Source organism: Aeromonas sp. S5(2024) (assembly GCF_041403025.1).
GTDB lineage: Bacteria > Pseudomonadota > Gammaproteobacteria > Enterobacterales > Aeromonadaceae > Aeromonas > Aeromonas hydrophila.
Window position 1 is genome coordinate 1 of the sequence record NZ_JBGLRI010000005.1, and the last position, 54,926, is coordinate 54,926.

Annotated in this window: 56 protein-coding genes; 27 read left to right on the forward strand and 29 right to left on the reverse strand. The window is 61.5% G+C overall.

Annotated elements, in window-relative coordinates; all coding sequences use genetic code 11:
• Positions 1-442 precede the first annotated feature (442 nt).
• The 3 genes from ACB032_RS11720 to ACB032_RS11730 all read right to left on the reverse strand — a co-directional run bounded on the left by ACB032_RS11720 (position 443) and on the right by ACB032_RS11730 (position 2,498).
• Positions 443-1,501, reverse strand: a complete 1,059-nt coding sequence (locus ACB032_RS11720; RefSeq protein WP_371137990.1) for an NAD(P)H-dependent flavin oxidoreductase — start codon at positions 1,499-1,501, stop codon at positions 443-445.
• Positions 1,498-1,782, reverse strand: a complete 285-nt coding sequence (locus ACB032_RS11725) for a helix-hairpin-helix domain-containing protein (protein WP_371137991.1) — start codon at positions 1,780-1,782, stop codon at positions 1,498-1,500. Before ACB032_RS11725 ends, ACB032_RS11720 begins: the two co-directional genes overlap by 4 nt.
• Positions 1,783-1,850: 68 nt before the next feature.
• Positions 1,851-2,498, reverse strand: a complete 648-nt coding sequence (locus ACB032_RS11730) for a ribonuclease (RefSeq protein WP_371137992.1) — start codon at positions 2,496-2,498, stop codon at positions 1,851-1,853.
• Positions 2,499-2,728: 230 nt separating this feature from the next.
• Here ACB032_RS11730 and ACB032_RS11735 point away from each other — a divergent pair, with 230 nt between their 5' ends.
• Positions 2,729-3,289, forward strand: a complete 561-nt coding sequence (locus ACB032_RS11735) for a carbonic anhydrase (RefSeq protein ID WP_005309014.1) — start codon at positions 2,729-2,731, stop codon at positions 3,287-3,289.
• Between the two features lie 145 nt (positions 3,290-3,434).
• A complete protein-coding gene (locus ACB032_RS11740) occupies positions 3,435-3,728 on the forward strand; it encodes a hypothetical protein (RefSeq protein WP_371137993.1) in 294 nt (97 codons plus the stop codon).
• Between the two features lie 67 nt (positions 3,729-3,795).
• Here the strand turns inward: ACB032_RS11740 and ACB032_RS11745 are convergent, their stop codons facing one another.
• Entirely contained in the window at positions 3,796-4,704 is a 909-nt protein-coding gene (locus tag ACB032_RS11745) for an S-adenosyl-l-methionine hydroxide adenosyltransferase family protein (RefSeq protein WP_219312763.1), read from the reverse strand.
• A 171-nt stretch (positions 4,705-4,875) separates the two neighbouring features.
• On the opposite strand from ACB032_RS11745, the gene ACB032_RS11750 reads away from it, so the two are divergent.
• From ACB032_RS11750 to ACB032_RS11760, 3 genes are read left to right on the forward strand one after another with little or no spacing between them, the layout of a single operon-like run.
• Positions 4,876-5,331, forward strand: a complete 456-nt coding sequence (locus ACB032_RS11750; protein ID WP_219312765.1) for a hypothetical protein — start codon at positions 4,876-4,878, stop codon at positions 5,329-5,331.
• Positions 5,286-5,435, forward strand: coding sequence for a hypothetical protein (locus ACB032_RS11755; protein ID WP_158656422.1), 150 nt, complete (start codon positions 5,286-5,288; stop codon positions 5,433-5,435). Before ACB032_RS11750 ends, ACB032_RS11755 begins: the two co-directional genes overlap by 46 nt.
• Before the next feature lie 58 nt (positions 5,436-5,493).
• A complete protein-coding gene (locus ACB032_RS11760; RefSeq protein ID WP_371137994.1) occupies positions 5,494-5,643 on the forward strand; it encodes a hypothetical protein in 150 nt (49 codons plus the stop codon).
• Between the two features lie 6 nt (positions 5,644-5,649).
• Here ACB032_RS11760 and ACB032_RS11765 read toward each other — a convergent pair whose 3' ends face one another.
• Complete coding sequence (locus ACB032_RS11765) at positions 5,650-6,882, reverse strand: MFS transporter (RefSeq protein WP_371137995.1); 1,233 nt, start codon at positions 6,880-6,882, stop codon at positions 5,650-5,652.
• Between the two features lie 219 nt (positions 6,883-7,101).
• On the opposite strand from ACB032_RS11765, the gene ACB032_RS11770 reads away from it, so the two are divergent.
• From ACB032_RS11770 to ACB032_RS11795, 6 genes are all read left to right on the forward strand, one after another.
• Positions 7,102-7,971 (forward strand): LysR family transcriptional regulator, encoded by an 870-nt coding sequence (locus tag ACB032_RS11770; protein ID WP_371137996.1) that lies wholly within the window; start codon positions 7,102-7,104, stop codon positions 7,969-7,971.
• A gap of 142 nt (positions 7,972-8,113) precedes the next feature.
• Complete coding sequence (locus ACB032_RS11775) at positions 8,114-8,785, forward strand: CsgG/HfaB family protein (RefSeq protein WP_171282147.1); 672 nt, start codon at positions 8,114-8,116, stop codon at positions 8,783-8,785.
• Positions 8,786-8,796: 11 nt separating this feature from the next.
• Entirely contained in the window at positions 8,797-9,156 is a 360-nt protein-coding gene (locus ACB032_RS11780; protein WP_017409082.1) for a DUF4810 domain-containing protein, read from the forward strand.
• Positions 9,153-9,803, forward strand: coding sequence for a DUF799 domain-containing protein (locus ACB032_RS11785; RefSeq protein WP_371137997.1), 651 nt, complete (start codon positions 9,153-9,155; stop codon positions 9,801-9,803). The genes ACB032_RS11780 and ACB032_RS11785 overlap by 4 nt, the downstream gene beginning before the upstream one ends.
• A gap of 222 nt (positions 9,804-10,025) precedes the next feature.
• Entirely contained in the window at positions 10,026-11,276 is a 1,251-nt protein-coding gene (locus tag ACB032_RS11790; RefSeq protein WP_371137998.1) for a DEAD/DEAH box helicase, read from the forward strand.
• A gap of 27 nt (positions 11,277-11,303) precedes the next feature.
• The gene (locus ACB032_RS11795) at positions 11,304-11,921 is read left to right on the forward strand and encodes a uracil-DNA glycosylase (RefSeq protein WP_139706635.1); all 618 of its coding nucleotides are present in this window, start codon (positions 11,304-11,306) and stop codon (positions 11,919-11,921) included.
• 51 nt (positions 11,922-11,972) lie between these two features.
• On the opposite strand, the gene ACB032_RS11800 is transcribed toward ACB032_RS11795, so the two are convergent.
• Together ACB032_RS11800 and ACB032_RS11805 are read right to left on the reverse strand one after the other, a co-directional pair.
• Complete coding sequence (locus ACB032_RS11800) at positions 11,973-13,265, reverse strand: lipopolysaccharide biosynthesis protein (protein ID WP_371137999.1); 1,293 nt, start codon at positions 13,263-13,265, stop codon at positions 11,973-11,975.
• Positions 13,266-13,430: 165 nt separating this feature from the next.
• Positions 13,431-14,192: a CphA family subclass B2 metallo-beta-lactamase gene (locus ACB032_RS11805; protein ID WP_371138000.1), complete on the reverse strand. Its 762-nt coding sequence runs from the start codon at positions 14,190-14,192 to the stop codon at positions 13,431-13,433.
• 743 nt (positions 14,193-14,935) lie between these two features.
• Here ACB032_RS11805 and ACB032_RS11810 point away from each other — a divergent pair.
• The 4 genes from ACB032_RS11810 to ACB032_RS11825 all read left to right on the forward strand — a co-directional run bounded on the left by ACB032_RS11810 (position 14,936) and on the right by ACB032_RS11825 (position 19,179).
• Positions 14,936-16,390 (forward strand): AAA family ATPase, encoded by a 1,455-nt coding sequence (locus tag ACB032_RS11810; RefSeq protein ID WP_371138001.1) that lies wholly within the window; start codon positions 14,936-14,938, stop codon positions 16,388-16,390.
• Positions 16,387-17,328, forward strand: a complete 942-nt coding sequence (locus ACB032_RS11815) for a DUF4435 domain-containing protein (protein WP_371138002.1) — start codon at positions 16,387-16,389, stop codon at positions 17,326-17,328. Before ACB032_RS11810 ends, ACB032_RS11815 begins: the two co-directional genes overlap by 4 nt.
• 368 nt (positions 17,329-17,696) lie before the next feature.
• Entirely contained in the window at positions 17,697-18,605 is a 909-nt protein-coding gene (locus tag ACB032_RS11820) for a hypothetical protein (protein ID WP_371138003.1), read from the forward strand.
• A 109-nt stretch (positions 18,606-18,714) separates the two neighbouring features.
• Positions 18,715-19,179 carry a CesT family type III secretion system chaperone gene (locus tag ACB032_RS11825; RefSeq protein ID WP_371138004.1) on the forward strand — a complete coding sequence of 155 codons (465 nt, stop codon included), beginning with the start codon at positions 18,715-18,717 and terminating at the stop codon, positions 19,177-19,179.
• A 96-nt stretch (positions 19,180-19,275) separates the two neighbouring features.
• Here ACB032_RS11825 and ACB032_RS11830 read toward each other — a convergent pair whose 3' ends face one another.
• Together ACB032_RS11830 and aguA are read right to left on the reverse strand one after the other, a co-directional pair.
• Positions 19,276-20,979 (reverse strand): amidase, encoded by a 1,704-nt coding sequence (locus tag ACB032_RS11830; RefSeq protein ID WP_371138005.1) that lies wholly within the window; start codon positions 20,977-20,979, stop codon positions 19,276-19,278.
• Between the two features lie 255 nt (positions 20,980-21,234).
• Positions 21,235-22,332, reverse strand: coding sequence for an agmatine deiminase (aguA, locus tag ACB032_RS11835; protein ID WP_371138006.1), 1,098 nt, complete (start codon positions 22,330-22,332; stop codon positions 21,235-21,237).
• A gap of 153 nt (positions 22,333-22,485) precedes the next feature.
• Between aguA and ACB032_RS11840 the strand changes: the two genes are divergently transcribed.
• Positions 22,486-23,439, forward strand: a complete 954-nt coding sequence (locus ACB032_RS11840; protein ID WP_371138068.1) for a LysR family transcriptional regulator — start codon at positions 22,486-22,488, stop codon at positions 23,437-23,439.
• Positions 23,440-23,604: 165 nt separating this feature from the next.
• Here the strand turns inward: ACB032_RS11840 and ACB032_RS11845 are convergent, their stop codons facing one another.
• Positions 23,605-24,171 carry a TetR/AcrR family transcriptional regulator gene (locus ACB032_RS11845; protein ID WP_244089068.1) on the reverse strand — a complete coding sequence of 189 codons (567 nt, stop codon included), beginning with the start codon at positions 24,169-24,171 and terminating at the stop codon, positions 23,605-23,607.
• Positions 24,172-24,359: 188 nt separating this feature from the next.
• On the opposite strand from ACB032_RS11845, the gene ACB032_RS11850 reads away from it, so the two are divergent.
• Complete coding sequence (locus ACB032_RS11850) at positions 24,360-25,397, forward strand: alkene reductase (protein WP_236766114.1); 1,038 nt, start codon at positions 24,360-24,362, stop codon at positions 25,395-25,397.
• Between the two features lie 203 nt (positions 25,398-25,600).
• Positions 25,601-26,539, forward strand: coding sequence for a GNAT family N-acetyltransferase (locus ACB032_RS11855; RefSeq protein WP_371138007.1), 939 nt, complete (start codon positions 25,601-25,603; stop codon positions 26,537-26,539).
• Between the two features lie 56 nt (positions 26,540-26,595).
• On the opposite strand, the gene ACB032_RS11860 is transcribed toward ACB032_RS11855, so the two are convergent.
• Positions 26,596-27,054 (reverse strand): carboxymuconolactone decarboxylase family protein, encoded by a 459-nt coding sequence (locus tag ACB032_RS11860; RefSeq protein ID WP_371138008.1) that lies wholly within the window; start codon positions 27,052-27,054, stop codon positions 26,596-26,598.
• A gap of 80 nt (positions 27,055-27,134) precedes the next feature.
• On the opposite strand from ACB032_RS11860, the gene ACB032_RS11865 reads away from it, so the two are divergent.
• Entirely contained in the window at positions 27,135-27,611 is a 477-nt protein-coding gene (locus tag ACB032_RS11865) for a MarR family winged helix-turn-helix transcriptional regulator (protein WP_371138009.1), read from the forward strand.
• 66 nt (positions 27,612-27,677) lie between these two features.
• Here the strand turns inward: ACB032_RS11865 and ACB032_RS11870 are convergent, their stop codons facing one another.
• The 3 genes from ACB032_RS11870 to ACB032_RS11880 form a co-directional block, all read right to left on the reverse strand.
• Entirely contained in the window at positions 27,678-28,016 is a 339-nt protein-coding gene (locus ACB032_RS11870) for a nuclear transport factor 2 family protein (RefSeq protein WP_139390785.1), read from the reverse strand.
• Between the two features lie 168 nt (positions 28,017-28,184).
• The gene (gene prfC / locus ACB032_RS11875) at positions 28,185-29,774 is read right to left on the reverse strand and encodes a peptide chain release factor 3 (RefSeq protein WP_085946238.1); all 1,590 of its coding nucleotides are present in this window, start codon (positions 29,772-29,774) and stop codon (positions 28,185-28,187) included.
• A 254-nt stretch (positions 29,775-30,028) separates the two neighbouring features.
• Positions 30,029-31,891 (reverse strand): diguanylate cyclase, encoded by a 1,863-nt coding sequence (locus tag ACB032_RS11880; protein ID WP_371138069.1) that lies wholly within the window; start codon positions 31,889-31,891, stop codon positions 30,029-30,031.
• Between the two features lie 223 nt (positions 31,892-32,114).
• Here ACB032_RS11880 and ACB032_RS11885 point away from each other — a divergent pair, with 223 nt between their 5' ends.
• Complete coding sequence (locus tag ACB032_RS11885) at positions 32,115-33,119, forward strand: sensor domain-containing diguanylate cyclase (RefSeq protein WP_043127922.1); 1,005 nt, start codon at positions 32,115-32,117, stop codon at positions 33,117-33,119.
• 9 nt (positions 33,120-33,128) lie between these two features.
• On the opposite strand, the gene viaA is transcribed toward ACB032_RS11885, so the two are convergent.
• Together viaA and ACB032_RS11895 are read right to left on the reverse strand one after the other, a co-directional pair.
• Complete coding sequence (gene viaA / locus ACB032_RS11890; RefSeq protein WP_016349461.1) at positions 33,129-34,583, reverse strand: ATPase RavA stimulator ViaA; 1,455 nt, start codon at positions 34,581-34,583, stop codon at positions 33,129-33,131.
• Positions 34,584-34,635: 52 nt separating this feature from the next.
• Entirely contained in the window at positions 34,636-36,243 is a 1,608-nt protein-coding gene (locus ACB032_RS11895; RefSeq protein WP_180807628.1) for an ATPase RavA domain-containing protein, read from the reverse strand.
• A 238-nt stretch (positions 36,244-36,481) separates the two neighbouring features.
• Here ACB032_RS11895 and ACB032_RS11900 point away from each other — a divergent pair, with 238 nt between their 5' ends.
• Both ACB032_RS11900 and rimI read left to right on the forward strand, forming a co-directional pair.
• Positions 36,482-36,961 (forward strand): DNA polymerase III subunit psi, encoded by a 480-nt coding sequence (locus ACB032_RS11900; RefSeq protein WP_371138010.1) that lies wholly within the window; start codon positions 36,482-36,484, stop codon positions 36,959-36,961.
• Positions 36,962-37,011: 50 nt separating this feature from the next.
• Complete coding sequence (rimI, locus tag ACB032_RS11905; RefSeq protein ID WP_011704681.1) at positions 37,012-37,461, forward strand: ribosomal protein S18-alanine N-acetyltransferase; 450 nt, start codon at positions 37,012-37,014, stop codon at positions 37,459-37,461.
• 37 nt (positions 37,462-37,498) lie between these two features.
• On the opposite strand, the gene ACB032_RS11910 is transcribed toward rimI, so the two are convergent.
• Positions 37,499-38,044 carry a hypothetical protein gene (locus tag ACB032_RS11910; RefSeq protein ID WP_371138011.1) on the reverse strand — a complete coding sequence of 182 codons (546 nt, stop codon included), beginning with the start codon at positions 38,042-38,044 and terminating at the stop codon, positions 37,499-37,501.
• A 186-nt stretch (positions 38,045-38,230) separates the two neighbouring features.
• Here ACB032_RS11910 and ACB032_RS11915 point away from each other — a divergent pair, with 186 nt between their 5' ends.
• On the forward strand, positions 38,231-40,021 hold the full coding sequence (locus tag ACB032_RS11915) for a long-chain fatty acid--CoA ligase (protein ID WP_371138012.1): 1,791 nt from the start codon (positions 38,231-38,233) through the stop codon (positions 40,019-40,021).
• A gap of 79 nt (positions 40,022-40,100) precedes the next feature.
• On the opposite strand, the gene gshA is transcribed toward ACB032_RS11915, so the two are convergent.
• From gshA to ACB032_RS11935, 4 genes are read right to left on the reverse strand one after another with little or no spacing between them, the layout of a single operon-like run.
• Positions 40,101-41,699: a glutamate--cysteine ligase gene (gshA, locus tag ACB032_RS11920; protein ID WP_029301984.1), complete on the reverse strand. Its 1,599-nt coding sequence runs from the start codon at positions 41,697-41,699 to the stop codon at positions 40,101-40,103.
• A gap of 60 nt (positions 41,700-41,759) precedes the next feature.
• Positions 41,760-44,573: a pitrilysin family protein gene (locus ACB032_RS11925; protein WP_257703163.1), complete on the reverse strand. Its 2,814-nt coding sequence runs from the start codon at positions 44,571-44,573 to the stop codon at positions 41,760-41,762.
• Positions 44,574-44,592: 19 nt separating this feature from the next.
• Positions 44,593-45,030, reverse strand: coding sequence for a YqaA family protein (locus tag ACB032_RS11930; protein WP_029304641.1), 438 nt, complete (start codon positions 45,028-45,030; stop codon positions 44,593-44,595).
• On the reverse strand, positions 45,027-45,992 hold the full coding sequence (locus tag ACB032_RS11935; RefSeq protein WP_051773499.1) for an NADP-dependent oxidoreductase: 966 nt from the start codon (positions 45,990-45,992) through the stop codon (positions 45,027-45,029). Before ACB032_RS11935 ends, ACB032_RS11930 begins: the two co-directional genes overlap by 4 nt.
• A 56-nt stretch (positions 45,993-46,048) precedes the next feature.
• On the opposite strand from ACB032_RS11935, the gene ACB032_RS11940 reads away from it, so the two are divergent.
• Positions 46,049-46,216, forward strand: coding sequence for a hypothetical protein (locus ACB032_RS11940; protein ID WP_193758825.1), 168 nt, complete (start codon positions 46,049-46,051; stop codon positions 46,214-46,216).
• A gap of 51 nt (positions 46,217-46,267) precedes the next feature.
• Here the strand turns inward: ACB032_RS11940 and ACB032_RS11945 are convergent, their stop codons facing one another.
• Positions 46,268-47,266: a hypothetical protein gene (locus tag ACB032_RS11945; protein ID WP_039214230.1), complete on the reverse strand. Its 999-nt coding sequence runs from the start codon at positions 47,264-47,266 to the stop codon at positions 46,268-46,270.
• Between the two features lie 302 nt (positions 47,267-47,568).
• Between ACB032_RS11945 and ACB032_RS11950 the strand changes: the two genes are divergently transcribed.
• Positions 47,569-47,910, forward strand: a complete 342-nt coding sequence (locus ACB032_RS11950) for a hypothetical protein (protein WP_371138013.1) — start codon at positions 47,569-47,571, stop codon at positions 47,908-47,910.
• Between the two features lie 52 nt (positions 47,911-47,962).
• Here ACB032_RS11950 and ACB032_RS11955 read toward each other — a convergent pair whose 3' ends face one another.
• The 4 genes from ACB032_RS11955 to rpsF all read right to left on the reverse strand — a co-directional run bounded on the left by ACB032_RS11955 (position 47,963) and on the right by rpsF (position 49,951).
• The gene (locus tag ACB032_RS11955) at positions 47,963-48,703 is read right to left on the reverse strand and encodes a ferredoxin--NADP reductase (protein WP_371138014.1); all 741 of its coding nucleotides are present in this window, start codon (positions 48,701-48,703) and stop codon (positions 47,963-47,965) included.
• A 101-nt stretch (positions 48,704-48,804) separates the two neighbouring features.
• On the reverse strand, positions 48,805-49,251 hold the full coding sequence (rplI, locus tag ACB032_RS11960; RefSeq protein ID WP_011704669.1) for a 50S ribosomal protein L9: 447 nt from the start codon (positions 49,249-49,251) through the stop codon (positions 48,805-48,807).
• Positions 49,252-49,303: 52 nt separating this feature from the next.
• Complete coding sequence (gene rpsR, locus ACB032_RS11965) at positions 49,304-49,534, reverse strand: 30S ribosomal protein S18 (protein ID WP_005308890.1); 231 nt, start codon at positions 49,532-49,534, stop codon at positions 49,304-49,306.
• Between the two features lie 30 nt (positions 49,535-49,564).
• Positions 49,565-49,951, reverse strand: coding sequence for a 30S ribosomal protein S6 (gene rpsF / locus ACB032_RS11970; RefSeq protein ID WP_005308887.1), 387 nt, complete (start codon positions 49,949-49,951; stop codon positions 49,565-49,567).
• 237 nt (positions 49,952-50,188) lie between these two features.
• Between rpsF and ACB032_RS11975 the strand changes: the two genes are divergently transcribed.
• Complete coding sequence (locus ACB032_RS11975) at positions 50,189-51,412, forward strand: Nramp family divalent metal transporter (protein ID WP_016349448.1); 1,224 nt, start codon at positions 50,189-50,191, stop codon at positions 51,410-51,412.
• A gap of 65 nt (positions 51,413-51,477) precedes the next feature.
• Positions 51,478-52,368, forward strand: a complete 891-nt coding sequence (locus ACB032_RS11980) for a hypothetical protein (protein ID WP_371138015.1) — start codon at positions 51,478-51,480, stop codon at positions 52,366-52,368.
• A gap of 33 nt (positions 52,369-52,401) precedes the next feature.
• Here ACB032_RS11980 and ACB032_RS11985 read toward each other — a convergent pair whose 3' ends face one another.
• From ACB032_RS11985 to ACB032_RS11995, 3 genes are all read right to left on the reverse strand, one after another.
• Complete coding sequence (locus tag ACB032_RS11985) at positions 52,402-53,238, reverse strand: EamA family transporter (RefSeq protein ID WP_371138016.1); 837 nt, start codon at positions 53,236-53,238, stop codon at positions 52,402-52,404.
• Positions 53,239-53,358: 120 nt separating this feature from the next.
• Positions 53,359-54,219, reverse strand: a complete 861-nt coding sequence (locus ACB032_RS11990; RefSeq protein WP_043125310.1) for a DMT family transporter — start codon at positions 54,217-54,219, stop codon at positions 53,359-53,361.
• A gap of 218 nt (positions 54,220-54,437) precedes the next feature.
• Positions 54,438-54,887, reverse strand: a complete 450-nt coding sequence (locus ACB032_RS11995; RefSeq protein WP_371138017.1) for a GNAT family N-acetyltransferase — start codon at positions 54,885-54,887, stop codon at positions 54,438-54,440.
• Positions 54,888-54,926: the final 39 nt, after the last annotated feature.

The following is a 54,926-nucleotide window of genomic DNA, read 5'->3' on the forward strand; positions in this document are numbered from 1 at the left end:
TGCAACTAAAAGTTGCTTTGGTCACTTCATCAGACATTGATATCAAAAATTGTTTTTGATGCTCGATGCTGTGAGTGCCCACACAGATTGCTTGATTCAAATTGTTAAAGAACGACGCAGCTTTTGGCTGCTGCGGGAGTGGCATTCTACTCAACCGCCTTCTCGAGTCAAGCCTTATTTGCAAAGGCTTTTCGAGGTTACCGACCCGGTTGTTTGCGTTGCCGCTTGCCGTGTCGATGGGGCGCATTATAGAGAGATTGATCACGCTGGCAAGGGGGTGAATGCAATAAAATCGCAAAAAAGCGCACTTTTTTAGTTATTCATATCCAAGCACAGCTTTTATACAAACTTATCCACAGATTACGAGTAAAACAGGGAGATCCGAGTCTGCTTTTACCCTGTTTTCCATCCCCCCGCTTGAGCCAGCGCCCGCGTTGACTTCCTATATAGGCATAACTGCAACCAACCCGGCTTCTTTTACCCAGCGCGAGATCAGCTCGGCAGCCGGCCAGTTACGGCAACCAGAGACATTCTGGCCGGCCCAGAGCGGCGAACACCCAGTGTCTCCCCGCTGTTCGGCCGCACTGCGCAGCGGTGCCAGCGCGCCACTGGCATGAGGAAATGCAGGCACATCTTCGGACAACGGGCCCAGCTCTCGCATCAGGCGATTGACGATGCCGCGGGCCGGGCGACCACTGAACAGGTTGGTCAGCGCCGTGTGTTGCCCTGCCGGCGAGTGCAGTGCCGCCCGGTGCAGGGCCGAAGTAGTGGCCTCATGGCAACAGAGAAAGGCGGTGCCCATCTGTACGGCGCTGGCGCCCAACGCCAGTGCAGCGCGAATGCCGTGGCCATCGACAATGCCGCCGGCGGCGATGACCGGCAGCCTCACCGCCTCGACTATCTGTGGTAACAGGCTAAAGGTGCCCTGCTGCAGGCTGAGATCGTCCTCGAGGAAATGGCCGCGATGGCCGCCGGCCTCCAGCCCCTGGGCAATGACGGCATCGGCACCATGGTCGGCGAGCCAGCGGGCTTCAGCGACCGTGGTGGCGCTGGCAAATACCTTGGCCCCGCTGGCTTTCACCCTGGCCAGCAACTCGGGCTCGGGCAGTCCGAAATGAAAACTGACCACGGCCGGTTTGAACTCGGCCACCATGGTGGCATGCTTGGCATTGAACGGGGCCCGACTGGGAGCCGCCGTACCGGCAGTATCACGCACGCCGTATTCGTCATAGTAGGGCGCCAGCCGCTGCAACCAGCGGGCCTGGGCGGCGGGATCCGGCGCCTCCTGCCGATGGCAGAAGAAGTTGATGTTGAATGGCCCCCCGCTCGCCGCCAACCGGGTCAGCTCTTCACGCAAGGTGGCGAGGCTCAGCATGGCTGCAGGCAATGAGCCCAGCGCGCCGGCCTGAGTCACGGCCAGTGCCAGTGTGCTGTCCTGAACACCGGCCATGGGGGCCTGAATGATGGGGTAGCGCAACCCCAGTTCGGCAAACAGCGTCATGATGTCGCCTCTCGCTGCTCGGGAGTGACGCCGCCGACCTGGCTGCGCGCCAGGGCGATGGCCCCATCGATGGCCGCCCGGGCCTGCGGGCTGTTCTGCCAGCAGGTCGAGCCCAGCATGCTGGCCACCAGTTGCACGATATGGCCGGTGTCGGCCTCGGCCAATTGCACCAGATTGTAGTAGCCAAGCTGTTCAAGCCGCCCGATGACGGTGGGCCCCACCCCTTTCACGCCGAGCAGCAGCGCCCGCTCCTTCCCCGAAAATCCTTGCTTGCTCTTCATTGATCAGACTCCTTTCCCATACCCTCATTGCACATCAGGCCCGCGAGGGGCCTGATGAAGATACGTGGTCAACGTACGCTGCGCAGCAGGAAGTCCGGCTGACCGCAGGAGCGCAACTCGCGCTTTTGCATCTCGTCGGAACAGGTGACGGCTGCCGTCCCCTCCTTGTTGATGCAGATATAGACCTCCCGCAGGAAGCGGCCACCGTCGGCGCAGGCCACCGTGATGTTGTCCGGGGCCAGCCAGTCGTTGGCACTGGCCAGATCCGCCTTGAGCTGGAAACGGCTCTTGCGCAGCGGCTCGGCGGGGGACTGATAGGCGGCCGGGATCTTCACTTTCTGGCGCAGGTCGCTAGCCAGCTGATGAAAGCCGCGCTGGCTCAGGCCGGAACAGGTGCCGTGCTTTTCCCACTCATGGCGATAGAGAAAGCGGCTGGGATAGAGCCCGGCAAACTGCTGCTCCATCGCCGGATCCAGCCGCTCGCAGCTACAGCTGCTCGGATAGCCGCGCTGATACTGGGGCCAGAGCCCGTGCAGCACGAATCCCAGCTGGCGGGAACATTGGTCCCGGTCAGCCGGCTTGATGGCGCAATGCTCCGGTGACCAGGAGAGCGCCATGGCGTAATAGTCAAATTCACCGGCCTCCCCTTTGGCCTGCACGGCGGAGGAGAACCAGGGGGCCAGCAGCATGCCGAGCAGCACAACAATCTTCTTCATCTTGGGTATCCAGGGTTATGCACATAATGTCGAGCGGGCCGTTTCGCCCTCGAGAACGGCCATGCTCCCATATTTTGCCCAGAGGGAACACCCTGCCGGGGCGCCGGCCCATGTCGGGGTCAGACCAGTAAAGGGTTTCCCCTCCCGGCACCGAGGCGTAAGCTGACTCTCCGGCGGGCCCGCATGTCCGGCCTGCTTCCCGTCCGCTTTCCTCTTCAACAGGATGTAACATGATCCGCAAGAATCCCTCCGGCCATCTGCCGGTCATCGACGAGTCAGCCTATATCGACAAGACAGCCATCATCTGTGGCAAGGTGATCATCAAGGAGAACGTGTTTGTCGGCCCCTATGCGGTGATCCGCGCCGACGAGGTGGATGCCAGCGGCGACATGGAGCCCATCGTCATCGGCGCCAACTCCAACATTCAGGACGGGGTCGTCATCCACTCCAAGTCCGGCGCCGCCGTCACCATCGGCGAGTACACCTCCATCGCCCACCGCAGCATAGTCCACGGGCCGTGCGAAGTGGGCAACCGGGTGTTCATCGGCTTCAACAGCGTGCTGTTCAACTGCCACATCGGTGACGGCGCCGTGGTACGCCACAACTCGGTGGTGGACGGCTGCGATCTGCCGCCGGAGTTCTACGTTCCCTCCACCACCCGCATCAACCAGCAGAGCGATCTGGACCATATCCCGCGGGTCTCGGTGGATGCCGCCGAGTTCTCCGAGGACGTGGCCCACACCAACATCGATCTGGTCAAGGGGTACAAGGCGCTCTCCAACGAGTTCTGAGCCCTGCGGTTGCCAGGATCCACAACGGGCGCCAAGGCGCCCGTTGTCACGACTGTAAAGAGGGTGAAAAGAGAGCGTAAAAGCCGTTGAGCTAGCGGCCCACCTGGCGTTTGATGGGCCATCTTCCCTGGATGGAGTCATCCCCATGTCATGTTACCCCTTCGCACTCACCCTGCTGCTTGCCAGCCTGTCGGCCCAGGCTTGCGAGCTGCCCGCCCCACCAGCAGGTCGTCCCGATGCGCGCCCGCCGGCGTTGCCCGCCCCCCTCTATCACGCCAGCAAACTGGGCCAGGATCCCCAGGCCACCGCCCAGGCGCTGTTCAAGAACATTCCGCCGGCCGAAGCCGACAAACGCTATGAGGTGGTGGTAAGCGTGCGCGAGCTGCCGCCCCAGCCCATCCGGCTACAATCCGCCACCGCCCCGCTCAAGGGGCAGTAAAACCCACAGCTGAACCAGCAATGAAAAGGGCGCCGCAGCGCCCTTGTCGTTGATGAAAGCCCCCTGCTTAGGAGCACTTCTTCAGGCTGATATGCCAGTTGGCGCCGGATTGCACCTGATGTTGGGCGGCGAAGCTGTCCATGTTCAGCGCCACTGACACCTGCAGCAGGCTGTTGAGGTAGACCAGCGGCTGGCCTTCCGGCACATCGCCAAAGCTGCTGACATAGGGGGCCTTGCCCTCGTATTTCAGTGCATCCCCTTCGCTGATCTTGATGCAGGCGTTGTCACCCTTGTTGATCCCCGCCTTGGTCAGCAGGCTGTCGTCGATGTTGGTCCAGACGTTGCCGTACTGCACGTCCAGGATCGGAATGGTGCCCTTGAGGGTGCCATCCTGCTCGGCCACTGCCGGCTGATAGGGGATCTTCACCACCTCGGCCGCCAGCTTGGGCCCTACCTGCTCATAGCTGATGGCACCGGAGGCGAGCCGGGCACCGGTGTAGGCATAGACGTCGCGGCCGTGGAAGGTGTAGGACTTCTCGGAGCCCTTGAGGCGGTTGGTCTTCTCGTCAATCTGGCGCACGGTGTCAATGCCGAAGTGTTCGGCCACCAGAGTCAGGGTGCCGTTGTCCGGGCTGACGATGTAGTGGCCGCTCTTGGTCTTGAGCACCACCGACTTGCGATCGGTGCCGACCCCCGGATCCACCACGCTGACGAACACGGTGCCCTTGGGCCAGTACTGCAGGGTCTGATAGAGGCGGTAGGAGGCTTCCCAGATGTTGTAGGCCGGGATCTCGTGGGTCAGGTCATAGAGCGGCAGGGTGCGATCCACTCCGAAGGCGACCCCCTTCATGGCCGAGACGGCGCCATCCTTGAGACCGAAGTCGGTCTGGATCACCAGCGCCTCGTTGGCGGTGGCAAGGCTGCTGGCCAGCAACAGGGCGAGCGCAAGCGCACGGGGGGCGGTACGAATATCCATATCTAAGCTCCTGAAGGTAACGACAAGACAACCATCTAGACATCCAGAATGCCATTACTTCCATATATTGCAAGCCGTATTCCCCGGATGGGGGGCGCCGAAAGCCCTCGCCAGCAGGTCGCGGCGGGTGTATGGATAAGGCTGAGTCGCGACTGCCACTAAGGAGACCCCATGACCCACAACCAGACCGCCATCCTGCTCAGCCTGGGGGAGCACAGCAGCCAGCTGCAGCTGACCCGGGCCGACGGCACCCGCTTTACCCGCGACTTGGGCTTCGGCCTCGAAGCCATGACACCGGGCCCGTTTCGCCGGGATCCGCCGAGCGCGCTGGAGCTGGAGCAGGCCATCATGGTGGTGGAGGACGTGCTGATGCCGCTGGCCGCCGAGGTGCCACCCCATGAGGTGGTGACCCTGCAGGCGCCGCTGCCGCTGGCCGAGGTGCTCGGCAGTAGTGAACTGAGCCGGGAGAGCCTGGAGCAGCTGTTCGGCCAGTTTGCCGCCATGGTGGAGGGTGACCCGCTAGCCGCCGCCAACCTGCCCAAGACCCGGCGCTTTGCCGCCGCCCTCTTGATCCTGCGCGAATGGATGCACCATCTGTCGGCCGAGCGGGTGGTGCTGGCCGACTGAGCCACACCAGCCTGCCCAAGACCCGGCGCTTTGCCGCCGCCCTGCTGATCCTGCGCGAATGGATGCACCATCTGTCAGCCGAGCGGGTGGTGCTGGCCGACTGAGTCACACTAGCCTGCCCAAGACCCGGCGCTTTGCCGCCGCCCTCTTGATCCTGCGCGAATGGATGCACCATCTGTCGGCCGAGCGGGTAGTGCTGGCCGACTGAGTCACGCTAGCCTGCCCAAGACCCGGCGCTTTGCCGCCGCCCTCTTGATCCTGCGCGAATGGATGCACCATCTGTCGGCCGAGCGAGTAGTGCTAGCCGACTGAATCACGCTAGCCGGCAGCCGGCTCGAAGCGAGTGCGCCAGGCTGCCCAGGCCAGCCCCAGGCTGATCAGCACGCTGCCGACGGTGAGCAGATCCACCGCCGCCTGCACGCCGGCCCCGTCGCTGACCCAGCCCAGCAGCACCGGCACCCAGTTCGCCACATAGGCGATCACGTAGAAGAGCGACACCAGCCGGGCGTGGCTGGCAGCCGGCGCGATGCGGTTGACCAGGGTCGCGCTGCCGACGAACACCGCGCCCTGGGCGTAACCGGCCACCAGCAAGCCGAGCACCGCCAGCCACCACGACTGGGCATGCACGGCACCGGCAAACAGCAACATGCAGAGCGCCAGCGCCAGGGCACCGCTTTGCAGGGTGTGACGGGCATCGAGCCGACGGGCCCAGAGCTGGCAGAGGCCGGAGAGCACCATGTAGGCCGCGATGAGATAGCCGAACAGGCCGAGATCCCGCAGCCCCAGCAACTGGCTCGCCACCTTGGGGCCGATGGCCAGCAGGCTGGCCGCCACCGCCCAGGCGGTAAACAGCGCCAGTGCACAAATAAAGAAGGCCGCCCCGGTGGTTTTGAGCCCCTCCCCCAGCGATCCCCTGCCCTGCTGCGTTGCCGCAGCCGGCGCCCCTTGCGCGCGGGCGGGCCAGCTCAACGCCACCCCCGCCATGGCGCAGGCCGCCAACCCCATGATGAGCAGGAAGGGCAGTTGGGTCGGATAACACTCCAGCTGCAGCGCCAACCCGCTGAACACCGGGCCGAGCGCCAGCCCGGCGGTGAAGGAGAGGGTCGCGCTGAGGGCGGCCCGCTTGCCGCCATCGCGCGGGCCAAAGCGCAGCAGAGCCACGTTGGCGGCGCCGGTCAGGGCGCCGGTGCCGATCCCGGCCAGCACCCGCGCCAGCAACAGCGACCAGAAGGAGTCCGCCAGAGAGAACAGCAGGGCGCCCCCCAGTACCGCCAGCAGGGCTGGCAAGATCATGGCGCGCAGATCGCTCACCCTGCCCGCCAGATTGCCCACCCCGAACAGAGAGATCAGCACCCCGCCCGCATAGCCGCCGTAGATGAGGGTGAGGCTGACATCGCTCAGGGCCAGCGCCTGCTGATAATGGGGATAGAGGGGGGTGGGCACACTGCTGTTGAGCAGCGCCGACATCAGCGCCAGCGGCAGAAACAGCAGGATGGCGCGATGGGAGGTGGCCGCCGCAGAGGGGGCGGCGGCGCAAAGAGATGATGACATGCAAGGCTCCGATGAGGGCGGGCAAGGCCGCTGACGAGAGGCGTCATGATAGCGCCCGCCGCGACCCCTCGACAGCGACACAAATGCATCAGCCTGCTTCAATAATGCATGTCAGTGGCATCTATCTGCATGTCGGCAAGGGTACTCTCGCCTTGTGATCCCGGCGGCACTGGCTTCTAATGGGCACGCCCCGCCGGGGCACTTTGAGTGGGAGGCTCGATGATCAACTGGGACGACGCGCGGTTTTTTCTGGCATTGGCACGGCAGGGCACCCTGCGCGGTGCCGCCGGCGTACTGGGGGTCGATCAGGCCACCGTGGGGCGCCGCATCACGGCGCTGGAGCAGAACCTCGGCTCCAAGCTCTTTATCCGCACCCCCAAGCTCTATGATCTCAGCCCCCTCGGCGAGTCCATGCTGGCGGATGCCAGCGCCATGGAGCAAGCCATCAAGGCCATCGAACGCAAGGCGAGCGCCGGCGATCAGAGCCTGTGCGGCGAGGTGCGCATCGCCACCACCGATACCCTGGCCCAGGCCTTCGTGCTGCCCGCCCTCACCCTGCTGCGCGAGCGCCACCCCGGCATCCGGCTCAGCCTGCAGACCGCGGTCAGCGTCAGCGACATCGCCTACCGGGAGGCCGATCTCGCCATCCGCGGGCTGCGCCCGGACAACGACGAGCTGGTGATCAAGCGCCTCACCACCATAGAGATGGGGCTCTACGCCTCCCGCGACTATCTGGCCCGCCACGGCACGCCCAAGAGCGGCCATGGCCTCAGCCAGCACGCCCTGCTGCTGTTTGCCAGGGAGCTGGTCTCCCGCCACTGGCACAGCCTGTGCGGGGAGCCGCTGCACGAGCCCAACGTGGTGCTGCAGTGCAACGCCCAGCTGCTGTTGCTGGCGGCGGCTCGCCAGGGGCTCGGCATCGCCCTGCTCTCCACCTTTCTGGCAGACAAGGAGCCGGAGCTGGTGCGCGTGCTGCCCACCCTGTGCGATCCGGTCGACATCTGGCTGGTGCTCCACCCCGACTTGCAAAAAGCCAGCCGGGTGCGCGCCGTGGTGGACGCGCTGGAGGAGGTGTTTCACTGCCGCTGACGGGTCACACCATATCTTTGCCAATACAAACTAACTGAATGCTCAGTTATTGAACTGGCCAGCCCCCCATTCGGGGCACTTTCTTCGCAGCGAACCATGCTAGAGTCCCACGCTGTTTTTTCCTTATTAAACGGGACCTTATATGAAGAAGTTCGTTGTTTCATATGGTTTCATCCTGATGGCGAGTTTGTTGGCTGGCTGTGCCAGCGAATCTTCCCGTTCCCTGGATGTCCCCAAAGTTGCCTCCTACCAAACTCACTATCAGGGCACTCGCAGCCCGATCTCCGTCGGTAAATTTGATAACCGTTCCAGCTACATGCGCGGCATTTTCTCCGATGGCGTGGATCGACTGGGCAGCCAGGCAAAAACCGTCTTGATCACCCATCTGCAGCAAACCGGCCGTTTCAGCGTGCTCGATCGTGACAACATGGATGAGATCAAGGCTGAAGCGGGGATCAAGAAACAGGCTCAAGCCCTCAAAGGGGCTGACTATGTGGTCACCGGTGACGTCACTGAATTTGGTCGCAAGGAAGTCGGGGATCATCAGTTGTTCGGCATACTGGGTCGCGGCAAATCCCAGATTGCCTATGCCAAGGTCAATCTCAACATTGTCAATGTCACCACCTCCGAAGTCGTCTTCTCTGCCCAGGGGGCTGGTGAATACGAACTGTCCAATCGAGAGATCATCGGTTTCGGTGGTACCGCAAGCTATGACTCAACTCTGAATGGCAAAGTGCTGGACTTGGCCATCCGCGAAGCAGTCAACAATCTGGTGAACGGTATTGAGACCGGCGCCTGGCATCCGGCGCAGTAGGAATAATAAAAATGAAACAGTTCAAGCTATTCACCTTGCTGGCAGCGGCCATGCTGTTGACTGCGTGTGCTCAGGCACCACGTTCTCTCTACAACTGGGATCAGTACCAACAGGTTGTCTATCAAAACATGGAAGGCAACGAAACCAGCGTAGAGGAGCAAATCTCTGCCCTTGAAAAGAACCAGCAAGAGGCAAGTGCCAAAGGCCAGGCCGTTCCCCCCGGTTTCCATGCCCATTTAGGAATGCTGTATGCACAACTGGGCAAAGATACAGAAACACGGCAGCATTTTGAGACAGAAAAACGTCTGTTCCCGGAATCGGCTCCCTTCATGAACTTCCTGATGTCCAACAAAAAAGGGGCTACCCAATGAAGATGCCCGCCCTCTTCTCACTGATGTTCGCCACTCTTCTGCTGGCTGGTTGTGCACAGCGCCCCTCTTACGATTACACGGCGTTCAAAGAGAGCAAACCGACCTCCATTCTGGTATTGCCCCCGTTGAACCACTCACCCGATGTCAAAGCCGGGGCAAGCCTGCAATCTCAAATCACGCTCCCGCTGGCTGAGTCTGGTTACTATGTGCTGCCTGTCGCCGTCACCAATGAGACTTTCCGTCAAAACGGCGTGACGGAAGCGGCTGACATTCATGCGTTGCCAATCAAGAAGCTGTACGAGATTTATGGTGCAGATACAGCCCTGTATCTGGACATCCAGAACTACGGCACCAGCTATCTGGTTGTGTCCAGTGAAACCGTAGTCACAGCCAGTGCGCGTCTGGTCGATCTTCGAACCGGCAAACTGTTGTGGGAAGGTAAAGCCAGTGCCAGCAGCGCAGAACAGCAGAGCAATTCTGGTGGTGGCTTGATCGGTATGCTGGTCGTTGCTGTCGTCAACCAAATTGCCAACACCATTACCGACAAGGGACATGAGATTGCCGGGATCACCAGCTTCCGGCTGCTGAGCGCCGATATGCCCAATGGCATCCTCTACGGCCCTCATTCTCCCAAGTATCAAAAATAACCTTGCTTGGTATTCAGAGATCTCAGAGATCAAAGAGGGCTTAGGCCCTCTTTTTTGTTGCCACCATCATTGATGGCTGTCACTGCTTGCTGATGAACTCTACCCTTCATAGCCCCACTCCCCCAACCCAGCTTCTGCCGACCTTCCTCTATCTGTTACCATGCCGGCCATCAAGACTGTTTCCAGCGCGGCGTGGCCGCGCCCATCCCGACGGGTACCCTTATGTCCATTGCCTCCTTCGCCGACCTGGCGCTCTCCCCCCGCTTGCAGCAGACCCTGGCCGAGCTTGGCTACGCCGCACCGACCCCGGTGCAGGCCAGCGCCGTCCCGGTCATTCTGGCGAGGCGCGATCTGATGGCGGGTGCCCAGACCGGCACCGGCAAGACCGCCGCCTTCGTGCTGCCGCTGCTGGAGCAGTTGCTGCAAAACCCGACGAACGATGTCCCTCGCCCCATCCGCGCCCTGGTGCTGGTGCCGACCCGCGAGCTGGCGGTGCAGGTACATGAGAGTGTCACGCGCTACGCCAAGGGCACCGACCTCACCAGCACGCTGGTCTACGGCGGGGTGAGCATCGCGGCACAGGTGGAGGCGCTGAAAGCCGGGGTGGATATCCTGATCGCCACCCCGGGCCGGCTGCTCGACCATCTGCGGCAGGGGGCGCTGAGTCTGGCGGCGCTGCGCCATCTGGTGTTTGACGAGGCGGATCGCATGCTCGACATGGGCTTTATGGACGAGATCAAGGCACTGCTGAAACAGATCCCGACCGATCGCCAGACCCTGCTGTTTTCGGCCACCTGCGATGACAACCTGTTTGCCTTGAGCAAGGTGTTGTTGCGTGACCCGGCACTTATCGAAGTGGCCCCGCGCAACACCACGGCGGCCGAGGTGGAGCAGCGGGTCTATACGGTGGATGGCGATCGCAAACTGGCGCTGGTCGAACACATGCTCAAGGTGAAGGGCTGGGCGCCGGCCCTGATCTTCAGCCGCACCCGCCAGGGGGCCGACAAGCTGGCCCAGCAGCTCGGCAAGGCCGGCATCAACGCGCTGGCCTTCCACGGTGACCTGTCACAAGGGGCGCGGGAGAAGGTGTTGCTGGAGTTTCGCGCCGGCACCCTGCAGGCGCTGGTTGCCACCGACGTGGCGGCCCGAGGCCTCGATATCACGGATCTCAACTACGTGATCAATATGGAATTCCCGTTTGTGGCGGAGGATTACGTGCACCGTATCGGCCGCACCGGTCGCGCGGGCAACAAGGGGCTCGCCATCACCTTGTTCAGCCCGGAAGATGCGCCGCTGCTGGAGAAGGTGGAGGCGGTGCTCGACACCCGCTTGCCCCAGCAGTGGTTCCCGGGCTTTGAGCCGGATCTGACCCGCTTCGAGCCCGAGCCACGCCGCAGCAGCAAGGCAGCCCAGAAGCAGCGCGCCAGAAAGCAGGCTCTGGCTGGAAAGGCCAGTCGTAGTGGGAAACGCTGACATCATCGAATAATCCAGGGGGATGGGATGGACATAGCCAAGATGTTGGCAGATGACGCGGCGATAAAGGCGCGGATGGCACAATTGGAGGAGCCGCACATACGTGCTCTCACCCAATTTGTCAGGGATCTGCGAGAAAAGATGGGCGCCGAGGCAGCCATTCCCTACTTTGACCCCTGGGATGCCGGAGTGCAGGCGGAGGTACTTTTTTTACTGGAAGCACCTGGCCCCAAGGCAAAGAATTCCGGCTTTATATCCATGAACAATTCGGATGAAACAGCCAAGAATATCTTTGAAATGACACATGCCATCGATCTAGACCGTCGACGCATTCTGCTCTGGAATACCGTCCCTTGGTATATAGGCTCGGGCCAGCGTATCCGGGCAGCCAACACAAAGGACATACGCCAAGGCATAGATTCACTGGCCCAACTGCTTACACTACTGCCTTGCCTTCAAGCCGTAGTGCTGGTCGGCAAAAAAGCGCAGAAAGTGGAAAAACATATCAGAGCCGTTGCGCCGCAACTCAACATATTTACCAGCCCCCACCCAAGCCCCATGTTTGTGAACAGAAAGCCGGAAAATCGCAGCTTGCTACTCAATGACTGGCAACATGTCCAAAAATCATTAGCCCAGCGCTGTTAATCCCCAAATAAAAAACGCCCGACCGGGCGTTTTTTATTTGCCGGCCGGCGGCTACCCGTTACTGGCCAACACAGGCGGCAGGGCCCGCAGGATGCGCTGCTCGGCCAGGGTGGAGAGCACGAACATCACCAGATAGCCGAGACCCAGCGCCACGATAATGGCCACCACGTTGGTGGTGAAGCGAGCCACCAGGTAGTAGGCCGCCACCAGCGCGACTATGCCCACCGCCCGGATCAGCAGACTCTGGGTAAAGTGGCCGTGGGCCTTGATGTAGGCAAGCTGGTAACCGTTGAGCATCATGAAGATGAAGAAGAGGGAGAAGTGCAGCAGCACCGGTACGGCCCCCAGGTAGTCGGCCGGGAACAGCAGCGACACCAGCGGCTTGCCCGCCAGCAACATCACCAGGAAGAACACCAGACTGACGATGGCGCTGAGGCGGAAGATCCAGCGCCGGATCAGGCGGATCTGGCGGTGATCGCCGCTGCGCAGATTGACCGCCAGCTCAGGCAGCACGAAGCGGTAGATGGGGAAGACAAACAGGGTGGTCATGTAGGTGAAGATGGGGCGCACCACCACCTGAAAATCCCCCAGCTCGTCGAGGCTGAAGTGGCGAATGGTGAGCAGTACCGTGATGTAGATCATCAGGATGCTGGCCCCCGCCTCGAGGGATGCGGTAAAGCTCTTCTTCACATAGCTGCGCATCTCGGGGCCAAGCTCGACCTTGGCCAGCGGCCGGGTGGCGATGGCCCTACGCCGGTGCAGATACATGTAGCCGGCTATGCCGAGCGAGGAGAAGGTCAGCCCGTAGAACAGCGAAGGGAGCGCTTCCATCCCGAGCCCAAAGTAGCAGGCCATAAACAGCAGACCGTTGGCCAGCGGCTCCAGCCAGGTGACCCGGTTGGAGATCCCGTACATCCGGTACATGGCCACCAGATTGGTGAAGTAGACCTTGAGCCCCAGCCCGAAGATGACCCCCACCAGTTGCAGATATTCGGCCCGGATATGGAGCCCGTGCTTGATGTAGGGGATCACCAGCCCCCAGGTGAGCAGCACCATGCCAATGAGGAAGTAGCGGAAGATATTGATGATGTCCCGATCGTTTTTGGTCTGGGAGTAGCTCACCACCATGGAGGAGCGAAAGCCGGTCATCAGGATCAAGGAGAGGGAGATCAAATCCACCACGCTGTTGAACAGCGCCAGATCCCCCTTGGCCACCCACTGCGCCAGCCACACCTTGAAGGCGAAGCCGATGATGATGCTGGCAAGGGACGCCCACATGCCGGTGATGAAAGCCTGCTTGAGGCGGCCAAGTGAATCGGGTTGTTCGTCTTGAATTGCGTGCATCACGAAAGGCCCGCTAACTGCGTGAAGAGAGGCCCATCTTATGAAAGGGGACCGCCCTTGAACAGCCCGAAACAGGGGGCAAGGGCGCTCCCCTGCCACAAACGCCCGGCCGGGCGCCTCTTTTATCGTGCGCCCAGCGCATCATTCGACTGCCGCCACGCCGGCTTATGACTGGGGTACTGCCTTGATCAGCGCCTCGTAGTGATCGATAAGCTCGGGGCCGTGCAGCGGCGAGTCGTGACCGCCCACCACCGTCTTGATCGGCAACTTCATCGCCTTGAGCCGCTCAAGCGTCTGTGGATAGGCCTTCACATCGGCAAAGCTGAGGTTGCCCAGCTTCTCCTTGAGGATGCAGTTGCCATAGAGCACCTGCTGGTCGGGGAAGTAGACAAAGATACCGTCCGGCGTGTGGGCCGGGCCCGCGTAGAAGGCGCGCAGCTTGCCCTCTTGCAGCGTGAAGTCGCCATCGTGCACCACGTTGGGCAGCACCAGCGGCAGGTCCGGGTACTCCGGCAACCCCTTGCGGGTAAAGCCGACGATCTCGGCCCAGTCGCTCTTCATCAGATCCCGGGTCTGACGCGTCGCTACCACCTTGGCCCCGATGGACTTCCAGTAGGCGTTACCGCCGGCCCGGTCGGTGTGGTAGTTGGTGTTGATCACCTCCAGCACCGGCTGGCGGCTGACCCGTTTGATCAGCTTGTGCAGCTCGCGGGCGGTATCCGGCGTCCAGGTCGCCCCCACCACGGTCACGCCCTTGGCCCCGAAATAGACCATGGAGTTTTCCTTCACGTAGTAATTGTCTTCTACCACGTAGACGGGGCCGCTCACCTGTGTCAGCGACATCCCCGCCGCCCGCACGCTGCCACCCCAGAAACTCGCCATCAGCACCACGGCCCCGGCCAGCCCGCACTTTATCCAACCTTTCATCATCTTGCTCCCTCGCGCCAATCGGCCCCTCGCCACCCCTGTGACAAGCCGGGCCCATTTATCAGTGGGCAGAAAATACGGGGGATTTGTGAAGGGAAAATGGGCTTGTGTGAAGAGAAGGTGAAGTCTGGGGGAAGTCAGGTGGAATTCAGAAAAAACAGGGGGAATTGGCGGTAAACCACGACCAATATGGCGATTGGCAGTACGGGGAGTAGAGAGAGGTAAAGGCTCAAAACACGCAATCACCGACTTGCTGTAGGGACGATGAGCACAGCGTAATCGTCCGCATACCGCCGAGCACCACGTTATGGCAAAGCAGGCAGAAAACTCCGGATGTCCGCGGCTTCTCGGCTACTACCTGTTCACGGTCGTCCTAATACGTCGCGCTATTCGAGCCCATGACATTGATAGATTACCCAACTAAAAAACGATACATTTTTTATAGTTACAGCATCATCTACACTAGCCTAACTCATCCCATTTGCTTACCATGCCCATATGGTGCCTATGAAAATGCAATGGACCACTGAGCCTGCTGGTTTATAGGAGCATATTGGAAGCTGTAATCCACGGGCGGTAGCGTGGCCTTCGGTTAAGCTACGCCTTACTCAGAAAAGTGCGTATTCCAGATATTACAGCAATGATCACGTGGCTACTCCTCTGCAAAACCCAACATACAAGGTGATATTTCATACTAAATACATTATTTCATCAATCTGCACATACTTATTGGAGATAGTAAAATGAACTATGAACTTAAAAGATTTTCTATTAAAAAACTATATGGCTATAAGGATATAGAATTAATATTTAACGGAAAAAACACAATAATAATTGCCGAAAATGGCGCAGGAAAAACGACTTTAATTAATGCTTTAAAATCTACACTTAAAGGAGAAGCAGATGAATTAAGAAAAATCAGATGTGAATCAATAGAACTTGACATTGGAGAAAAAAAGTTCTCCATTAATATATCTGAATTGGGATTTAATGAATTTTTGTCCAGTTCTTTCGTGCCAACTAGTTTAGAATCATTAAAAAGATACATTAATACATCAGAGGTCGAAGATTTATTATCCTTCGCAAGAAGTAAACCAATCAAAAGCGCGAGAAATACAGCATGGTATCATAAATTATATTCATCATCTCCATATACGCACCCTGACATTGAAAACATGCTTAATGATTTAAAACGAGCACTTAAAAAATATTATAGCTCAACAAATGAAAGTGATCTTTTCCCCTCAAGTACTTCAGAGAAAACAGAGTCATCAATTAATCTAGATGAAATAAGAAAGATCACAAGTGACATTGATATTATTTACCTTCCCACCTATCGAAGAATTGAAAAGTCCACGCTGCGAGATAGATTTAACCGTGAAGATAGCGATAATTTTTCTATAGTTGATGGCGAGCTTATCAAGTTAAATCAACAGTCATCATCTAATATAGAGTTTGGTTTGTATGATGTAGAAAACAAGTTAAAAGAAATTAGCTCTTCAATAGAACGTCGTTCAAGTTTGGGCTATAGAAGCCTCAGCGCAACAATAATTGAAGATATGATGACAGGTAAAATAGATGCGCCAACTAAAGGCAAGCAAAAATTACCATCTATTCCTGAGCTTTCTCTATTCTTGGGTAGAGTTGTCAACAAAGATATAAAAGAAAACAAAAGAATAATACAAGAAGTCACTGCAATTATGGAAAGCAAAGAGCAATTAATAAACAATAGAATGCTTAATTATTTTCTTTCTAAATTAAAAGGTGTAATTGACTCTACTAAAGAATTAGAAGAAAAAATAGAAAGTTTTGTAAGCATATGCAATAAATACTTACAGCTATCTGACGATTCGAAGTCATTAAATTATGATGTGGAGAGTTTACAAGTTGTTGTTAAGGACATTTTCACAAAAACGCATATAGAATTGGAAGATCTTTCATCTGGCGAAAAGCAGATTATTTCTTTGATGGCTCATATGTACCTTGATCATACTAAAAGTAAAATTGTTTTGATCGATGAACCAGAATTATCATTGTCACTTGAATGGCAAGAACATGTATTAGTTGATATATCAAACAGTCCATCAGTAGTGCAGTTGTTGGCTATAACTCATTCTCCATTTGTTTTTAATAACGAATTAAAAGATGAGGTTAAAACACTCAGCATCACAAAAAATAAAGAGACTGTGAAAAGATGAATGATAGGCTAGCAAGAATGATGAGTGCAATAAATACCCCTTGTGTACTGCGCTTGAAATTGATAAAGAATAAAAATCCAGGGGAAATAATGTTTGTTTTTGAAGGGGATGATGACTATGATTTTTACTTTCACGCCTTAAATCTAAGTGGCTTTATAAAGAATTATTCACATATCAATGGCTCAGGCAAAGATCAATCGGTAGCTCTATTTACAGAACTAAGTGACAAAGACAGCACCCATCTTGAGAATACATATTTTTTTGTTGATCAAGATTATTCTTTATTTTGCCACTCTGCTAAAAATATAATGACACTTCCATTCTATGCAATTGAAAGCCCTCTTTCAGATGAAAAAATCATTAGACATTTTCTGACGTCCACTTTCAGGTTTGATGATAAAAATAAGAAAATAATTGACAGCGTCATGACATATTATAAAAGCGCAAAAGAAAGCTTTTATCAGGAAATACGTGAGCTATCAATCCAACTATATATGTCAAGAGTATTAGGGCTAGGAGTTGAATTTCCATGTAATGAGGACATTTTCGAGAAGATAGACAAGGATTCTGTCACCTTGAAGTTAAAAAGCATTGAATTAATTAGCAACAGAATGCAGTCACTTTCAGATGATGAAAAACATTACTATGACGCTGTTCGTTCTTTAAGCAAAGAGCAATTGACTAGAGGAAAATATGTTTACCACTTTGTTAGAGAGTGGCTAATGAGGATTAAAAAATACATTCACAATAGAATAGATAGTTTCAATGCTGAACTTGATAGAGATATTCAAAAAGCCGAACTGGAAAAATTAGAAGAATTAAAAACAATTAAAAAAATAAACAAACCTCAATATGAACATAAGGATTTATCAATAGCTAGATTAGTTCCGGCATGTCAAAAAATCCCTGAGCTAGAAAGATTTATCACAAGAATATAATTCTTGTTTCGATATATATCTAGATGACATTACAATCTGGCGACCATGAATAAGCATAGTAAGAATTAACAACTAACATTTTCATAGTAAAAAACCACCCGCATGACGGGTGGTTTTTTTGCTTTATAGTGAGGCAACCCAGTGTTGTTATGCCCCAACGGCAGCAAACACGGCGGCACCATACGCTTGCTGCCGGTGGACTCGAAGGCCGAGGCGAAGCGCAGCAGCTTGTATCCATCACAGGAGCCTCCGGCGCAGACCAACCCCAAACTAAAATAGTGCAACCATGGCTAATAAACGCCGTTTTCACTGACGGGTATGATGCAGGCCAGATGTATCGCTTGTTAGTGAGATAAGGAACCAAGGTTATGGCTATTCATGGAGCTACCCCGGTGATGTTGAAGGCTATCGACAGCCTGCAGCTCACCAACGTCAACCCCGGCAGCAATCAGAAGCTTGCCCTTCATCTGGGTGAAGGCAAGGAGTACACCATTCATATCGGCAAGAGTGGGGATGTCTCCGTACAGCGAGACCTGGCCCATTTAAGCACGCTGGGCCGCATCAAAAATGCGGTGGTCGATTTCTTTAGCCGAGCCGCCACCAAGGGGGAGAGCGCACTCACCACCCGGGCCACTCAAATTCAGTCCGAGGTGCAGCGGCAGCTGACCGAACTTGGCCAAATCAAGAAGCTTGTGCAGCAAGCCTTTAACCAGCCCATCAGCGAGTTCAAAAACGATGCCCAATATCTGAAGCCGGGCAGCGATCCCAAGACCGCGACCCTGGCGGATGTTACCGACTCCAACAAGAATCGGCTGGGTCTTGAGGCCATGAGCGATTCCTCCCGGGCATTTGCCATGGAGCACTTCTCCAGTTTTATCAATGGGAGAGACGCCATCTTCGGCCTGCTGAGTTCCCGTGCCATCGAGCAGACCAATACGCTGTTCACCTCGCTGAGTAACGATCCCAAGGCATTGCAAGAGGCATTGAAGGTGCACAGTCAGGAGTCGGAGGTGTTCAACACCAAGGTCAATGCCGAGTTCAATCGCAGCTTCGGCCAGCTGTTTGAGCAAAGAGCCAGCGCCGAGCTGGATGCCCTGACCGCGGCAAACACACGCACCAACGAGACATCACCGGCGATCGATGAAAATACTGGCTCATCAGACGGGGAGAACGCCCCCGCCAAGATGAAGAAAAGCGTGCGCTTTAACGACAATCCAGTGAGCGATGTCCGGGTGTTCGAACTGGAAGAGGGCCGAGTACTCAATATCAAGGTGTAGCCCTTGCCTTCAATATGGATGACGGCCCTGCCCACTCGGTGGCGGGGCCGTCTCGTTGTGATCTTGCCCTGCCCCTTCGAAGACGACCGGGCAACCGGACTGGAGCGTTGTGTTGGATATCTATCAGAAAATCGTGGCCGAGCTGTCGGTCGAACCGCTGGCCTTCGATGAAAACGGCGTCTGCACATTCGAAATCCAGCGAGCAGCAGAGGAATCGACCGCCCCCTTTGTGGTCAATATCGTGGCTCAACCCGACGAGATGGCGCTGGTACTCTCGGTGACCACGGCGAGCGATCTTCCCGAGCGTTTATCCCGCGAGTTATTCCTGCGTTTTGGCGAGCATGCCCTTGCCCCCTTGCGCCATGGCTATGGGGTCGGCATCTATCCCGGCACCGAGCGGATATCGTTTTTCTCCAAGATCGCGCTGGGGAACTATCGCCCGCAACAGATCAGGGAGAGCCTCGCCGATCTGCTGGAGAAGGCCCACGAGTGGGAGGGCAGTTTGTCCCAAGAGGAGCAGACCCAGCATATGACCAAGAGCGAGATGGGGGCGGGCCAGAACATCCGGGTGTGATAGTCAAAGCCAGAAAATGAACGAAAAAAGAGGGAGGCATGATGCCTCCCTCTCTCTTTATGCCTGACCTAACAACAATCATGCCAGCTGTGGCGATCAAGCCAACGGTGGCGTCCGTGGCGGCACCATACGCTTGCTGCCGGTGGACTCGAAGGCCGAGGCAAAGCGCAGCAGCTTGTTGTCGTCATAGGCGCGACCGGCGAAGGTCAGGCCCACCGGCATACCGATATCGGCCATCACCCCCATGGGGACGGTGACGGTCGGCACACCGAGGTGGCGAATGGCGAGGTTGCCGTTGGCAACCCAGATGCCGTTGCTCCAGGCGATATCGGCGGAGGCCAGATTCACATCCGCGTCAGCAGGGGCGACGTCGGCGACGGTGGGGAACAGCACGGCGTCGAGCTTGAGCCCCTCCATCCAGTCTTCCAAGTCCAGCTTGCGGGTCTTTTCCAGCCCACGCAGGCCGTCCGGCACAGAGGCAATCTCGTCGAAACGCTTGAGACCGCGCTTGGCCATATTGACGTACTCGTCCATGCCCGCCGCCAGATCGCCCTCGCGGTTCGGCAGGGTACCCGGATCGTGGGGGAAGATCTGGGGGCCGTCCACATCGGCCAATTTATTCAGCTTGGGATCGCCGTTGGCGCGCAGGAAGTCGTCAAACGCCCAGCCGGAGAGCTCCCACAGCTCGTCATTGAGAAACTCAGGGCTCACGATGCCGCGATTGAACACGGTCGGTGCGCCGGGTCGGTCCCCTTCGCAGTTGGAGACCAGCGGGAAGTCCACTTCGATGACTTCGGCGCCAGCGGCTTCCAGCGCCTGACGGGCCTGCTCCCACAGCGCAATCACGGCCTCGCGGGTATGGATGCGCTGACCGGTCGGGCCGCCGATGCCGGGGTTTTCGCTGGTGCCGGCCAGTTCATCCTTGTTGATAAACATACGCGGCACGCCGAGGCGCTTGCCCTTGAGGGCATCGGGCTTGGCGGCCAGCTCCAGATAGGAAGCCGGACGCACCTCGGACGCCTTGGGGATCTTGACCCAGGGCTGCAAGCGCCACAGATCGCCACGGGTGTCGGCATCGTCGGCCACCACTACGTCGAGCACTTCCAGCAGATCGGCCATGGTGCGGGCGTAGGGCACCACCACATCCATGGTCGGGGTCAGCGGCCAGTTGCCGCGCACCGAAATCACGCCACGGGATGGGGTGTAGGCACACAGGCCGTTGTTGGAAGCCGGGCCACGGCCGCTCGACCAGGTCTCTTCGGCCAGACCAAAGGCGGAGAAGCTGGCGGCGGTGGCGGTACCGGCACCGTTGGAGGAGCCGGAGGCAAAGGGCGCGGTCAGGTAGTCGGCGTTGTAGGGGCTCTCGGCACGGCCATAGACGCCGCGCTGCATGCCGCCATTGGCCATCGGCGGCATATTGGTTTTGCCAAGGCAGATGGCACCGGCGGCGCGCAGCCGCTCAACGGTAAAGGCATCGCGCTGGGCCACCAGATCCTTGAAGGCCGGGCTGCCGGAGGCGGCGGTCAGCCCCTTGACCAGATAGCTGTCTTTGGCGGTGTAGGGGATGCCGTCGAGCGGGCTCAGGGTCTCGCCACGGGCACGGCGCTCATCAGACGCTTGCGCCTCTTTCAGCGCATCGGGATTGGGCACTACCAAAGCATTGAGCTTGGTGTCGGTCTCGGGGCCGTTGTAAGCCTCGATCCGGGCCAGATAGGCCTTGACCAGTTCGACCGCGGTGGTGCGGCCTGCTTCGAGCGCACCGCGCAGCTCGGCAATGGAAACCTCGGTCACTTCGATCATGGTGATCTCCTGTAAAGGGTGACGGTTTGTCATGATGATCGCCGCATCAGCACCTGCGACCATCACGTCATCAAGAGATAAAACCCCACGGCGTGGGGTTTTGAATACTAACTAGAACCGGTTTACGACCCGTCGCGAGAGGGCGTCAGCAAGGTGAAGAGCAGCGCAGGAACCGGAGCGTATAAACATACGTGAGGCTTCCGAGCAGCACATGAGCCTTGATCACGGTCTCGCAGCAGGATCGTCATTCGGTTCTTATTTGCCGGAGGGGATCTGCTGGGTAATGCAGTGGATATTGCCACCGCCCAGCAGGATCTCGCGGGCCGGCACGCCGACGACCTTATGCTCCGGGAAGATCTCTTCCAGAATGCGCTGGGCTTCGCCATCGGTGGCGGCATCCAGCAACGGGTAGACGATGCGATCGTTGGTGATGAGAAAGTTCACGTAGGAGCCGGCCAGACGACCTTCCGCCTCGCGCGGTACACCGGTACCGCTCTCGACACCGGCAGACTCTTCCTGGGTGCAGTAGAGCGGGCCCGGCTGGGGCAGCTTCCACACTTTCAGCTTGCGACCCTTGGCGTCGACCGCCGCTTCCAGCACCTTGAGGGCGGCCACGGAGCGGGCGTACTGGGGATCGTTCTGATCGTCAGTCCAGTGCAGGGCCACTTCACCCGGACGCACGAAGCAGCACATGTTGTCGATGTGGCCGTCGGTCTCGTCCATGTAGACGCCTTCGTCCAGCCAGATAAAGCTCTGCACACCCAGATAGTCGCGCAGGTGAGCTTCGATCTGCTCTTTGCTCAGGTGCGGGTTACGGTTTTCGTTGAGCAGGCACTCGGCGGTGGTCAGGCAGGTGCCTTCGCCGTCGACGTGGATGGAGCCCCCTTCCAGAATGAGCGGCGCGTCGTAACGGGCCATGCCGTGCTGTGCCAGCATCTGGGCCGCCACTTGCTCGTCTTGATCCCAGGGATAGTAGAGACCGCCCTTGTGGCCACCCCAGGCGTTGAAGCCCCAATCCACCCCACGGCACTCGCCGGCCGCGTTGGTGACGATGGTGGGGCCGCTGTCGCGGGCCCAGCAGTCATCGCTGTTCATCTCGACCAGGGTGATGTGGGCAGGCATGATGGCGCGAGCCTGCTCCATAAACTGGGCCGGCACCCCCATAAAGACCGGGGTGGCTTGCCCGATGGCATCCGCCACCTTGGCGAAGGTGACTTGCGCGAAGCGACCGGCCTCACGCCAGTTGTCCGGGCGAAACGGCCAGATCATCCAGACGGCCTGCTGGTGTGCCCACTCGGCGGGCATGGTGAAGCCGTCAGCGGCCGGCGTGGTGTTCATGGTCTTGATGCTCATCGCAAGGCTCCTTGCATGGATTGAGACCCCGCAGGCGTGAAAACGCGGCGCGGGGATCCTGGAAAAATAACAGTGGTCGCAGTGTAAGAAGTTGCGCTCACATCCATCAAATGAATAGGATGGATTGTCCCATAAGCCTGGCAAATAATCTTGATGAAACTGCACCAGCTCGACCTCAACCTGCTGCTCGCCTTTGACGCCCTGATGACCCAGGGCAGCGTCACCCGCGCCGCCGAAACGCTCTTTATCAGCCAGCCCGCCATGAGCCATGCGCTCAATCGCCTGCGCACCTTCTTTGGCGATCCGCTGCTGGTGCGCACCCCGCAGGGAATGCTGCCGACCCCGCGCGCCCAGCGGCTGCATCTGGGGGTGCAGCAGGCGCTGCGACTGCTGGAGCAGCAGCTCAGCGACGAGGAGGTGTTCGAGCCGAGCCAGTCGAAGCGCCGCTTCGTGCTCTGCACCACGGATTACGTGGAGTGCGTGCTGATCCCGCCGCTTATCCAGCGCCTCAAACGGCTGGCGCCCGGAGTCACCATCGAGATCCGCATCCTGCGCGACACCCTGCCCGAAGCCGAGCTGGCGAGTGGCGAGATAGATCTGGTGCTCGGCTTTGACGAATACATGCAGGTGCCGGGGTATCTCGGCAAGGAGACCTGGCTCACCGAGCCGCTGGCCGGGCTGGTGCGCGCCGATCTGCCGATGGCCGCCCCGGCGCTCGCAGAGAGTGGGGATGACCCGGCGCTGCCGGCCGAGCGCATCAGCTTGGCGCAGCTGATCGAGATGCCCCACGTGTTCCACTCGCCGCTCGGAACCTCGGAGGCGAGCCTGGATCGCTATCTGAAGACGCTGGGCTTCAGTCGCACCATCTCGGTCAACAGCCAGAGCTATATGTCCGCCGCCGCCATCGTCAGCCAGAGCGATCACCTGCTGGTGCTGCCCAGCATGGTGGCCGAGCTGCTCGCCAGCCACTGGCCGCTGAAAAGCCTGCCGCTGCCCGAAGATGTGCCGGATTATCACCTCAACTGCGTCTGGCATCCGGTGCATGCGCAGCAACCCGCTCTGATCTGGTTAAAGGCGCTGATGAAGGAGTTGGTGAGCCCGGCGTAAACCCGCAGCGTCTGGCATACCAAAGCAGCATGCGCAGCAGCCGGCCCTGGTGTGGCTCAAGCATCTGATGAAAGAGCTGGTGAATCCTGAATAACCCGACGGCGTGTGACCTCCCAGAAACAACCATGGCTCCCGCAGGAGCCATGGTTGTTTCTGGGTGGCGCATTACGCCCGAAGAGCCGTCATCAACTGGGTGACCACGCCGCCCAGCAGGGCGGGATCGGGGCGGCACTGGGCGAAGGTGACCAGGCCCTGGATGTTGATGAGCAGGAAAGCGGTCAGGGTCGGGATATCGCGCCCGGCCGCCAGCTCGCCGCGCTCGAGGGCCAGGCTCAGCACCGCCGCCAGATCGGCATCCAGCTCGCCATAGATGGCCTTGAGCTTCAGGTGCAGCTCTTCGTCCTGCTCTGCCAGCTCCATCAGGGTGCGGGTCACCAGACAGGTGCCGCAGAGGGCGTCGTTCACCACCTGCTCGAGGTAGGCCTGCACCCCCGCCAGCGGGCTCGCGGCGGCGAAGCAGCTGCGCCGCAGGGCGCTCTTCTCCTGCACATAGTGATCGACCGCCGCCAGCAGCAGGCCGCGCTTGTTGCCAAACGCCGCGTAGAGGCTGCCCGGATGCAACCCGGTCGCCGCCACCAGCTCCTGCATGGTGGTCTTGGCGTAACCCTTGGCCCGAAATGCCTCCATGGCATTTCGCAAGACGTCGTCCCGGTTGAACTCGGCGCTGCGCATGGTTTCTCCGTTGAAAAAGCGGATTCACCGGCCAGGGGCCGGCGAGGGGAAATAAGAGGGCGGCAAGTTTACCCCAGCGAGCCGGCAACACCAACCCATGTTGAATGCTCGTTCAAAAAAGACTTGCACACAAAACAAAAAACGTCTTGAATGCACGTTCAAGAATCACTCCCTCAGGACAGACGATCATGAATACCCTGTTTCAGCCCTATCGCCTCAACGACACCCTCACCCTCGCCAACCGTTTCATGATGGCTCCCCTCACCCGCTGTATGGCAGGCCCGGGCCTGGTGCCCACCGAGCAGATGGCCGCCTATTACGCGCGCCGCGCCGACATCGGCCTCATCATCTCCGAAGCCACCATCATCCGGCCGGACGGTCAGGGCTACCCCAATACCCCGGGGATCTACAGCGCCGAGCAGATCGCCGGCTGGAAGAAAGTGACCGGCGCCGTGCATGCCAACGGCGGCAAGATCTTCGCCCAGCTGTGGCACGTGGGTCGTCTCTCCCACCCCTTCTTCCACCACGCCGAAGTGCTGGCCCCCTCCGCCGTCGCCCACGAGGGCACGGTGCCCCGCATGCGCGAGCTGGTCTATCAGGTGCCGCGCGCCCTGACCGAGAGCGACATCGCCCAGCTGGTCGAGGATTACGCCCAGGCCGCCGCCAACGCCATCGAAGCAGGCTTTGACGGGGTGGAGATCCACGGTGCCAACGGCTACCTCATCGATCAGTTCCTGCACCACGCCAGCAACCTACGCACCGACAACTACGGTGGCAGCCCCGAGAACATGAGCCGCTTCGCGCTGGAGGTGGTGGATGCCATCAATGCCCGCATCGGCGCGGATCGGGTGGGCCTGCGCCTCTCCCCCGGCGCCTATGTGCACCTTGAAGGGGATGCGCGGGATCGCGCCGTGTTCGACCACCTGCTGGCCGAGCTGAACCAGCGCAACCTGGCCTATGTGCATCTGGGCATCTTCGATGACAGCCTCACCTTCGACTACCTGGACGGCCGCGCCTCCGACTACCTGCGCGCCCGCTACGACGGTCATCTGGTGGGGGTGGGCAACTACAGCGCCGAGACCGCCGCCGAGGCCATCAAGGCCGACCGCTTCGACCTCGTCGCCATCGGTCGCCCGCTCATCGCCAACCCGGACTACCTCGCCAAGGTGAAGCAGGGCGACGCCCTGGTTCCCTATGCCGACACCATGCTGGCCGAGCTGGTCTAACGCTCGCCGGCACCTTGCCTGACCAAGGATGGGATCCGTGCCCTCGCGCGGGTTTCCAATGTTTGGGCCCCCTCCCGGGCCCTTTTTTGTGCCCGCTCGTAATTCCCGCCGTTTCACGACCCTCGCCAGCGCAATAAAAAGTTGCTAGTAACAACTAGTTGGCTATATTGGTTGTTGATGACAACCAAATAGGAAGCCCTGATATGGATCCCCGCCCCCTGCGCGCCCTGTCGCGCGATCTGGTACGCGAACTCGGCATGCTCTCCCAGCAGTGCGGCGAACTGGCGCTCAGCCCGCTCGAAGCCCATCTGCTGATCGAGCTGGAGAGCGGCCCCGCCACCAACCAGCAACTGGCCGAACGGCTGCGCATCGACAAGTCCAACGCCAGCCGCCCGCTGGCTCGCCTGGCCGAGCGCGAGCTCATCAGCTGGCACCCCCATCCGTCCGATGGTCGCAGCAAGGAGGCGCGCCTCACCATCGCCGGCCAGGCCCAGCTGCTGGATCTGCATCAGGAGATGGACAGCGCCATGGAGGAGACCCTGGCCCAGCTCACCCTCGCCGAGCGCGAGCAGCTGTGGACCGGTCTACGCCTCTATCGCAGCGCCCTCTCCCGCGCCCGTCGCCAGCAGGGTTACCGCATCCGTCCCATCACAGCTGCCGACAACAGCCAGATTGCCGCCGTGATCCGTGCCGTCTCCGCCGAATACGGGCTCACCGCCGACAAGGGTTACGGGGTGGCCGACCCCAATCTGGATCGGCTGCATGAGACCTATCAGGGCGCGCAGAGCCGCTACTGGGTGATCGAGGGGCCGGACGGCACCATTCTCGGCGGGGGCGGCATAGCGCCGCTGGCGGGGGAAGAGGGGCAAGTCTGCGAGCTGCAGAAGATGTACTTCATGCCCTCCCTGCGCGGGCTGGGGCTGGGACGCCGGCTGGTGCTGCAGGCGCTGGACGAGGCGCGCGCGCTCGGTTATCAGCGCTGCTACCTGGAGACCACCGCCGTGCTGCGCGAGGCCACCGCGCTCTACGAATCCCTGGGCTTCGAACACCTGCCGGGCCCGCTTGGCTGCACCGGCCACGATGCCTGCGAGATCTGCATGGTGCTGACGCTTGGCGCCGGCGATGACCAGCGACCAGCCTGAGTGATCAGCTCGGGATAAAAGGGCGGCGCGATACCGCCCTTTTGTTTGGCTGCCGCTCAGAGCTGGGCGGCGGGCGGCACGAAACGCAGCGCCACCCCGAGCCGGTTCCAGCTGTTGATGGTGGCCACCGTCACCGACAGCTGCACTATCTGGGCCTCGCTGAAGTGCTCGCGCAGCTCGCCATAGAGTGTGTCGGGCACACCGTCCGACGGCAGCTGGGTCAGGCTCTCGCTCCAGGCCAGGGCCGCCCGCTCCGGGGCGCTGAACACGGTGGCATCGCGCCAGGCCGCCAGCTGATCCAGCTTGGCCTGCCCCACCCCGCTGCGACGGGCGATGTTCAGGTGATACTGCAGGCAGAAGCTGCAACCGTTGAGCTGGGAGGCGCGCAGCTTCACCAGCTCGCTCAGGCTCTTGTCGAGGCCGGCCTCGTCCACCGCCTTGCCGGCGGCGATCAGGGCGTCGTGAGCCGCCGGCAGCAGCTGGCGAAAGTCGGGGTAATCGATGCGGGTGCTCATTCTGGTGTTCTCCTTGGGCATGATTTAATATCAGGGCACGAACAACATATCAGCACCCTGACATGATAAACAAGCCCCCCTTGAGTACAGAGCTGTCCATCCCCCTGCCCGCCCCCGGCGAGGGCAAGCGCGGCGAAGCGGGCCACCTCGGCTATCTGCTGCGCCAGGCCGCTGCCGCCCAGCGCCTGCGCATGGAGCGGGCGCTGGCGGACCTGCCCATCACGGCGCCCCAGTTTGCCCTGCTCACCATGCTGGATGCCTACCCCGGCAGCTCCAACGCCGAGCTCGCCCGCCTCACCCTGCTCACCCCCCAGACGGTGAGCCCCATGGTGACCAGCCTGGAGCGTAGCGGCCTGCTGGCCCGCACCCCTCACCTCCAGCATGGCCGCATCCAGCAGCTCAGCCTGAGCCCGGCGGGTGCCGCGCTGCTGGCCGAGGCCAAGGCCAGGGTCGCCCGGCTGGAACAAGAGCTGGCCGCCCCGCTGGCCGAGGAGGAGTTGCTACTGGTCAAACGCTGGTTGGCGAACCTCGCCAGCGGCATGGAGGGCGAGGCCTGACGCCAGCCGGTGTTAGCGGACGGGGCTTGCAGTCAGGCCGAGGCAGACAGGGGCGCAGGGCGCCTTTCAGGTGGGGAAGTAGAACCAGGCCGTCTTGATAAGGCCGGCCTCCACTTCGAAGACGGCCATGCTCTCCAGCGGCTCGGGGGAGAGGCCATAGATCAACTCGTGATCAAACACCTTGTTGCCGATGACGGTTCTCGACAGCAGCTCGGCCCTGAGCTGCGGGTTATTGAAACGATGCTCGGCATAGAAGGCTCTGAGCGCCCCCTTGCCCACTGTGCTCGGGCTCTCCGTCGGCATCCGGTATCCCTTGAACGCCTCGCAGAAGCAGGCCAGGAAGGCCTCGAGATCATGGGCGTTGTAAGCTTGAAATTGTGCCTCGACGGGCAGTTCGACCGACATGCATCACTCCCTGAATCATGTAACAGCCTCCTTTATAGGGGGCATCGCCCCCCTTGTCGACGGATGACGGCAGCACTGCCCCCATCTGCGCCTTGATCGCCATGCAACAAAAGACCCCGCCTGGGCGGGGTCTTTTTTTATCTTGTCTGCCTAGCGGGCAAGCCCTTATCAGTGCTCGCGGGTCTGGCGGAACTGGACGTCAGGGTGACGCTCCTGGGCCAGGCGCAGGTTGACCATGGTCGGCGCGATATAGGTGAGGTTGTCACCGCCATCGAGGGCCAGGTTGACCTCGTTCTTGCGCTTGAACTCTTCGAACTTCTTGACGTCGGTCCCTTCCACCCAGCGGGCGGTGGAGACGTTGACCGCCTCGTACAGCGCCTCGACGTTGTATTCGCTCTTGAGGCGCGATACCACCACGTCGAACTGCAGCACACCGACCGCACCGACGATGAGATCGTTGCTGATGAGCGGACGGAACACCTGCACCGCACCCTCTTCGGAGAGCTGGACCAGCCCCTTGAGCAGCTGCTTCTGCTTGAGCGGATCGCGCAGGCGGATACGGCGGAACAGTTCCGGTGCAAAGTTCGGGATACCGGTGAACTTGAGATCCTCACCCTGGGTGAAGGTGTCACCGATCTGGATGGTGCCGTGGTTGTGCAGACCTATGATGTCGCCGGCGAAGGCGTCTTCCGCCTGCTCACGGTCACCGGCCATGAAGGTCACGGCGTCGGAGATGTTCACGTCCTTGCCGATGCGCACGTGGCGCATCTTCATGCCCTTGGAATAGGTGCCTGACACGATACGCATAAAGGCGATACGGTCGCGGTGTTTCGGATCCATGTTCGCCTGGATCTTGAACACGAAGCCGGAGAACTTCTCCTCGGTGGCGGCCACTTCACGGCTCTCGGCCTTGCGCGGCATGGGCGACGGTGCCCAGTCGGTGAGGCCGTCCAGCATGTGGTCGACACCGAAGTTGCCGAGCGCAGTACCGAAGAAGACCGGGGTCATCTCGCCGGCGATGAAGGCATCGTGATCGAACTCGGGGGAGGCACCCTGCACCAGCTCCAGCTCGCCACGCAGCTGGGCAGCCAGATCTTCGCCGATGGCGGCGTCCAGCTCGGGGTTGTTCAACCCCTTGACCACCCGCTTCTCCTGGATGGTGTGGCCCTGACCGCTCTGATACAGATAGGTCTCGTCCTTGTAGAGGTGGTAGACCCCCTTGAAGGATTTGCCACAGCCGATAGGCCAGGTGATGGGGGCGCACATGATGTTGAGCTCGCGCTCCACCTCGTCCATCACCTCCATCGGATCGCGCACTTCACGGTCCAGCTTGTTCATGAAGGTGAGGATGGGGGTGTCGCGCAGCCGGGTCACTTCCATCAGCTTGCGGGTCCGGTCTTCAACACCCTTGGCGGCATCGATGACCATCAGACAGCAGTCGACCGCCGTCAAGGTACGGTAGGTATCTTCGGAGAAGTCCTCGTGACCCGGGGTGTCGAGCAGGTTGACCAGGCAATCGGCATAGGGGAACTGCATCACCGAGGTGGTGATGGAGATACCACGCTGCTTCTCCATCTCCATCCAGTCGGATTTGGCGTGCTGGCCTGAGCCACGGCCCTTGACGGTACCGGCGCGCTGAATGGCCTGTCCGAACAGCAGGACTTTTTCGGTGATGGTGGTTTTACCCGCATCCGGGTGCGAGATGATCGCAAAAGTGCGTCTCTTGGAGACTTCACTCAGAAATTCAGCTGACATAATTCAACGTTCTTCTATTGGGCGGCGGCCTTAAGCCACCGTGGGATAATTCCGGAGTGCCGCATTGACTCACGGTCCGGCATGGATACGCAACGAGCCACACCAAGCTGGCATCAGACCAACCGGTGGAGAGAGGAAGAGGGTTGCGTTACATGGGTCTTCTCACCTGAGCCAAAGCAAAATTGCGCGACATTATACCCGCGCGAGTGAAAAATACCCAGCCCGGCTTTGCAGACGAGCAGGGGAGCCTGCGCCCCCTACTCGGCCCGCATCACCTGATTGCGGCCCGCCTGCTTGGCCCGGTACATGGCCTCGTCAGCCCGCTGCACCAGATCGCCGAAGCTCTCGTCGAGGGGGCTGTACTGGGCACAGCCGATGCTGACGTGCACCGGCTGCCCATCGGGCATCCCGTCGATGCGCAGTTGGGCGACCCGATGACGGATCCGCTCCGCCACCTCGGCCGCCTCGTCGAGGCAGGTGTCGGGCAGCAGCACCAGAAACTCCTCGCCACCGTTGCGCCCCACCCGATCGAGGGAGCGCAGCTGGGCGGCGACGCAACTGGCCACCTCGGCCAGCACCTTGTCCCCCATGTGGTGGCCCAGGGTGTCGTTGACCTGCTTGAAGTGATCGATGTCGAGCTGCAGCACCGACAAGGTCTTGCCATGCTCTCGCGCCTGCTTGAACCAGGCCTGCCCCTTGGCCTGGATCTGGCGGCGGTTGTGCAGCCCGGTCAGGTCGTCGGTCATGGCCAGCCGGCGCATCTTGCGGGAGCGATTGAACTGATGCAGCGCCAGCATGCCCATCACCAGCAGCAACAGAATGACCACCGCATATTGCCAGTGGCGCCGCTCCTGCAACTGCTTGAGCTTGGCCTCCTGCAGCAGCTGCTTGGTCTTGAGGGCCTGGTTCTCCAGCTCCTTGCGGGCCAGGTCGAATTCGAAGCGCATCTGCAACGAGCGCTGCTCCCTGAGCACCCGTTCCAGAGAGTGCTTGGTCTCGACGTACTTTTTGAGGCTGGCCAGCGCCCCGTTGATCTGGCCCTGCTGCTCCAGGATCCGGGCCCGCACCTCATAGACCCGCGCCAGGAAGCGCTGGTTCTTCTCCTTGACGAAGATGGGTTCGGCCTGGGCCAGGTAGTAGAGCGCCTTGGTCGGGTTGCTCTGCGCCGCCTCCGCCATTCCCATCACCAGTTGCCAGTGGCCCAGGGTCACGCTGTCGGAGCTCTCGCCACTGCGCAGGATGGCATCCGCCTGCTGCAGCTTGCTCACCGCCTCGGCCACCTTGTTCTGGTTGAGCAGGATGGTAGCGATCTCGATCTGGATCCAGGCCAGCAGCCCCTCCTTCTGCTGGGAGCGGTAGAGCTGCTCGGCCTGGATCATCAACGGCAGGGCCCGTTCATACTCCCCCATCTCGGCATAGAGCAGCCCCTGCTGGGAGCGGATGTCCACCAGCCGCTCCTGATCCCCCAGGGTGCCGTAATCGTGCTCCAGCTCCTTGAAATAGCCCTCGGCCCGCTCGTAGAGCCCCATCCGCCGGTAGGCGTTGGCGATCTGGGCCAGCACCTCCCGCGCCTTGCCGTCCTGCCCCAGCGACTCGAAGCGCTTGTGCGCCTCGATAAGCTCCATCAGCCCCTCCGCCAGCTCTCCCTGATAGGCGTACATGTCGCCGCGAAAGCTGAGGATGTCGGCCTCCTGCAGCCGATCGCCGAGCCGGCGGGCCAGCACCAGCGCCTGCTGATAGTCGGCCTTGGCCTGGTCCATGTTGCCGAGCAGCTGCTGGTGAAAACCACGACAGGTGAGCAGGCCGGTCTCGGTGATCCTGTCCTTGCGGGCCCGGACGATGGCCAGCTGCTGATCGGCAAAGGCCACCACGGCGCGATACTCGCTGTCCCACTCGGCGGGCATGGCCCAGCACTGCAGGCGCACGATGCGCCCTTGTACGTCGAGGGGATACTCATCCTTGCTCGCCACCAGCGCGGCGATGCGCAGCCGGAATATGCGGTCTGGCTGGAAGCCCTCTTCCAGCAGCTGCAACTCGCGGGAGAGCTGGGGTTCGGTCAATGGAGTCCGAGCCGCCCAGGCGAGAGGCGTGCACAATCCCGTCAGCAGGATCAGGGTCATGATGCGTTTCATGCCGGTTCGGTTTCCCCTCTGGTGGTACAGCTAGGCAGGTGTGTTCACTATGACCATCATATCCTGCCTTGTTCAAGCACACAGCCACCAGGGAGAAAGAGAGAAAATCAGCCAGATCTGGCGGGCTCTCACACTGACCCCTCGTGCCTCTTTACAGATGGAAAATCAGCATCGACTATAAGCGCCATCCACTACAGGGAAGCGCGGGTTGATGACATACCAGGAGCTGCAGGCGGCCTACGACAAGCTGCTGCAGGAGAACGAACGGCTCAAGCGGGTCGCCGAGGATGCGCGGGAGAAGCTGGAAGCCGCCATGGACGGCACCGGCCTGTGCATCTGGCAGAACCATGTGCCCACCGGCAAGCTCATCATCTTCAACCGCCGCTGGGGCGCCATGCTCGGCTACCAGCCCAAGGAGCTGTCGGCTCACTTCGACGTCTGGCGCGAACACCTGCACCCGGAAGACAGGGAGCGGGTGCTGCAGGCCTTCTTCGATCACCTGAGCGGCAAGAGCCCGTTTTATCAGGTGATGCACCGGATGATCGCCAAGGATGGCAAGACCACCTGGGTACTGGACCGGGGCCGGGTGGTGGAGCGGGACGCACAGGGCAACCCCATCCGGGTGATGGGCACCCACATCGACATCACCCACGAGAAGGAGTACGAGCAGCAGCTGGCCCAGCTGGCCCACCGGGATCCCCTCACCGGCCTGCTCAACCGCACCGCGCTGCAGCGCCAGTTCCCGCAGGAGTACCAGGCGATCTGCTTCATCGATCTCGACGACTTCAAGCAGGTCAACGACAACCTGGGCCATCGCGCCGGCGACGAGCTGCTGATCGCCCTCACCCGCCGGCTGCGCGACTGCTGCGAGGAGGGGGTGAAGATAGGGCGGCTCGGCGGCGACGAATTCGTGCTGCTGCTGCCCTGGACCAGCGATGATCCCCGCACCAGCCACCTGGCCCGCCAGTGCATCAACGCCATCTCCACCCCGTTCGAGCTGCCCAACGGCGACGCCTCGGTGGGATTGAGCATGGGGATTGCGGCGATCCGGCCGCAGGATGATTTCAGTACGGCGCTGGCCCGCGCCGACCAGGCCATGTATCGGGTCAAGCGCAGCGGCAAGCGGGGTTTTTACGTCTCCCAGCCGAGCGGCCAGCCGCTGCTGGATCAGGAGCAGGTCAACGAACGGGGGCTCGGCCACCAGCCTCGCTGCTGACGGCCAGGCTCAGCTGCGCTGCCAGCGCCGCAGCAGGCGCCCGCGCAGGCCGCAATCGAGCAGCCAGCTGTTGTCGAACACTCGCAGCAGCGCCGGTTTGGCGTGGCGAGACATGGCCACCGCGTGAAAGCGGGTCTGCTGCTTGCGCTGGCGGTTCATCCGCTCCAGCAGGCTGTGGGGCAGGCTCTGGGCGATGAAGTCGGAGACCACCAGCACGTCCGCCTTGGCAAAGGCGGGGTCATCCAGCTTGATCAAGGCCTTCTCAAGGCAGGGCACCAGATCGGTACCACCGTGAAAACTCATGGAGAGGAAGCGCTCCGCCTTGTCGAGCCCGGTGTCGGCGGTGATCTCCAGGGTCGCCACCTCGGTGGAGAAGAGCATCAGGTAGCAACCACGCTTCTCGTCCATCGCCACCTTGAGCAGCGCCAGAAACAGCGCCTTGGCGCACTCCTCCGGGTATCCCCCCATGGAGCCCGAGGTGTCGATGCAGACGATGAAGGGCCCCCGCTGCTGCAGCTGCCGCCCGCCGAGTTCCGGGGTGCGCAGCATGATGCGCTGGCGTGGCAGGGTGCCACGCGACTGGTAGCTCAGCAGGCGCCGCTCCAGATAGCGGCGGTAGAACTCCAGCTCCAGCTCCGGCAGCGCCAGCATCACCGCCTCGCTCGGCAACAGTCGCATCAGATCGCTGGCCGGGTGAATGCCCACTAGATCGTCCGGCACGTCGTCGGTCTGCACCTCCTCCAGCTCGTGCACCTGCACCGGCGGCACCGGCGAGTCGTTGGCCCGGTTGTCCTGCTGGCTGCGCCCCAGCAGGTTGGCGATCTCCGCCAGCAGCGGCTCGCGCTGCAGCATGCGGGCGTACTGCTTGACCAGCACCAGGCTGCGCTTGTGCCAGCTGCCCTGCGCCAGATCCCACAGCCCGCCGGCGGAGATCTGGTTGGGATCGAGCGCATCGGCCAGGGTACGGCTCGCCAGCAGCTGATCTTCGATCTCCTGGCGCTGCTTCTCCCGCTCCGCCTCGGCGATCTGCTGCTGCAGTTGCAGCAGGCTGCCCACCAGGCTGGTACGCCACTTCTCGATCAGCAGCTGGCGCTGGCTGTCGGTGGGATGGGCCATCAGCTGGCGCACCAGACTGCGTGCCTCGCCGGCGAAGGGACTGTACTGCTCCAGCCCGTCCAGCAGGGCCGGCAATCGCCCCATCAGCTCGGCCAGCGGCAACCCCTTGTGGGCCTGATAGAGGCGATACTCCTGCTCCAGCGCTACCGGCACCGGCTTGTGGCGCATCTCCTCCCCCAGCTGTTCGCTCCAGCGGCGGATCCGCTTTTGCAACAATTTGCCCTGCAGCGGGGAGCGCTTGATGAACTCGGAGATCTTGGGGGTGGAGGCCAGCAAGAGCGCCATCTCGCCCGCCAGCTCCCCCTCGCCGATGAGCAGCCCCAGATCCATCATGCCGATCTCAAGCATGGCGACCTCCGCCGACCAGGCTCACCACAGTCCCTTTCGCGCTCGCCATGGCTCAGGCGTCCAGCTGCGGCAGCCGGTCGTGCCAGTGGCTGAGGTCGGCGCGCAGCTGGTCCAGATCCCGGTTCAGCACGAAGAAGCTGTCCTCCACCTGCTGCAGCCAGTGGCGACCGATGAAGAGGTGCTGCTGATGGCGCTCGAACAGGTTGCGCTGGCGCTTGAGCTCCTGCGCCAGCACGCCGGCCTCTGCCAGCAGCCCGGTCAGGGCGGCCTGCCAGGGGGCGATCACCACCTCGGGGATGGGGTTGCGCTCCACCAGCACCAGGGGAACTTGCTGGCGCTGCAGGTCCAGCACGTGCAGGCGCAGCTCGTCGTCCAGCACCAGCTCGTAGTGGCCCTCCTTGGGGTTGCCGAGTGGCCAGCCCACCAGCGCTTCGCCGGTAGGATGCCAGTGGGAGAGCAGGGTGCGGTCGAACACCAGCGTCTCCACCAGCCGCTCCGGATCGTCGCCATCCAGCGCCGCCGGGGTGAGCAGGTGGAAGTGCGCCAGTTTGCCGAACGGGCGGGCATTGGCCAGTGGGATCTGGATGCCGCGGGCGCGGCGCCCGAACCACTGCTGGCGCTTTCTGGCCTTGCAGCACAGGCGCTGGGCCACGCTCTGTTTGAGCTGCTTGAACTGCTCCCGCAGCCCCATCAGCTGACGGGTCATGGCCAGCTGCTGATAGCCGTAGAGGCGGGAGAACTCGGTCATCATCTCCAGCAGAGCGGTGCGCGAGGCCTCGTCATGCCAGAGGCAATCCTTGAACAGCAGCAGATCGAGCGGGGCTACCTCGCCGCGGCCGTTGAAAAAGGCGCTCGCCTTGATGAGCCTGACGGCCTTCTTCCAGCGCCGATCCGACACATAGCAGCTGTGGGCCAGCTGGCTGTCGAGCTGCTGGCGCAGCTGATAGATGAGCTCGAAGCAGTCGTCCGGCAACCGGATCCGGTCGATCTGCTCCTGCCACTCCAGGTACTCCTCGCCGTGGATCTGCACCGAGGGCGGCAGATTCTGGTGGGATTGGCCGTCGCTGGCCAGCATGGCCTGGAAGTTGGCCTTCTCCTGCACCCGGTCCATCCAGATCCGCACCAGCATGCGGTCGTAGAGCGCTTCCAGCCCGCTGTCGGGGGCCGGCAGCTCGTTGGAGGCGGTCACCAGCAGCCGCATGGGGATGGGGTGCTGGCTGTCGCCGTTGCGAAACTGCCGCTCGTTGATGGCGGTGAGCAGGGTGTTGAGGATGGCGGGGCCCGCCTTCCAGATTTCGTCGAGGAACACCACCTCGGCCTCAGGCAGGTAGCCGGCGGTGAGCCGCAGATACTTGCCATCCTCCTTCAGCGCCTGAATGGAGAGGGGGCCGAACACCTCCTCCGGCGTGCTGAAACGGGTCATCAGGTATTCGAAGTGGCGGGCATCGAAGAAGGCCAGCTTGAGGCGCCGCGCGATCAGGCTCTTGGCGATGCCGGGCGGGCCCAGCAGAAACACGCTCTCGCCGCACAGGGCCGCCAGCAGGCCGAGCCGCAGGGCATCCTGGCGCTCGTAGAGCCCTTCGCCGAGGGCCGACAGCAGGCGTGGCAGGCGCTCGTGAATGGGGGCGAGACGAAGATTCTGTGATGCTAAAGGTGGCATAGGCACACTTCCGATACTGGGGTTGTCTGGAACCGGCACACCCGCGACGCAATCGAAGGTTCCCTGTCCTGCTTGTTGGATTGTCGGGAGGCCGCCTGTGGCTCGCTCCGGCCGGTTGCCGAGCGCCGGGCCGCCTCACCTGGCTAAAACATACCGCAAAAGATGCAGCAAAACGCGTTCGAGTGTACCCTGCGCAGAGCTTTTTTCATCAATGCAGATCAAGACTGAGTCATCGTCCATGCAAGATCCAGTGCAGCTGACCACGGCGCGGGAGCCCGCCCCCGAGCAACCTGACCAGGCATCCGGTCGCCTGCGGCAACACCTGCTGGCCCGGATGGGCATCCCGAGCTGGCAACTGCGCCGGCCAGCCCTGCTGGCGGGCCATCAGGTTGCGCCCGCGCCGGCCAATGAGATCCCGGCAAGCGAGCAGGAGGCCGCCTCGGCCTCGGCCGTGCCGAGCGAGCCGCCAAGCGGCAAGCTCTGGATCCTGGCGAGCCGGCTGCCCGCCCCCGGCCTGCTGGCGGATCTCTGCCAGCTGCTCGGCATCGGCAGCGACGAGGTCAGCCTGCTGAGCAGCCTGCCCGTTGGCCACACCCCGCCCCTGCTCTGGCTGGAGGCGGCCGATCCCGCCTGGCCAGAGGCCCTGATCTGCCCGCTCGCGCCCAGCCCGGCCCAGAAACGGGCGCTGTGGCAGCAGCTCAAGGGGCGCCTCGGCTGAGTGCCAGGCCCCACCCTCTCTTCGTTCAGCCGCCCCGACCCGGAGCCACCATGGTGCAATTTCGTCCCCTGCTCGAGACCGACTTCGAGCTCATCTACCCCATCGAACAGGCTGCCCACAAGGAGCCCTGGAGCCAGGCCAACCTGCTCTCCTGCTTCGGGCCGCGCTACCTCAACGGCCTGCTGCTGGTCGACGGCCAGCCGGCCGGTTTCTACATCTCGGATCTGGTGGCGGGCGACAGCTCGCTGATGAACATCTGCGTGCACCCCGACTTTCAGGGCAAGGGGCTGGGGCGGGCGCTGCTCAGGGAGTACCTCACCCGCAGCAAGGCCAACAAGGCCGAGGCCTGGTTCCTCGAGGTGCGGGCCGGCAACAGCACCGCCATCAGCCTCTACGAGAGCGAGGGGTTTGCCGAGTACTGCCGGCGCGCCGACTACTACGGCACCGGCCAGGATCGGGAAGATGCCGTGCTGATGTCCCGCCTGTTCGACTTCGGCTAGGCCGCCGCGCTACATCTGCGGCACTACATCTGCAGCACTACAGCAGCGGCGCGTTGTCGAGAGCCGGATCCTGCAGGCTCTGGGTGGTGTGCAGCACCGCCTCGAACCCGGCGGCGGAGAGCGGCATGAAGAAGCCGCGCTGCCAGGTCACCCCGGGCATCCAGATCTGCTGGATATCCACCACTATCTTGATGGGCTTGAGCGGCTCGCCCGGCTGCTGCACATAGATGCCGGGCGGGGTCGCCACCTGCGGGAAGCGCCGCAATATGTGCTCGCTGCCATCCCCCGCATCCGGGTTGAGGCGCACCTTGACCAGCCGGGCCAGCACCGGCGCCATCTCCGCTGACTGCCACAGGGTGGTCTCCAGCAGCTTGCAGCGCCGGCATTTGGCGCGCTCGATCACGTAGAGCAGCGGATAACCCTTGTGCAGGGCCAGCTGCTGCGCCTGCGCATAGCCCTCGGCACCGCTCAGCCAGGGGTTGTCCTCCTCGCTCACCGAGCCTCCCAGCGTAAACCAGAGGCCGCCGGCCCCCGCCAATAACAGCAATACCCCGGTCACCACCCCCTTGATGCCGACACTCATTGTTCACCCTCCCTGAATGGCTCCGCATGTCAGCCCCCATCATGCCTCAAGCTCACCCTAATTGACGACTTTGTGATCCAAGACAAATGGCGAACACTTGTAAGCTGTAATCTTAGAGTTTAAACTCCAGCGCGATTTTTCAGTGCCCCTTAGGGCGTACAACTGTTACTTGAGGATGTCTGACTGATGCCGAAACACCACCTGGTTCGACTGATGCGGGAGCGTATCGCCCGGCTTGGCAACAAGGCCGCCCTGCGCGTACAACAGGATGGCCAGTGGCGTGCCATCGGCTGGCGTACTCTGGGACAGGCCATGGACTACTGTGCCCAGGCGCTGATCCGCGCCGGCCACCAGCCCACCGAGATGGTCGGCATCTATGCCCGCAACATGCCGGAGTGGACCCAGGCCGATCTCGGCATCCTGGCCGCCCGCGGTGTCAGCGTCCCCATCTACCCCACCAGCACGCTCGATCAGCTGCGCTACATCGTCAAAGATGCCGGCATCAAGGTGCTGTTCGTCGGCGAGCAGCCTCAGTTCGACCAGGCGCTGCAGCTCGTTGAAAGCGGCGAGATCCGCCAGCTGGTCGCCCTCGACGGCAGCGTCAACCTGCGCGGCTGCCCGCAGGCAAGCCACTTCCAGACGTTTCTGGTCTCCGGCAATCACCAGCCCAGCGAGCAGGTGCTGCGCGAGCGCGAGAGCCAGTACCGGATGGATGACCTGCTGACCCTGATCTACACCTCGGGCACCACGGGTGAACCCAAGGGGGTCATGCTCGATTTCGCCAACATCGCCGCCTGTTTCGAGATGCACAACAGCCGCCTCGATCTGAACGAGCAGGATGTGTCGCTCTGCATGCTGCCGCTCAGCCACGTGTTCGAGCGGGCCTGGAGCTACTACGTGCTCTATTGTGGCGCCGAGAACGTCTACATCCGCGATCCGCAGAAGGTGATGGATGTCATCGGCGAGGTACAGCCGACCGTGATGTGCGCCGTGCCGCGCCTCTACGAGAAGGCCTACGCCATGATCCAGGCCAGGGTGGCCCAGGCGCCGCGTCTGCGCCAGGCCCTGTTCGGCTGGGCCACCAAAGTGGGCAAGCAGATGGTCGCCACCCGCCAGGCGGGCAAGACCGCCTCCCCCCTGCTCTACAGCCAGCTCTGGCTCGCCGAGCGACTGGTGTTTCGCAAGCTGCGCGCCCGCTTCGGCGGCCGCACCCGCTTCCTGCCGGTGGCCGGCGCCCGCCTCGCCGACGAGGTGAACTTCTTCTTCCAGGCCATGGGGCTCAACCTCAAGTACGGCTACGGCATGACCGAGACCACCGCCACCGTCTGCTGCTACGAAGACAGCCAGTTCAAGCTGGGCTCCATCGGCACGGCGCTCTGCGGCATCGAGGTGAAACTGGGTGAGAACAACGAACTGCTGGTGCGCTCCCCCACCGTGATGCGCGGCTACTACAACAAGCCGGACGCGACCGCCGAGGTGATGACCGAGGATGGTTTCCTGCGTACCGGCGATGCCGGCGAACTCGACAGCGAAGGCAACATCTACTTCACCGAGCGCCTCAAGGAGCTGATGAAGACCTCCAACGGCAAGTACGTGGCCCCGCAACTGGTGGAAGGCACCATCGGCAAGGATCGCTTCATCGAGCAGATCGCCATCGTCGCCGATGCCCGCCACTTCGTGTCGGCGCTGATCGTGCCCTGCTTCGAGTCGCTGGAGGAGTACGCCCGCTCCATCAACCTGCAGTACCAGTGCAAGACCGAGCTGCTGCGCCACTCCAAGGTGGTGGAGTTCTTCGAGGCACGCATCCAGGATCTGCAAAAAGAGCTGGCCAAGTTCGAGCAGGTGAAGAAGTTCACCCTGCTGCCGAGCGCCTTCTCCATGGAGCTGGGGGAACTGACCCCGACCATGAAGCTGCGCCGCAAGATCATCGAGTCCAAGTACCAGAGCGAGATCGAGGCCATGTATAACCATGTCTGAGTACAACCACGTCTGATACCGCTCGGGTTCAAGGAAATAAAAAAGCCGCTTCAAGAGCGGCTTTTTTTGTTGCCTGTCATCAGGCCGGGGTCTTGCTGGTCCCGAAGTAATCGGCCAGGAAGTCGTCGAACGACAGGCTGTCGCTGCGCTCGCGTTCCCGCTGCTTGGCCAGCGAGTCGCGGGCCTCGCCGGCAAAGTAGGCCTCGTCCCAGTACTGCAGCTCACCGGCCAGCATCTCTTCCCGGTAGCGGTTGGCCAGCTCGTCGCCGAAGCAGCCGTTGTCCTGGCCGCTCTCCAGCAACTGCTTGAGCAGGCGGGCGGAGTAGGTAAGCTCGGGATTGAGCAGCTTCTCGCGGTGCATTGCCAGGGTCTCGCGGTAGCGGTTGCGACCGCAGCAGCGGTCCAGCAGCGCGGCGACCTCGGCCAGCTCGTCGAACAGCTTGAGGCCGTACTCCTTCAGGCCGATGGCATGGCCCTGCTCGTCCTCCAGCTCGAGGCCGGGACGACGCCCCTCCAGCACCACCTTGGTCTGGTTGCGGCGATTGCGGGCAATCTCCTCGTCGCCCAGCACCGGGGACGGGCGCAGCAGGCACCAGACCAGGAACAGGTCGAAGAAGCGGATCTGATCCACCTCGATGCCGTACGGGGTGAAGGGGTTCACATCCACGGTGCGCAGCTCGATGTATTCGATGCCGCGCTGCTCCAGCGCATCCGACGGCTTCTCGCCGCTGCGCGGGGTACGCTTGGGCCGGATCGGAGCGTACAGCTCGTTCTCCAGCTGCAGCACGTTGTCGTTGAGCTGGCGGTACTCGCCGTTCACCTTGACGCCGATCTTGGCGAAGTCGGGATCATGGGTGTTGATGGCGCGACGCAGACTGCTGACATAGGCCGGCAGGCTGTCGTGGCTGATCTTGAGCCCCGCCTGGGCGCTGTTGGTGTAGCCCAGATCCGACAGTCGCAGCGCAGTGGCGTAGGGCAGGTAGAGGGTGCCCTTGCCGGTCTTCTGGAACGGAAGATTGCTCTTGCGCCCTTTGAGGAAGGAGTCGCAGATGGCCGGCGAGGCACCGAACAGATAGGGCACCAGCCAGCCGAAGCGGTAGACGTTGCGGATCAGCCCCATGTACTTGTCGGAGATGAAGCGCTGGCTGCAGCACCCCTCGCACACCAGCTCCTGCCACTCGCACCAGAAACTGTCCGGCATGGAGAAGTTGAAGTGCACCCCGGCGATCACCTGCATCAGGCTGCCGTAGCGGTTCTTCAACCCCTGCCGGTAGAGGGTCTTCATCCGGCCGATGTTGGAGCTGCCGTACTGGGCCAGCCGGATGTTCTCCTCGTCGCCGACGAAGCAGGGCATGGAGAGCGGCCAGATCCGCTCATCACCGAGATGATGGATGGTGTGACGGTGGATATCGCCAAGCTGTTCCATCAGGCTGTCGATGGAGTCGGTGGCCGGCGTGATGAACTCCAGCAGGCTCTCCGAGTAGTCGGTGGTGATGTTGGCATGGGTCAGCGCCGAGCCCAGACTGCGGGGGTGATCGGTCTGGGCCAGGGTTCCTTCCGGGGTGATGCGCAGACATTCACGTTCGATCCCGCGCCGGATCCCCTTGAGGGCGGTCAGCCGTTCCGGCGAACCCAGGGCGGTCAACAACTCGGTGAGTGACAAGCTTGTCGTAGTCATATTCACGGCTCATGTGTGGCCGCCCCACAGGGGGGCGGCACTCTTTATTATGTAGCGCCCTCAGGGCAGCTGCAGCGGATAGATGGGAAGATGAAGCTCCTTCAAGGGTTTTTCAAGCTTTTGCTTGTCCCCCACCACCACAATCACCATCTCGGCCGGGTCAAGCCAGCGTGCCGCACTGGCCTTGAGCGTCTCGGCCGACACCGTCTTGATCAGGTTGTTCTGGGCCTGCACATAGTCCGGCTTCAGGTCGTACATGATCATCTGCAGCAGGAAGCCCGCCTTCTGGCCCAGGGTCTCGTAGGAGAGCGCATCCTGCTGGGAGACGGCGCTGCGCATGTAGGCAAGCTCGACCGGGGTCGGGCCGTTCTTGCGGTAGTTGTCCATCTCCTTGAGGAACTGGCGGATGGCATCCACGGTCGCATCGGCCCGCACGTTGGCACCGGTGGCGAAGGTACCCGCCTCCCGGTTGGCGGAGAAGCCCGAGCTGGCACCATAGGTGTAGCCCTTGTCTTCTCGCAGGTTGAGGTTGATGCGGCTGTTGAAGTTGCCGCCCAGGTTGAAGTTCATCAGCCCGGCGGTGAAGTAGTCACCCGTGGTATCGAACGGCATGGCGCGGCGACCGATGCGGATCACCGACTGGGGCGCCCCTGGCTTGTCCACCAGATAGATGCCCGGCTTGGCCTGCTCGCCCGCCGGCTTGAGGCTGCCCAGAGAGGGCTCGGCCCCCTTCCACTGGGTCAGGAAGGCGAGTTGATCCTCCACCTGGGCCTGGGTCACGTCACCCACCACCACCACCTTGGCGTTGGTCGGGTTGTAGTAGTTCTGATAGAAGCGCTTCACGTCCGCCAGGGTCAGCTTCTCGACGTCGGCCAGCACGCCGTCACCCGGCTGACCGAGGCGGTTCTGCTTGCCGTAGACCAGCTCGCGGAATGCCTGACCGGCCAGCCACTCCGGCTGCTGCTCGCTCTGCTTCATCCCTTGCAGCATCTGCGCCTTGACCCGCTCGAAGTCAGCTTCGCGCATGCCGGGCCGCTCGAACACCTCGCGCACCAGCGCCAGGGTCTGCGGCAGCTTGTCGGTCAGGCTGCTGATGGTGACCAGGTTGTTGTACTGGGCGCTGGAGACGCTGACGCTGGAGCCGAGCTTTTGCAGCTCGTCGCTGAGCTGAGCCTCGGTCAAACGCACCGAGCCCTGTCCCATCATGCTGGCGGTGAGGCTGGCCAGCCCCAGTTCGCCCTTGCCCTCAGCCCGCATGCCGCCCGGCAGGGCGACCATGATGGAGACGGCGGGGATCTCGTCGCTCTGGGTGCCGATGATCTCGATCCCCTTGTCGAGCTTGCCGTGCCAGATGGCCGGCACCTTGACGCTCACCGCATCGGCCGCCTTGGGCTGCACGCTGCGATCGAAGTCGTCTTTCACTGGTCGCTCGGCCAGCACCTGATCATGCTTGGCATAGTCCGGCAGCTCACGTTTGGCCGGGGTGAAGTTGGGCTTGGCGGCCTGCCAGTCGCTCTTGCCCTTGGGCACCACGCTCAGCACCACCGCCGGCTTGTTCAGGATGAACTTGTCGTAGGCGGTCTTGACCTGCTCTGGGGTCACCTTGCCGATAGCATCCAGGCTCTTGAACACATAGTTGGGATCCTGGGCGAACACCTGACCCATGGCGAGCTGGCTCACCTTGCCGGAGACGCTGTCCAGACCCCAGATGGCCGAGGCGCGATAGCTGTTGATCGCCTTCTCCAGATCCTCCGGCTTGAGGCCGCGACCGGCGAACTCGCCGATCACCTTGTCCACCTCGCTCTTGAGGGTCTTCAGGCTGCCATCCACCGCCGGGTTGGGATAGGCGTAGACGGTCAGGGTACAGGCCAGCTCCTCGCAGTAGTGGGAGGCGCCCGCATCAATCGCCTTGCCGCTCTTGACCAGCGACTGGTAGAGCATGGAGCTGGCGGAGCCGCCCAGCACATCGGCAAACATGTCGAGCGCCGGCTCCTGCGGATCGCCGAGCGACACGGTCGGGTAGCTGATGTAGAGCAGCGGCAGGTGCACCTTGTCCTCGAGCGTCACGTAACGGGTCTCGGGCAGGGTGACGGGCGCAGGGGTCGGCTCGGCCACATCCGGGCCGCGCGGGATGGAGCCGAAATACTGCTCAATCCAGGCCAGCGCCTGCTTGGTGTCGAAGTCACCGCCCAGGGTCAGGGTGGCGTTGTTGGGGCCGTACCAGCGCAGGAAGAACTGCTTGAGGTCGTTGACGTCGACCCGGTCGAGATCCTCCACGTAGCCGATGGGCTGCCAGGAGTAGGGATGGGTGCGCGGGTAGAGCGCCTCGCCCACCTTCTCGCTCACCAGACCGTAGGGCTGGTTGTCGATGCGCTGGGCCCGCTCGTTCTTGACGGTGGCGCGCTGGATCTCGAACTTCTTCTGGCTCACCGCGTCAAGCAAGAAGCCCATGCGGTCGGCCTCCAGCCAGAGCACCTTCTCCAGCTGGTTGGCCGGCACGGTCTCGTAGTAGTTGGTGCGGTCCTTGTTGGTGGTGCCGTTCATGTCACCGCCAGCTTCGTTGATGATCCGCATGTGCTCCTGATCCCCCACATGCTTGGAGCCCTGGAACATCATGTGCTCGAAGAAGTGGGCGAAACCGGACTTGCCCACCTGCTCGCGGGCCGAGCCCACGTGGTAGGTGACGTCCAGGTGCACCAGGGGATCGGATTTGTCGGGCGCCAGAATGACGGTCAGGCCGTTGTCCAGCTTGTACATCTGGTAGGGAATGCCGAGCTTGCCCTCTTCCTTGACCTGTTCCGACACCAGGGTGGGTGCCGCCAGCACGGGCAGGGAGAAGCCCAGAAGCATGCTTAATGGAATGAGTTTGTTCACGGTTACCTCGTGAGTGAAGCTAGAAAATCTGCCTGGCCAGCAGAAAGACCAGGGCATAACGCAACAATTTGCCGAGCCCGATGAGAATGAGAGAGCGCCAGAAGGAGAGGCGCAGCCAGCCGGCCAGCAGACAGAGACCATCGCCGATCACCGGCGTCCAGGCCAGCAGCAGACACCAGTGGCCATGTTGTTTGAGCCAGCCGAGGGCTTTTTGTTCCCCACGGCCTTGAAAATCTTCCGGTTTTTTCTTGAAGGTGGCGAGCCAGCCGAGCCACCAGGTGGTCATGGAGCCGAGGGTGTTGCCCAGCGTTGCCCACAGCAGCAGGCTGGCCATGCTCCACTCCCCCTTGGTCGCCATGGCCCCCAGCAGCACTTCGGAGCTGCCGGGCAGCAGGGTGGCGGAGGTGAAGGCGCTCAGAAACAGCCAGCCGAGCCCCAGCTCGGTGATGCCGTTCATCCGGCCAGAGCGTCCGCGGCGGGCATGCGCAGCAACAGCTTGCCACGCACGTGGCCCTGCTCGATGGCCTGATGGGCCAGCGCCCCCTCGGCCAGGGCATACTCGCCGGCGACCGTGACCTGAACCTCGCCCTGGCGCAGCAGGGTCAGCATTTGGCTCAGCTGCTGGCGGTCGGGGTGTACCAGCATGCCGAGCACCTCGATGGCGCTGCCGGCCGCGGCATCCTTGATCTGCTGGGCACTGATGGTAGGCACCGTCACCAGCCGGCCACCCGGCTTGACGCAGGCAAGCGCCGCCTTGCCGCTCTCGCCACCCACCAGATCCAGCACCAGATCGACCTGACCCACCTGCGCTACCCAGTCTGCGTCATGGTAATCCACCATCCGACTGGCCCCCAGCCCGTGCAGGAAGCTGTGGTTGTCGCGACTCGCCGTCGCCACCACCTCGGCGCCATAGGCGCTGGCAAACTGCACCGCCAGGTGGCCGACACCGCCGGCACCGGCCAAGATCAGCACCCGCTGCCCCGCCTTGAGGGCGCCGTGTTCAAACAGTCCCTGCCAGGCGGTGAGGCCCGCCAGCGGCAGCGCCGCCCCTTGCCTGAGGCCAATATCCTCCAGCCTGACCAGCTCCTCCTCGCGCGCCACCACGGACTCGCCGTAGCCGCCGGCCGCGAGGGGAAAGCCCACCATGCCGCACACTCGATCCCCCTCGGCCAGCGCGGTGACGCCGGGGCCTATCTTCTCCACCACCCCGGCCACGTCATAGCCCGGTGTCCAGGGCAGTTTGTCCTTGTTCTGGGCCGCCGCCCAGCCGAGGCCGGCCCGGGTCTTGGCATCGATGGGGTTGACCCCCGCAAAGCAGATGCGCACCCGCACTTCGCCGTCGGCTGGCACCTTGTCCAGGGAAGGGTTGAGCCGAAGTACCGAGGGGTCGCCGAATGCGGTAATCTGTAGCTGCGTCATTGCACAATCCATCCTGTTGATTGATCAAGGGTCAACAGAATAACAGCGAGGACACCATGGCTCGAATGTTTCTTATTCCTCTGTTGCTGGCCCTGGGGTGGTGGACGTTTCTGCTCTACTTCCGCATCCCGCTCAAACAGGGGGCCAAGGGCTTTTACTGGATCATCGGCATCGGCGGCGGGCTGGCCGCCTTCCTCAGCCTGATGATGGTGCTGACCCACTAGCACAGCCCCCCCGCGCGGCAATAAAAAGGCCACCGTGTGGTGGCCTGATGATCAACTCCCCTGCGAGCTGAGATGGTAGTGGCGGTTGCTGCCCTGCCCCAGCACCCCCTGGGCCAACAGATGCTGGAACACCCGATCCACCTCCTCCAGCGACAGCGACAGCGCCTCTGCGACCCGCCGCTTGCTGCACTTGAGCTCGCCGCTCTCCAGCGCGCTGCGCACCTGAGCCACCACTTCTGGCTCAGGTTCCGGTCTGGCCACCACGGCGGGCACCATGGCTGCCGCTTCCGCCTGGCGGGCCAGGGTCTGCTCCCTGGCCTGCTGCCACAGCCAGCTGCGGCGAAAGCGGTTCTCCTCGCCGATCAGGCTGACGAAGAAGGCGCCAAACACGTCGAGCAACACGGAGAGGAAGCAGACCAGCAGAAACTGCACCTGGCTGATGCTCATCCCCACCCCGTCCGCCAGGCTGCTCATCAGTCCCAGCATGGAGGATTGCTCGTTGATGGGCTTGGCGTCGCGCTCCTGACGCAACTCGTCCTGGCGCAGCCTGAGCTTGGTGTTGGCCTGCTGCAATCCGCTGACGCCGCTGGAGATGCGCGCCATCTCGATATATTTGCGGGCCGCCTCCTCGTTGAGCTGGATCTGCCGCTCTATGCTGGCGATCTGCTCGTCGAAGCGGGCGATCTCCCGCTCATGGCGCGCCTGTTGGTTGAGGATGGTGTTGGTGGCGCTGTTGATGCCGCCGATGCTGCCACCGATGGAGATGGCGGCCAGTACGCTGTAGAACAGCAGCGACCAGAAGGCCCCGCTCAACTCCCGCCGCGCCTTGCACTCGCCATACTCGTACCAGACGTAGAACTTGCCCAGCTCGAAGATGATGGCCAGGCCGCCGAACAGCCACTTCATCAAGGGATTCTCGTCGATGGAGAGAAACAGCAGCAGGGAGAAGACGATGGAGGCCAGAATGGCCAGCCCGGTAAAACTGTACACCGTGGTCAAGGCGAACCACCCCTTGGGGTAGCGCAGCACGGTAGAAGCCTGTGTAGTCATGATGAAGGGGGTGCGATATGCAGGAAAAGTTGGCTGCCGATTATAGTCAGCCGAGCCACAGAATGAAGGCTAATCATTTGAATTGACTCAGATACCTTCACAAACGGACAGGCTGCGACCAGATTGGGCAAATTGTCGGCGCCTCCCCGTTGTCTGCCGCTGCAAACCCCGCTAGCCTGATCGCCTGCCCGCCCGCGGCAAGCCGGCATGACATGCCCGCCAACTGACATCGTGCCCGGTTCCGGCCCGGTTAAGGCGCCAGCTTCTACACTGAGACCAATCCTTCCGCACCCGAGGTCATCATGCACAAATCCATACTGCTGCTCTCCCTGCTGCTCGTCCAAGGCGTGGCCATGGCGGCGCCCCCCTCCAAGAACAACGATGGTGTCAAACTCTCCACCGACGACATCAAGCTGGACATCAACTGGGATCAGAAAGAGTACGACTGGTGGCAAAATAACTGCCTGGATCTCGGCATCGGCGACAGCCGCATCCAGCTCAACTGTGACAAGATGGACGGCAAGTACCGGGACCACTACAACCGCAGCATCCACAGCGGCAACAACCCGGGCCAGGGCCACAACAAGCAGAAAGGCAACGGCAACGGCAACGGCAACGGCAACGGCAACGGCAAGAAGAATTGATCGTCATCCCCGTTACCCTGACACAGGGGCCGAGGCCCCTGTGTCCATTTCTCTACCAGTAGTTCTCCGCACTGATGTTGCCGGGCGCCCGCCGCAGGTTCTTGGCCAGCCCCAATGACAGCAGGGTCTGCTGGGTCTCCTTCACCATGGCCGGGTTGCCGCAGATAAGCACCTGACTCAGCTCGGGGGCAAATTCCAGCCCGACCCGCGCCTGCAGCCGACCGTCGGCGATGGCGGCCGGGACCCGTCCTGCCATCGCCTCGGGCCATTCCTCCCGGCTGACGAAGGGCACATAGCGAAAACGCTCGCCGTGGCGGGCAGCAAAACCTGCGATAAGCTCCCGGTAGCTCAGCTCTTCCCCCTTGCGCACCCCGTGCACCAGCACCAGATTCTCGAAACGGGCGAAGGCTTCCCCGTCGGCCAGCATGGAGAGGAAGGGGCCGATGGCGGTGCCGGTGGAGAGCAGCCAGAGATCGCGCCCGGCCGGTATCTCGTCCAGGGTCAGAAAACCGGTCGCCAGGGATTGCACCAGCAGGCTGTCACCCGCTTGCAGGGAGCCGAGGGACGGAGTCAGTTCCCCATCGGGGATTTCGACGAAATAGAACTCGTGATAGGGGGCAGACGGAGGGTTGACGAAGGAGTAGGCCCGCTGGACGCGGCGTTCGCCCTGCTCGAGGGCCAGTTTGGTGAATTGCCCCGCCTTGTAGGGGGCCAGCTCGGCCGCCACACGCAGGGAGAACAGGGTGGGCGTCCACTCGATACGCTCAAGGACGCGACCTTCGACCCAGGCCATAGGGATCTCCTCCAGAAGAACGGATCCTTACTCTAACCCTGGGCCTGAAAATAAAAAACCCGCGCAAGTGCGCGGGTTTTTTCTGCAAAAGCGAATAGCTATTACAGGGCAACAACCTGGATCTGTACGGTTGCTTTGACGTCAGCGTGCAGCTGAACAACAACTTCGTAGTCACCGGTGTTACGCAGAACGTTGCCCATGCGGACTTCGCTCTTGGCAACGGCTACGCCGGCAGCAGTGATGGCTTCAGCCACGTCACGGGTACCGATGGAACCGAACAGCTTGCCTTCGTCGCCAGACTTGGAGGCGATAACAACGGCAGCCAGTTCACCCAGCTTGGCAGCGCGCTCTTCAGCGGCAGCTTTACCGGCAGCCAGTTTGGCTTCCAGTTCAGCACGGCGAGCATCGAAAGTCTCGATGTTGGCCTTGGTAGCCATAACAGCTTTGCCTTGCGGGATCAGGTAGTTACGGGCATAACCAGCTTTCACGGAAACTTGGTCACCCAGACCGCCCAGTTTGGCGATTTTGTCGAGCAGGATAACTTGCATTACCTTTCCTCTATAAATTTCGTTGAGTTAGGCTTAAGTGCCGGACCGATTCTTACTTGTTGTGCAGATCGGTGTACGGCAGCAGAGCCAGGTAACGAGCACGCTTGATGGCGCGTGCCAGCTGACGCTGATACTTGGCGCGGGTACCGGTGATACGGCTCGGTACGATCTTGCCAGATTCAGTGATGTAGTTTTTCAGAGTAACGATATCTTTGTAGTCGATCTCGGTAACGTTCTCGGCGGTGAAGCGGCAGAACTTACGACGACGGAAATAACGTGCCATGGCCTTTATCCTCTAGTCAGTGATCCAGAATTACTCTTCGGAAGCAGCTTCAGTAGCTTCTTCGCGGCGCTCGTCGTCACGACGGGTGAAGCGCTCTTCCTTGGCCTTGGCCATCGGAGAAACTTCAGTCACGGCGTGCTTGGTGCGCATGATCATGTTGCGGATAACGGCATCGTTGAAGCGGAAGTTGGTTTCCAGCTCATCGATAACGGCTTGCTCTGCTTCTACGTTCATCAGAACGTAGTGGGCTTTGTGCAGTTTGTCGATCGGGTAAGCCAGCTGACGACGGCCCCAATCTTCCAGGCGATGAATGGTACCACCGGAGGTGGTGATGGCGCCGGTGTAACGCTCGATCATGCCAGGTACTTGCTCGCTCTGGTCCGGATGAACCATGAAGACGATTTCGTAATGACGCATTTTAGCTCCTTACGGATTAATTCAGCCTCCGCCCAGGTGCAGCCAGACCTCGGAGGCAAGGAACATAATGGTGTTTAGACGCTGCTTTTCTAGGGCGGCGTATTGTACAAAATCCCATCCCCCACTGCAACCAGCCGCCACCGATGTTTTTATCTATGGGAACAATACAAAACTTCAATTGATAATAATTATCATTTAGATCTATTCTATCTCCATGCACTTATGGAGGCTGATACCATGCAACCCGCGCTGACCACGGCCATCCCGGCCCGCAAATTCAAGCTGACCCTGCTCGGGCCAGCCTTTATCGCCGCCATCGGCTACATAGATCCGGGCAACTTCGCCACCAACATTCAGGCCGGTTCCACCTTCGGCTACCAGCTGCTGTGGGTAGTGGTATGGGCCAACCTGATGGCCATGCTGGTGCAGACCCTCTCGGCCAAGCTCGGCATCGTCACCGGCAAGAACCTGGCGGAACACATTCGCGACCGGCTGCCCAAGCCGGCAGTCTGGGCCTACTGGGTACAGGCGGAGATCATCGCCATGGCCACTGATCTGGCCGAATTCATCGGTGCTGCCGTGGGCTTCAAGCTGCTGCTCGGGGTCACCCTGCTGGAGGGGGCTGGCATCACCGCCGTGGTCACCTGGGGCATCCTGATGCTGCAGTCCCGCGGCCAGAAGCCGCTGGAGTTCGTGGTGGGCGGCCTGCTGCTGTTCGTGGCGGCGGCCTACATCGTCGAGCTGGTGTTCTCCCGCCCCCACCTGCCGAGCCTGCTGGAGGGCGCCCTCTTCCCCGGCCTGCCCAACAGCGACGCCGTCTATCTGGCGGCCGGCGTGCTCGGTGCCACCGTGATGCCCCACGTCATCTACCTGCACTCGGCACTGACCCAGCACACCCAGGATCAGGGCTCGGTCCCCCAGCGACTGCACACCACCCGGGTCGACGTGGCCATCGCCATGACCATCGCCGGCTTCGTCAACCTGGCCATGATGGCCATGGCGGCGGCCGCCTTCCACAGCTCCGGCAACCAGCAGGTGGCCGAGCTGGAGTCGGCCTACCAGACCCTGACCCCGCTGCTGGGGCAGGCGGCCGCCACCCTGTTCGGCCTCTCGCTGGTCGCCTCCGGCATCAGCTCTACCGTGGTGGGCACGCTGGCAGGCCAAGTGGTGATGCAGGGCTTCGTGCGCTTCACCATCCCGCTCTGGCTGCGCCGCGCCATCACCATGGCTCCCGCCTTCGTGGTGATCGCCATGGGCCTCAACACCACCGAAATCCTGGTGCTGAGCCAGGTGGTGCTGAGCTTCGGCATCGCGCTGGCGCTCATCCCGCTGCTGATATTGACCGGCGATCGCGCCCTGATGGGGGAGTATCGCAACCACCCGGTGACCCAGGCGGTCGGCCGCCTCATCGTCGCCCTGGTGATCGGGCTCAACGCCTACCTGCTGGTCGCCATGATCTAACCCGCCATCCCCTCCCAAGGCCGGCTCGTTAACCGAGGTTAATGAGCCGGCCTGCGCTTTGGCGTATGCTGGCGGCTCTCTTCCTCTTCGATTTGCGGGAGCCATCCATGCCACATACCCGAGCCAGCTTCGTGCTGGGCCACCATCAGGAGCAGGCCTGCGTCATCTGCTGCCAGAGCGGCGACACCAGCCTGCTGGTCACCGACCTCACCCCCTTTCATCCCCAGAGCCACCTCTGGCCCGATCAGCCGGGTGACGTGGGTACCGTGCATTGGGAGGGCGGTGACACGACCGTCGGCCCCTGCCGCATGGGGGCCATCAGTCCGGATGGGGAGCTGTTCGTCGACCAGGCGATCCCGGTCAAGCGGGGCGCAGAAGGGTGGCGCTTCGTGGTGGTGCACCCGCTGGCCGGTCACTGTGCGCTGCCTGCTGACAGCCAGGTGACACTGCGGGTGGATGCCGAGGCCCGCCACGCCCTGAGCCTGGGCCACAGCGGCTGTCATCTGGCGGCACTGGCACTCAACCGGGCGCTGATGCCTTACTGGCGCAAGGAGGTCAGCGAGCGGGACGCGCTGGACCAACCGGACTTCGACCGCCTCGCCATCCAGACCTCGCGGGTCGAGCCCATGGGTTCGCGCGAGCAGCACCGGATCGGCAAGAGCCTGCGCAAGAAGGGAGTCAACAGCGAGGCGCTGCTGGCAGACCTGCCGCAGATAGAAGAGAGGATCAACCAGCAGTTGGCAGACTGGCTGGCGGCCGGTGGCGAGATCCGCCGCAGCCGGGCCGGCGAGGCAATCATCGACTCCCGTTACTGGCATTGCTCGCTGGAAGGCCGGGAGGTCACCATCCCCTGTGGCGGCACCCACGTGGGCAGCCTGGCCGAACTGGGGCTGGTACAGGTGCAACTGGCCTCCTGTGAGGAAGGGTTCACCCTCATTACCCGGGTCACTCCCTGACCAGCCGGCCCGGATGCCTTAAACCGCCTCCCCCTAGCCGAGGCGGATCAGCAGGATGCCGCCCAGGATCACCAGGGCGGCCAGCAACCGGACCCGCCCCAGCGCCTCCCCCAGCCAGCCCCAGGAGAGCAGCACCGCAAACAGCACGCTGCTCTCGCGCAGGGCTGCCACCAAGCCGATGGGCGCCTTGGTCATGGCCCAGATGACGATCCCGTAGGCCAACAGCGACAGGGCGCCCCCGATGGCGCCGCTGCGCCACGCCGCAGGCCCCAGCTCGCGCCAGGCGGTGCGACTCTGCCAGCGCATCAGCAGCGGCATCATCAGCGCGGTGAGGGCGAACAGCCAGAGGGTGTAACGTATCGGCTCACCGGCCGAGCGGGCTCCTGCCCCATCGGACAGGGTGTAGGAGGCGGTAAACAGTGCCGTGATGAGTACCGCCTGCAGCGCGGCCGGCGCCAGCCGCAGGCCGCCTCGCCACGCCATCAGCAGCACGCCGCTCACCAGCACCAGGGCCCCCGTCACCGCCACCATCCCCGGCACTTCACCCAGCAGCAGGGCACCGAACAGCAGGGTCACCAGAGGGGCGCTGCCCCGGGCCAGCGGATAGATCTGGCCGAACTCACCCAGCCGATAGGCTCGACCGAGAAAAAGACAGTAGCCGCAGTGCAGCAGAATGGAGAGCGCCAACCAGGGATATTCGGCCGCCACCGGCCACCCCACCAAGGGCAGCAAGGGAGCGGCAAACAGGCCGGAGCAGAGGGAGACCAGCAAGACGCTGACTCGCCCCTCGGCCTGGCGCTTGGCCAGCGCATTCCAGAGCGCGTGCAGCAGGGCGGCCAGCAGGATGGCAGCAAAGATGGTAGGGGTCACGACAGGGTTCCGATAGCAACAGGCCGCCCAGCATAGCCGGTTTGCCCGGCCATGACAGAGAGCGGCCTCATAAGATGCCTGTATTTCTCACCCATCGGCCTGCTGCCGATGGGCATGTCATCAGCGCAATCGGCGCTGCCAGTGAATGGCCAGCAGGATGAAACTCACCCCGACCCAGAGGTTCCACGCAGGGATCTCGCCAAACAGCCAGACCCCCAGCAGCACCACGAACATCAGGCCAGAATACTCGGTCGCCGCGATGCGGTTGGCCTCAACCTGGCGATAGGAGTAGAAACAGCTGGCATGATAGAGCAGTTGCATGATGCCGCTGCCGCCGATCAGCACCAGCAGTCGCCAGTCCACCGGCTGCCATTGATGTACCGCCAGCCCGGCGGTCAACGGCAGGGCCAGCAGATTGGCCCAGAACAGGGTCGCCACCACCGAGATCCCGGCTGGCAACTTGCGGCCGGTGATGTTGAACAGCGCCAGGGTGAAGGCGGTCACCAGGGCGCCCAGCCCGGCCAGATGGAAATCCCCCGGCCGCAGCACGAACACAACCCCGAGCAGCCCCATGCCTCCCAGCAACCAGACGCGGGAATTGATCTTCTCCTTGAGCAGCCAGGCCGCCAGCGGCAGCGTCAGCAACGGGGAGACATAGAAGATGGCGTTGGCCGTGGCCAGCGGCAACTGGGTCAGGGCCAGCATCATGCCGCCCCCGCCGAGCAGGCAGAGATGCCCGCGCAGCAGGTGCCACTTCCAGGCACCCAGCCCCCAGGCCGAGCGCGGTACCCGCAGCATGAAGGGCAGCAGCACCAGCAGGGTCAGCAGCTGACGCAGGAACATGTATTGGAAGGGGCTGAAGCCGGGGCCGATCAGCTTGACCAGCACATCGGAGAAGGCCTGGGCCAGATTGCCCAGCACCAGGGTGATGATGGCGAAGGTTTGCAGGTCCAGTGCGAACCGCTTGCGCAACAACTCCATCAGCGACAGCCGCTCGAGTGGCGAACGCTAATAAAATGGCTCAACGGCTCAATCGCTGAATCTTGTTCTGAATTAATGGGGTAAAAGACCATTTTTAAAACCTATCCATCAACTGTTGCCGATTAATCACTCAGAGGGTACCCACTAACATGGCGCCGAGCACCCGTTTTCTTTACTACCTCAAGACATAATAATTTCATTGTTATGCTTAAAAGGTATTAAGAGGAGCTCATGCCGATGTGGGGAATGTCATCTTCCAGATAGGGTTCACCCACGGCAGTGAAGCCGTGACGACCATAGAAACCTTGCAGGTGTGCCTGCGCCCCGAGATAGATGCTGACCCCGGGCCACAGCCGAGCACACTCCTGCAGCGCCTGCTGCATCAGCCGATGACCCAGGCCATCGCCTCTCGCCTCGGGTGCCGTCACCACCCGACCGATCACCACCTGCTGCGCCTTGGCCACGTCGGGCGCCATCAGCCTGGCATAGGCCACCAGTGCCCCATCCTGCCAGCCGAGCAGGTGCAGCACGTCGGGGCGCTTGTCGACGCCGTCCATATCGAGAAAAACGCAGGTCTGCTCCACCACGAAGACCCGGGATCTCAGGGTGAGCAGTTCATAGAGTTCGTTGACGTCGAGTTGTTCGAAAGATTTGAGAGACCAGTTCATGGGGATTCCTTGCTCATGATGAGAAGGGCAGCATAGCCA

What these genes read in the sequence shown, in the direction of transcription:
- ACB032_RS11720 (WP_371137990.1), bottom strand. Translation starts at nt 1,501, where the DNA reads ATGACGCTGTTTGCCGAACTGGGGTTGCGCTACCCCATCATTCAGGCC.
- ACB032_RS11725 (WP_371137991.1), bottom strand. Translation starts at nt 1,782, where the DNA reads ATGAAGAGCAAGCAAGGATTTTCGGGGAAGGAGCGGGCGCTGCTGCTC.
- ACB032_RS11730 (WP_371137992.1), bottom strand. Translation starts at nt 2,498, where the DNA reads ATGAAGAAGATTGTTGTGCTGCTCGGCATGCTGCTGGCCCCCTGGTTC.
- ACB032_RS11735 (WP_005309014.1), top strand. Translation starts at nt 2,729, where the DNA reads ATGATCCGCAAGAATCCCTCCGGCCATCTGCCGGTCATCGACGAGTCA.
- ACB032_RS11740 (WP_371137993.1), top strand. Translation starts at nt 3,435, where the DNA reads ATGTCATGTTACCCCTTCGCACTCACCCTGCTGCTTGCCAGCCTGTCG.
- ACB032_RS11745 (WP_219312763.1), bottom strand. Translation starts at nt 4,704, where the DNA reads ATGGATATTCGTACCGCCCCCCGTGCGCTTGCGCTCGCCCTGTTGCTG.
- ACB032_RS11750 (WP_219312765.1), top strand. Translation starts at nt 4,876, where the DNA reads ATGACCCACAACCAGACCGCCATCCTGCTCAGCCTGGGGGAGCACAGC.
- ACB032_RS11755 (WP_158656422.1), top strand. Translation starts at nt 5,286, where the DNA reads ATGGATGCACCATCTGTCGGCCGAGCGGGTGGTGCTGGCCGACTGAGC.
- ACB032_RS11760 (WP_371137994.1), top strand. Translation starts at nt 5,494, where the DNA reads ATGGATGCACCATCTGTCGGCCGAGCGGGTAGTGCTGGCCGACTGAGT.
- ACB032_RS11765 (WP_371137995.1), bottom strand. Translation starts at nt 6,882, where the DNA reads ATGTCATCATCTCTTTGCGCCGCCGCCCCCTCTGCGGCGGCCACCTCC.
- ACB032_RS11770 (WP_371137996.1), top strand. Translation starts at nt 7,102, where the DNA reads ATGATCAACTGGGACGACGCGCGGTTTTTTCTGGCATTGGCACGGCAG.
- ACB032_RS11775 (WP_171282147.1), top strand. Translation starts at nt 8,114, where the DNA reads ATGAAGAAGTTCGTTGTTTCATATGGTTTCATCCTGATGGCGAGTTTG.
- ACB032_RS11780 (WP_017409082.1), top strand. Translation starts at nt 8,797, where the DNA reads ATGAAACAGTTCAAGCTATTCACCTTGCTGGCAGCGGCCATGCTGTTG.
- ACB032_RS11785 (WP_371137997.1), top strand. Translation starts at nt 9,153, where the DNA reads ATGAAGATGCCCGCCCTCTTCTCACTGATGTTCGCCACTCTTCTGCTG.
- ACB032_RS11790 (WP_371137998.1), top strand. Translation starts at nt 10,026, where the DNA reads ATGTCCATTGCCTCCTTCGCCGACCTGGCGCTCTCCCCCCGCTTGCAG.
- ACB032_RS11795 (WP_139706635.1), top strand. Translation starts at nt 11,304, where the DNA reads ATGGACATAGCCAAGATGTTGGCAGATGACGCGGCGATAAAGGCGCGG.
- ACB032_RS11800 (WP_371137999.1), bottom strand. Translation starts at nt 13,265, where the DNA reads ATGCACGCAATTCAAGACGAACAACCCGATTCACTTGGCCGCCTCAAG.
- ACB032_RS11805 (WP_371138000.1), bottom strand. Translation starts at nt 14,192, where the DNA reads ATGAAAGGTTGGATAAAGTGCGGGCTGGCCGGGGCCGTGGTGCTGATG.
- ACB032_RS11810 (WP_371138001.1), top strand. Translation starts at nt 14,936, where the DNA reads ATGAACTATGAACTTAAAAGATTTTCTATTAAAAAACTATATGGCTAT.
- ACB032_RS11815 (WP_371138002.1), top strand. Translation starts at nt 16,387, where the DNA reads ATGAATGATAGGCTAGCAAGAATGATGAGTGCAATAAATACCCCTTGT.
- ACB032_RS11820 (WP_371138003.1), top strand. Translation starts at nt 17,697, where the DNA reads ATGGCTATTCATGGAGCTACCCCGGTGATGTTGAAGGCTATCGACAGC.
- ACB032_RS11830 (WP_371138005.1), bottom strand. Translation starts at nt 20,979, where the DNA reads ATGATCGAAGTGACCGAGGTTTCCATTGCCGAGCTGCGCGGTGCGCTC.
- aguA (WP_371138006.1), bottom strand. Translation starts at nt 22,332, where the DNA reads ATGAGCATCAAGACCATGAACACCACGCCGGCCGCTGACGGCTTCACC.
- ACB032_RS11840 (WP_371138068.1), top strand. Translation starts at nt 22,486, where the DNA reads ATGAAACTGCACCAGCTCGACCTCAACCTGCTGCTCGCCTTTGACGCC.
- ACB032_RS11845 (WP_244089068.1), bottom strand. Translation starts at nt 24,171, where the DNA reads ATGCGCAGCGCCGAGTTCAACCGGGACGACGTCTTGCGAAATGCCATG.
- ACB032_RS11850 (WP_236766114.1), top strand. Translation starts at nt 24,360, where the DNA reads ATGAATACCCTGTTTCAGCCCTATCGCCTCAACGACACCCTCACCCTC.
- ACB032_RS11855 (WP_371138007.1), top strand. Translation starts at nt 25,601, where the DNA reads ATGGATCCCCGCCCCCTGCGCGCCCTGTCGCGCGATCTGGTACGCGAA.
- ACB032_RS11860 (WP_371138008.1), bottom strand. Translation starts at nt 27,054, where the DNA reads ATGAGCACCCGCATCGATTACCCCGACTTTCGCCAGCTGCTGCCGGCG.
- ACB032_RS11870 (WP_139390785.1), bottom strand. Translation starts at nt 28,016, where the DNA reads ATGTCGGTCGAACTGCCCGTCGAGGCACAATTTCAAGCTTACAACGCC.
- ACB032_RS11880 (WP_371138069.1), bottom strand. Translation starts at nt 31,891, where the DNA reads ATGACCCTGATCCTGCTGACGGGATTGTGCACGCCTCTCGCCTGGGCG.
- ACB032_RS11885 (WP_043127922.1), top strand. Translation starts at nt 32,115, where the DNA reads ATGACATACCAGGAGCTGCAGGCGGCCTACGACAAGCTGCTGCAGGAG.
- viaA (WP_016349461.1), bottom strand. Translation starts at nt 34,583, where the DNA reads ATGCTTGAGATCGGCATGATGGATCTGGGGCTGCTCATCGGCGAGGGG.
- ACB032_RS11895 (WP_180807628.1), bottom strand. Translation starts at nt 36,243, where the DNA reads ATGCCACCTTTAGCATCACAGAATCTTCGTCTCGCCCCCATTCACGAG.
- ACB032_RS11900 (WP_371138010.1), top strand. Translation starts at nt 36,482, where the DNA reads ATGCAAGATCCAGTGCAGCTGACCACGGCGCGGGAGCCCGCCCCCGAG.
- rimI (WP_011704681.1), top strand. Translation starts at nt 37,012, where the DNA reads ATGGTGCAATTTCGTCCCCTGCTCGAGACCGACTTCGAGCTCATCTAC.
- ACB032_RS11910 (WP_371138011.1), bottom strand. Translation starts at nt 38,044, where the DNA reads ATGAGTGTCGGCATCAAGGGGGTGGTGACCGGGGTATTGCTGTTATTG.
- ACB032_RS11915 (WP_371138012.1), top strand. Translation starts at nt 38,231, where the DNA reads ATGCCGAAACACCACCTGGTTCGACTGATGCGGGAGCGTATCGCCCGG.
- gshA (WP_029301984.1), bottom strand. Translation starts at nt 41,699, where the DNA reads ATGACTACGACAAGCTTGTCACTCACCGAGTTGTTGACCGCCCTGGGT.
- ACB032_RS11930 (WP_029304641.1), bottom strand. Translation starts at nt 45,030, where the DNA reads ATGAACGGCATCACCGAGCTGGGGCTCGGCTGGCTGTTTCTGAGCGCC.
- ACB032_RS11935 (WP_051773499.1), bottom strand. Translation starts at nt 45,992, where the DNA reads ATGACGCAGCTACAGATTACCGCATTCGGCGACCCCTCGGTACTTCGG.
- ACB032_RS11940 (WP_193758825.1), top strand. Translation starts at nt 46,049, where the DNA reads ATGGCTCGAATGTTTCTTATTCCTCTGTTGCTGGCCCTGGGGTGGTGG.
- ACB032_RS11945 (WP_039214230.1), bottom strand. Translation starts at nt 47,266, where the DNA reads ATGACTACACAGGCTTCTACCGTGCTGCGCTACCCCAAGGGGTGGTTC.
- ACB032_RS11950 (WP_371138013.1), top strand. Translation starts at nt 47,569, where the DNA reads ATGCACAAATCCATACTGCTGCTCTCCCTGCTGCTCGTCCAAGGCGTG.
- ACB032_RS11955 (WP_371138014.1), bottom strand. Translation starts at nt 48,703, where the DNA reads ATGGCCTGGGTCGAAGGTCGCGTCCTTGAGCGTATCGAGTGGACGCCC.
- rplI (WP_011704669.1), bottom strand. Translation starts at nt 49,251, where the DNA reads ATGCAAGTTATCCTGCTCGACAAAATCGCCAAACTGGGCGGTCTGGGT.
- rpsR (WP_005308890.1), bottom strand. Translation starts at nt 49,534, where the DNA reads ATGGCACGTTATTTCCGTCGTCGTAAGTTCTGCCGCTTCACCGCCGAG.
- rpsF (WP_005308887.1), bottom strand. Translation starts at nt 49,951, where the DNA reads ATGCGTCATTACGAAATCGTCTTCATGGTTCATCCGGACCAGAGCGAG.
- ACB032_RS11975 (WP_016349448.1), top strand. Translation starts at nt 50,189, where the DNA reads ATGCAACCCGCGCTGACCACGGCCATCCCGGCCCGCAAATTCAAGCTG.
- ACB032_RS11980 (WP_371138015.1), top strand. Translation starts at nt 51,478, where the DNA reads ATGCTGGCGGCTCTCTTCCTCTTCGATTTGCGGGAGCCATCCATGCCA.
- ACB032_RS11990 (WP_043125310.1), bottom strand. Translation starts at nt 54,219, where the DNA reads ATGGAGTTGTTGCGCAAGCGGTTCGCACTGGACCTGCAAACCTTCGCC.
- ACB032_RS11995 (WP_371138017.1), bottom strand. Translation starts at nt 54,887, where the DNA reads ATGAACTGGTCTCTCAAATCTTTCGAACAACTCGACGTCAACGAACTC.